Source organism: Mesorhizobium sp. M0678 (assembly GCF_040320505.1).
GTDB lineage: Bacteria > Pseudomonadota > Alphaproteobacteria > Rhizobiales > Rhizobiaceae > Mesorhizobium.
This window is the reverse complement of record NZ_JAMYPT010000030.1, coordinates 1-40,391: the sequence shown is the minus strand read 5'-3', so window position 1 is coordinate 40,391 and position 40,391 is coordinate 1. Positions and strand designations below refer to the sequence as shown.

The 40,391-nt window shown below is 61.8% G+C and carries 39 protein-coding genes, 2 pseudogenes and 1 riboswitch; of the genes and pseudogenes, 14 read left to right on the top strand and 27 right to left on the bottom strand.

Annotated elements, in window-relative coordinates; all coding sequences use genetic code 11:
• Positions 1–140: 140 nt before the first annotated feature.
• From cobO to NKI29_RS30130, 4 genes are read right to left on the bottom strand one after another with little or no spacing between them, the layout of a single operon-like run.
• A complete protein-coding gene (cobO, locus tag NKI29_RS30145) occupies positions 141–758 on the bottom strand; it encodes a cob(I)yrinic acid a,c-diamide adenosyltransferase (RefSeq protein WP_352568974.1) in 618 nt (205 codons plus the stop codon).
• A gap of 1 nt (position 759) precedes the next feature.
• On the bottom strand, positions 760–1,281 hold the full coding sequence (gene cobU / locus NKI29_RS30140) for a bifunctional adenosylcobinamide kinase/adenosylcobinamide-phosphate guanylyltransferase (protein ID WP_352798302.1): 522 nt from the start codon (positions 1,279–1,281) through the stop codon (positions 760–762).
• Positions 1,274–2,056: a CbtA family protein gene (locus NKI29_RS30135; RefSeq protein ID WP_023676560.1), complete on the bottom strand. Its 783-nt coding sequence runs from the start codon at positions 2,054–2,056 to the stop codon at positions 1,274–1,276. Before NKI29_RS30135 ends, cobU begins: the two co-directional genes overlap by 8 nt.
• Positions 2,057–2,071: 15 nt before the next feature.
• Entirely contained in the window at positions 2,072–2,251 is a 180-nt protein-coding gene (locus NKI29_RS30130; protein ID WP_023676561.1) for a CbtB domain-containing protein, read from the bottom strand.
• A 36-nt stretch (positions 2,252–2,287) separates the two neighbouring features.
• Positions 2,288–2,484, bottom strand: a riboswitch (cobalamin riboswitch).
• Positions 2,485–2,625: 141 nt separating this feature from the next.
• Here NKI29_RS30130 and NKI29_RS30125 point away from each other — a divergent pair.
• From NKI29_RS30125 to NKI29_RS30115, 3 genes are all read left to right on the top strand, one after another.
• A complete protein-coding gene (locus NKI29_RS30125) occupies positions 2,626–3,819 on the top strand; it encodes an aromatic ring-hydroxylating oxygenase subunit alpha (RefSeq protein ID WP_352798301.1) in 1,194 nt (397 codons plus the stop codon).
• Positions 3,820–4,037: 218 nt separating this feature from the next.
• Positions 4,038–5,036 (top strand): heparan-alpha-glucosaminide N-acetyltransferase, encoded by a 999-nt coding sequence (locus NKI29_RS30120; protein ID WP_352587581.1) that lies wholly within the window; start codon positions 4,038–4,040, stop codon positions 5,034–5,036.
• A 16-nt stretch (positions 5,037–5,052) separates the two neighbouring features.
• Positions 5,053–5,559 carry a methyltransferase family protein gene (locus tag NKI29_RS30115; RefSeq protein WP_352587579.1) on the top strand — a complete coding sequence of 169 codons (507 nt, stop codon included), beginning with the start codon at positions 5,053–5,055 and terminating at the stop codon, positions 5,557–5,559.
• Between the two features lie 19 nt (positions 5,560–5,578).
• Here NKI29_RS30115 and NKI29_RS30110 read toward each other — a convergent pair whose 3' ends face one another.
• The 4 genes from NKI29_RS30110 to NKI29_RS30095 all read right to left on the bottom strand — a co-directional run bounded on the left by NKI29_RS30110 (position 5,579) and on the right by NKI29_RS30095 (position 8,644).
• Complete coding sequence (locus NKI29_RS30110; protein ID WP_023676566.1) at positions 5,579–5,965, bottom strand: MerR family transcriptional regulator; 387 nt, start codon at positions 5,963–5,965, stop codon at positions 5,579–5,581.
• A 138-nt stretch (positions 5,966–6,103) separates the two neighbouring features.
• Positions 6,104–7,501 (bottom strand): magnesium transporter, encoded by a 1,398-nt coding sequence (gene mgtE / locus NKI29_RS30105; RefSeq protein WP_502894205.1) that lies wholly within the window; start codon positions 7,499–7,501, stop codon positions 6,104–6,106.
• A 346-nt stretch (positions 7,502–7,847) separates the two neighbouring features.
• A complete protein-coding gene (locus tag NKI29_RS30100; RefSeq protein ID WP_352798299.1) occupies positions 7,848–8,330 on the bottom strand; it encodes an SRPBCC family protein in 483 nt (160 codons plus the stop codon).
• Positions 8,327–8,644 carry an ArsR/SmtB family transcription factor gene (locus tag NKI29_RS30095; RefSeq protein ID WP_023720727.1) on the bottom strand — a complete coding sequence of 106 codons (318 nt, stop codon included), beginning with the start codon at positions 8,642–8,644 and terminating at the stop codon, positions 8,327–8,329. Before NKI29_RS30095 ends, NKI29_RS30100 begins: the two co-directional genes overlap by 4 nt.
• 340 nt (positions 8,645–8,984) lie before the next feature.
• On the opposite strand from NKI29_RS30095, the gene NKI29_RS30090 reads away from it, so the two are divergent.
• Positions 8,985–9,896, top strand: coding sequence for a phosphatase PAP2 family protein (locus NKI29_RS30090; RefSeq protein WP_352569002.1), 912 nt, complete (start codon positions 8,985–8,987; stop codon positions 9,894–9,896).
• A 349-nt stretch (positions 9,897–10,245) separates the two neighbouring features.
• Here NKI29_RS30090 and NKI29_RS30085 read toward each other — a convergent pair whose 3' ends face one another.
• The 6 genes and pseudogenes from NKI29_RS30085 to NKI29_RS30060 form a co-directional block, all read right to left on the bottom strand.
• On the bottom strand, positions 10,246–11,313 hold the full coding sequence (locus tag NKI29_RS30085) for a cyclic nucleotide-gated potassium channel (protein ID WP_352798297.1): 1,068 nt from the start codon (positions 11,311–11,313) through the stop codon (positions 10,246–10,248).
• 190 nt (positions 11,314–11,503) lie between these two features.
• Entirely contained in the window at positions 11,504–11,869 is a 366-nt protein-coding gene (locus NKI29_RS30080; protein WP_352798296.1) for a 4a-hydroxytetrahydrobiopterin dehydratase, read from the bottom strand.
• Positions 11,870–11,918: 49 nt separating this feature from the next.
• Positions 11,919–11,993 (bottom strand): annotated as a pseudogene (locus NKI29_RS30075) (NADH-quinone oxidoreductase subunit D-related protein); the annotation flags it as partial.
• A gap of 42 nt (positions 11,994–12,035) precedes the next feature.
• Entirely contained in the window at positions 12,036–13,679 is a 1,644-nt protein-coding gene (groL, locus tag NKI29_RS30070) for a chaperonin GroEL (RefSeq protein ID WP_352458343.1), read from the bottom strand.
• A gap of 49 nt (positions 13,680–13,728) precedes the next feature.
• Positions 13,729–14,043 carry a co-chaperone GroES gene (locus tag NKI29_RS30065; protein WP_023676575.1) on the bottom strand — a complete coding sequence of 105 codons (315 nt, stop codon included), beginning with the start codon at positions 14,041–14,043 and terminating at the stop codon, positions 13,729–13,731.
• A 640-nt stretch (positions 14,044–14,683) separates the two neighbouring features.
• Positions 14,684–15,121 (bottom strand): hypothetical protein, encoded by a 438-nt coding sequence (locus NKI29_RS30060; RefSeq protein WP_352458344.1) that lies wholly within the window; start codon positions 15,119–15,121, stop codon positions 14,684–14,686.
• 412 nt (positions 15,122–15,533) lie between these two features.
• Between NKI29_RS30060 and NKI29_RS30055 the strand changes: the two genes are divergently transcribed.
• From NKI29_RS30055 to NKI29_RS30030, 6 genes are all read left to right on the top strand, one after another.
• A complete protein-coding gene (locus NKI29_RS30055; protein ID WP_023676577.1) occupies positions 15,534–15,908 on the top strand; it encodes a DUF1488 family protein in 375 nt (124 codons plus the stop codon).
• Positions 15,909–15,958: 50 nt separating this feature from the next.
• A complete protein-coding gene (locus NKI29_RS30050) occupies positions 15,959–16,144 on the top strand; it encodes a DUF3606 domain-containing protein (RefSeq protein ID WP_023676578.1) in 186 nt (61 codons plus the stop codon).
• Positions 16,145–16,515: 371 nt separating this feature from the next.
• Complete coding sequence (locus tag NKI29_RS30045; RefSeq protein WP_031211739.1) at positions 16,516–17,172, top strand: ABC transporter ATP-binding protein; 657 nt, start codon at positions 16,516–16,518, stop codon at positions 17,170–17,172.
• On the top strand, positions 17,172–19,580 hold the full coding sequence (locus NKI29_RS30040; RefSeq protein ID WP_352724782.1) for an ABC transporter permease: 2,409 nt from the start codon (positions 17,172–17,174) through the stop codon (positions 19,578–19,580). The genes NKI29_RS30045 and NKI29_RS30040 overlap by 1 nt, the downstream gene beginning before the upstream one ends.
• Positions 19,570–20,625, top strand: a complete 1,056-nt coding sequence (locus NKI29_RS30035) for a lipocalin-like domain-containing protein (protein WP_352568983.1) — start codon at positions 19,570–19,572, stop codon at positions 20,623–20,625. Before NKI29_RS30040 ends, NKI29_RS30035 begins: the two co-directional genes overlap by 11 nt.
• Positions 20,626–21,652: 1,027 nt before the next feature.
• Positions 21,653–21,913, top strand: a complete 261-nt coding sequence (locus NKI29_RS30030) for a pyocin activator PrtN family protein (RefSeq protein WP_023676583.1) — start codon at positions 21,653–21,655, stop codon at positions 21,911–21,913.
• Between the two features lie 682 nt (positions 21,914–22,595).
• Here NKI29_RS30030 and NKI29_RS30025 read toward each other — a convergent pair.
• The 11 genes and pseudogenes from NKI29_RS30025 to iolG form a co-directional block, all read right to left on the bottom strand.
• Complete coding sequence (locus NKI29_RS30025) at positions 22,596–22,739, bottom strand: transposase domain-containing protein (protein WP_301942484.1); 144 nt, start codon at positions 22,737–22,739, stop codon at positions 22,596–22,598.
• An 852-nt stretch (positions 22,740–23,591) separates the two neighbouring features.
• Positions 23,592–24,070: pseudogene (locus tag NKI29_RS30020) on the bottom strand (IS66 family transposase); the annotation flags it as partial.
• Positions 24,071–24,382: 312 nt separating this feature from the next.
• Positions 24,383–25,432: a Gfo/Idh/MocA family protein gene (locus NKI29_RS30015; RefSeq protein WP_352449985.1), complete on the bottom strand. Its 1,050-nt coding sequence runs from the start codon at positions 25,430–25,432 to the stop codon at positions 24,383–24,385.
• Positions 25,433–25,644: 212 nt separating this feature from the next.
• Complete coding sequence (locus NKI29_RS30010) at positions 25,645–26,649, bottom strand: substrate-binding domain-containing protein (protein WP_023676588.1); 1,005 nt, start codon at positions 26,647–26,649, stop codon at positions 25,645–25,647.
• A 58-nt stretch (positions 26,650–26,707) separates the two neighbouring features.
• A complete protein-coding gene (locus tag NKI29_RS30005) occupies positions 26,708–27,808 on the bottom strand; it encodes an ABC transporter permease (RefSeq protein ID WP_156937342.1) in 1,101 nt (366 codons plus the stop codon).
• Positions 27,801–28,541: an ATP-binding cassette domain-containing protein gene (locus tag NKI29_RS30000; protein ID WP_352798294.1), complete on the bottom strand. Its 741-nt coding sequence runs from the start codon at positions 28,539–28,541 to the stop codon at positions 27,801–27,803. The genes NKI29_RS30005 and NKI29_RS30000 overlap by 8 nt, the downstream gene beginning before the upstream one ends.
• 137 nt (positions 28,542–28,678) lie before the next feature.
• Positions 28,679–29,803 carry a Gfo/Idh/MocA family protein gene (locus tag NKI29_RS29995; protein ID WP_352789087.1) on the bottom strand — a complete coding sequence of 375 codons (1,125 nt, stop codon included), beginning with the start codon at positions 29,801–29,803 and terminating at the stop codon, positions 28,679–28,681.
• Positions 29,793–30,758: a hydroxyacid dehydrogenase gene (locus NKI29_RS29990; protein WP_352798291.1), complete on the bottom strand. Its 966-nt coding sequence runs from the start codon at positions 30,756–30,758 to the stop codon at positions 29,793–29,795. The genes NKI29_RS29995 and NKI29_RS29990 overlap by 11 nt, the downstream gene beginning before the upstream one ends.
• Complete coding sequence (locus tag NKI29_RS29985) at positions 30,758–31,573, bottom strand: HpcH/HpaI aldolase family protein (RefSeq protein WP_352579550.1); 816 nt, start codon at positions 31,571–31,573, stop codon at positions 30,758–30,760. The genes NKI29_RS29990 and NKI29_RS29985 overlap by 1 nt, the downstream gene beginning before the upstream one ends.
• A gap of 10 nt (positions 31,574–31,583) precedes the next feature.
• Positions 31,584–33,020, bottom strand: a complete 1,437-nt coding sequence (locus tag NKI29_RS29980; protein WP_352798289.1) for an NAD-dependent succinate-semialdehyde dehydrogenase — start codon at positions 33,018–33,020, stop codon at positions 31,584–31,586.
• Between the two features lie 3 nt (positions 33,021–33,023).
• Positions 33,024–34,031, bottom strand: a complete 1,008-nt coding sequence (gene iolG, locus NKI29_RS29975) for an inositol 2-dehydrogenase (RefSeq protein WP_352458352.1) — start codon at positions 34,029–34,031, stop codon at positions 33,024–33,026.
• A gap of 107 nt (positions 34,032–34,138) precedes the next feature.
• Between iolG and iolD the strand changes: the two genes are divergently transcribed.
• From iolD to NKI29_RS29960, 3 genes are all read left to right on the top strand, one after another.
• Positions 34,139–35,986 carry a 3D-(3,5/4)-trihydroxycyclohexane-1,2-dione acylhydrolase (decyclizing) gene (gene iolD, locus NKI29_RS29970; RefSeq protein ID WP_352541472.1) on the top strand — a complete coding sequence of 616 codons (1,848 nt, stop codon included), beginning with the start codon at positions 34,139–34,141 and terminating at the stop codon, positions 35,984–35,986.
• A gap of 125 nt (positions 35,987–36,111) precedes the next feature.
• Positions 36,112–37,011, top strand: coding sequence for a myo-inosose-2 dehydratase (gene iolE / locus NKI29_RS29965; RefSeq protein ID WP_023676597.1), 900 nt, complete (start codon positions 36,112–36,114; stop codon positions 37,009–37,011).
• A gap of 3 nt (positions 37,012–37,014) precedes the next feature.
• On the top strand, positions 37,015–37,848 hold the full coding sequence (locus NKI29_RS29960; RefSeq protein WP_023676598.1) for an SDR family oxidoreductase: 834 nt from the start codon (positions 37,015–37,017) through the stop codon (positions 37,846–37,848).
• Between the two features lie 61 nt (positions 37,849–37,909).
• Here NKI29_RS29960 and NKI29_RS29955 read toward each other — a convergent pair whose 3' ends face one another.
• Positions 37,910–38,785 carry a MurR/RpiR family transcriptional regulator gene (locus NKI29_RS29955; protein WP_245274693.1) on the bottom strand — a complete coding sequence of 292 codons (876 nt, stop codon included), beginning with the start codon at positions 38,783–38,785 and terminating at the stop codon, positions 37,910–37,912.
• Between the two features lie 346 nt (positions 38,786–39,131).
• Here NKI29_RS29955 and NKI29_RS29950 point away from each other — a divergent pair, with 346 nt between their 5' ends.
• Positions 39,132–39,239, top strand: a complete 108-nt coding sequence (locus NKI29_RS29950; RefSeq protein ID WP_245274694.1) for a hypothetical protein — start codon at positions 39,132–39,134, stop codon at positions 39,237–39,239.
• Between the two features lie 898 nt (positions 39,240–40,137).
• Here NKI29_RS29950 and NKI29_RS29945 read toward each other — a convergent pair.
• The coding region (locus NKI29_RS29945) for a hypothetical protein (RefSeq protein ID WP_352798287.1) at positions 40,138–40,391 on the bottom strand (254 nt) is incomplete at its 5' end.

The window sequence follows — 40,391 nt, the reverse complement described above, 5'->3', positions numbered from 1 at the left end:
GTCCGCCAGACTCAACTGACCCAGAACACGATCCGCCATCCCGAATCTCCCTGCTTCGACCATCATCACAGAATCACCGATCGGCTTCTGTGCAAAGGTCTCCCAAGGGGAGAAGGAAGAAGAGGCGCCAGCAACACCCCTCAGAACTCGATCCCCTGCTGCGCCTTCACGCCGGCGGAGAAGTGGTGCTTGGTCACGCCCATCTCGGTGACCAGATCGGCCGCCTCGACCAATACCGGTTTGGCGTTGCGGCCGGTGACGACGACATGCAGGCCTTCGCGACGCGCCTTCAGCGCCGCGACCACCTTTTCGAGATCGAGATAGTCGTAGCGCAGCGCGATGTTCAGCTCGTCGAGCACCACGAGGCTGATCGACGGCTCGGCCATCAGCTCCAGCGCTTTCGCCCAGGCAGCCTCGGCCGCCGCGATGTCGCGCTTCAGGTCCTGTGTCTCCCAGGTAAAGCCCTCGCCCATGGCGTGCCAGACGACACGGTCGCCGAAGGCGGCAAAGGCATCTTTCTCGCCGGTGTGCCATTTGCCCTTGATGAACTGAACGACGCCGACGCGCTTGCCATAGCCGAGCATCCTGAGCGCCAGCCCAAAGGCGGCCGTGGTCTTGCCCTTGCCCGGTCCGGTGTTGACGATCAGCAGCCCCTTCTCGACCGTCTTGGCCGCGACCTCGGCGTCCTGCACCGCCTTGCGCTTGGCCATCTTGGCGCGGTGGCGTTCCTCGTCCTTGGGATCGATAGTATCAGCCATGTCATTTCACCTTGAGCGGCAGCCCCGCCACCATCAAAAGCACGGTGCCGGCAACAGCCGCGACGTCCTGGTTCAGCCGGCCGGCGGCGTCGCGAAACCGTCTTGCCAGCGCATTGTCCGGCACGATGCCCTGGCCGACCTCGTTGGACACCACGAACCACGGCCCACGCGGCCGCGACAGCACATCGGCCAGCCTCCGGCATTCGGCCTCGACATCATGGTCGGCCAGCATATGGTTGGTCAGCCACAGCGTCAGGCAGTCGATCAGCACCGGCTGGCCGTCAGGCAGCGCTCCGATCGCGCCGGCAAGGTCGAGCGGCGCATCGATGGTCGTCCAGCCGGCGCCCCGGCGCGAGCGGTGCAGCGCGATGCGCTGGCGCATCTCGTCGTCATAGGCTTGCGCCGTGGCGATATAGCTCCAAGGCAGCGGGCCGACCGTCACCAGGCTCTCGGCATGCGCGCTCTTGGCGGCGCCCCCACCGCCGATGACCAGGGTCAGTGCCCCGGCAGCGCGGTCAGGCAAAGCTGTCGCGCAGGCTGGTCGCCGTGCCGGTGAAGCGTCCGCGCACCACGCCGACGACCGCGCCGAGCACCAGCCAGAACACCAGATTGGTCAGCGTCACCGCCACCACGAACTGGTGGTGCAGGCCTTCCGGGATCGCCGTCTCGAAGCTATCGGGCTGCGGCGCGCCGACGATATGCGGCGCAACGATCAACGCCACGGCAAGAGCCACCAGCGGCAGCGATCTGCGGAAGACGATAAGGCCGAGACCGGCCGCTGTCGCCACCACTGTTGCCCACCACCATAACTGGCGTTGGACAAGGTCGGCCGCCGGCATCGCCGGCAGTTCCGGCGGCAGGCCGAGGCCCGGCGCCAGCGTGAATGCGGCAAAGCCGGCCAGCCCCCAGAACAGGCCCTGGCGCCAATTGCCGATGCCGCCGGCGAATTCCGAAACCGCAACCAGGACCAGCGCAAAGCCGATGCCGGTGACGATATTGGCAACGACGCTGAAGCCGAAGCGTTCGAAACCGTCCGCCGGCGCCCAGCCTTCGTCTTCCGCCGGAGCCATTGCTTCAGCCGGTGCCGGCGCGGCGCTGCTCATAGCCGTCATGCCCGCGGCGTTTTCAGCCGGTGTCGCAGGTGCCGCGGCATGGTCATGGCCGCCGCCGGCCTGTTCGTAGACTTCCGCCTTTAGGATGAGCGGCACCGTGGCATAGGCTTGCATGCAGGCGAGAGCCACGCCGGCCACAAGCCCTGCGATCGCCGCGATGAACACGACGTTGCGAAACAGTGTCATGATGTCAGCCCCTTGTTAGTGGCAGGGAAAGCCCATCGAATGGCGATAGTCGTGCGCGGCATTGTGGACCGCATCGATATGCGAGAAGCCGACAAAGCCCATGACGAAAATGCCGAGGAATGCAGCAAGCGCCAGCTGCATGAGACGCGACTGCGAGGAGGCGGAAGCGCCGAGCGAAACGGAAGCGGTATTCATGTCTTGTCCTTTCGCCCTCCACCCGAGGGCATAGAAGTCAGTTTCCTGTCGCCGGCAGGTCTCCTGGCTCGCGGATCAGCGCCCTTCCCCACCTTCCCGAAGGCGAACCTTCAGTGGCATATGGAGAGGACTACCGCACACAGTTGCGGGGGCAGCCACGGCATTGGGCAAACAACTTGCCCTCACCGCATTCCCTCTTGGTTCCAAACGGAACCGACGACATCAGCGACTATAGGCAGAATCGCCGCGCCCGGCAAACCAAATTCCGCCGGATCGTGTGGCGAATGCGCCGCCTCGCCAAGCCCGGTCGGCCGGCGCCGCGATTGACAATTTTCGCAGCCGGGTGTCGGCTGGCGGATGGGGAGGAAGCCGGCATGCAACCCAGCCCGAATGAGCGCGGTCCCTACAACGGCCTGACGCGGGCCGAGCCGACGCTGCCGTCATCAGCCTATTGGGACATCGCGGCCTATCAGCGCGATCTCGAGGCCATCTGGTATCGCAACTGGCTGCTCGTCTGCCGCGAGGCCGACCTTGCCCAGCCGCTGGCTTTCAGGACGTTCCGCATAGGCACGCAGGAGGTCGTCGTGCTGCGCGACGAGACCGGCGAGTTGCGCGCCTTCCACAACACCTGCCGGCATCGCGGCTCGCAGCTTTGCCAGCAGAGCGAAGGACGGCTGAAGGCGCGGTTCATCACCTGCCCATACCATGCCTGGTCCTATTCGCTGCACGGCGATCTGGTGCGCGTGCCGTCGAAATCGCTGCCGGACGGCTTCGACAAGGCCGATCATCCGCTCTACCGGGTCGCGCTTTCGGTGTGGCGCGGTTTTGTCTTCGTCAATCTGGCGGAAGACGCTGCCGGCTCGGCTGAAACATCCTTCGATCCGGCATCCGGCAGCCTCGCCAACTGGCCGTTGGAAACGCTGCTGAGCGGCCATGTGCTGCGCAAGGTGATAAACTGCAACTGGAAGGTATTTTGGGAAAATTTCAACGAGTGCCTGCACTGCCCCGGCGTCCACAAGGACCTGTCGCGGCTGGTGCCGATCTATGGCCGCGGCCTGATGGGCCGGCACGACGACCCCGAATGGGCGCGCCACGCCGACAATGACGCGCCGGAATTTGCCGGCGGCTTGCGGGCCGGGGCCGAAACTTGGTCGCGCGACGGGCGCGTCCACGGCTCGGTCTTTTCCGGCCTGACGCCGGGCGAGCGTGCCGCCGGGCAGACCTATGCCACCAGCATGCCGTCGATGTTCGTCGTCGGCCATGTCGACTATGTCAGGACCGTGCGGCTGGTGCCGCTTGGGCCGGAGCAGACCGAACTTACCGCCGAATGGCTTTTTTCGCCCGAAGCGCTCGCCGATCCGGCCGCGGATATCGACAACATCGTCGCCTTCGGTACCCAGGTGCTGGAGGAGGATGCTGATATCTGCGAGGTCAACCAGATGGGCCTGCGCTCGATGCGCCACAAGGCCGGCGTACTGATGCCCGAGGAATACGACTTGCACCGCTTCCACAACTGGGTGCGCGAGCGCCATGCGGCGCTCGAACATCAAAGCGATTTGGGCAGATAGCGCCAGGTGACGAAGCCTCAGGCCGCCGCCAGCAGGCCGAGTGTCGCGAAAACCGCGCCCAGTCCGAAAAACGCCAGCACGCCGGCCAAAGGCTTTCCGGCTTTGGCCTAAAGCAGCTCTGATGCCGACCGGTACCAACGCGACGCAAGGCCCTGCTTCTTTTGACGGTGGCAACCGTGATAGTCGTCTTGCCGGGGCTGAACCAAGACAGCGAGACCATGAGCATCGACACGCCGACCGCAGCCGTTCAGGATCAACCGAAGTCGAAGCGCATCGCCGCTATCGACATTGCACGCGGCATCGCTTTGCTTGCCATGGCGAGCTATCATTTCACCTGGGACCTCGAATTCTTCGGCTACACCGATCCCGGCCTCACCGCCTTCGGCTGGTGGAAAATCTACGCGCGCTGCATCGCCTCGAGCTTCCTGTTCCTGGTCGGCATCAGCCTCTATCTCGCCCATGGCAAGAAAATCCGCTGGACCGGCTTCTGGAAGCGCTTCGCCATGGTTGCCGGGGCAGCGCTCGCAATATCGCTGGTCACCCGCATCGCCACGCCCGACGGCTTCATCTTCTTCGGCATATTGCACGAGATCGCGCTCGCCAGCCTGCTCGGCCTGGCGTTCCTGCGCCTCCCGGCGCTGCTGACGCTTGCCGTGGCGGCCCTCGTTATCGCTGCGCCTTTCTACCTGCGATCCGAGCTTTTCGATCATCCGGCTTTGTGGTGGGTCGGCCTGTCGGCGACCAACCCGCGCTCCAACGACTACGTTCCGCTGCTGCCCTGGTTCGGCGCCGTACTTGCCGGCATCGCGGTTACCAAGCTCGCCGCCACCTCCGGCGCGCTGACGCGGCTGTCGGCCTTGGCGCCCGGCCGCTGGGCAAATCCGCTGGTCTTCATCGGCCGGCACAGCCTTGCCTTCTATCTGATCCATCAGCCGGTGCTGATCGGCTCGGTCTGGCTGTTTTCGCAATTCATGCCGGCGCAGGCCGAAACCAGGGAGGTGAGTTTTCTGAAATCCTGCCAGATATCCTGCGAGCAGGCACGCGACACCGAGTTCTGCTCCAGCTATTGTGCCTGCATGCTGGACACTCTCCAGGGCGAAGCCTCGCTTGACCGGCTCTACAGCAACGACCAGTCCCCGGAGTGGAAGGCGCATATTGGCGAGCTCGCCGGCACCTGCACCGCCCAAACCGAGGCGGCGGAACCGGGAACGCGCTAATCGAGGGAGGACAATAATGAGCGACAGTCACCCGAAACCCGTGCAGCAAAATCCTGGGCAGCCGAGGCTGGGGCACATCCCATGGCCGCCGCTGATCTATATCGCCGCCATCATCGTCAGCGTCGCGCTAGGGCTGTTCTATCCGCTACCGTGGATCGGCGATCTTCTCGGCGACATCCTGTTCGCCGCCGGCCTTGTGGGGTTGGTGGCGGTTGCCGCGCTCTGGTTCACGGCAATCCGCACCATGATCCGCGCCAAGACGACGCTCAACCCGAACGGCGTGCCTGACCATCTGGTGACTACCGGACCCTTCGCCGTCAGCCGCAACCCGATCTACCTCGCCAACACGCTGCTGCTGGTCAGCCTCGCCTTTGTCACTGGGATCGCCTGGTTCCTGCCGCTGGCGGTCATCGCGGCGTTCCTGACGCAGAAGCTGACGATCGAGAGCGAGGAGAAGGTGCTGACGGCCAAATTCGGCAAGAAATACCGGGACTACGCCAAAAGGGTGCGGCGCTGGATTTGAGCCGGCGCTGACGCCACGCTCATGTGGTGACGCCGAGTTCCACCAGCCGCTCGACGCAGGATTCCTCTGCCTGATCGAGCTCGGCCAGCGTCTCTTCGAGGTCGCGGCGTTTCTGGCGCAAATCCTCGCGCTTTTCCTCGATGCGCTTGATCATCAATTTGAGTTGGCCGACCTCGCCGGGCGGCTCCCTGTACATCTGGATGATTTCGCGGATCTCGTTGATCGAGAAGCCGAGCCTCTTGCCGCGCATGATCTGGCGGATGAGATGCCGGTCCGACGGACGAAACAGCCGAGTGCGGCCGCGTCTTACTGGCTGCACCAGCCCTTCGTCCTCATAGAAGCGCAACGTCCGCGTCGACACGTCGAATTCGCGGGTCAGCTCCGTGATTGAATAATATTCCCGCATCGTCACTCCAATGCCCCGGCCACGCCGCGAGTTCCAACTGGCCGGCGCCGCCGGCGCCCAGGCGCGTACCAGAATCGGCGGACAAGGCACCTTCAAAGCCTCGCATGGCATTTACGTAAAAGTCAATTGAGGTGACGTTCAGCGCACGCCGAACCACCATGTGGCGAGCCCGAGAAAGGCAAAGAAACCGACGACATCGGTGACCGTGGTGACGAAAACCGCCGAAGCCACAGCCGGATCGATCTTGAAGCGGTCGAGCAGCAGCGGGATAAGGATGCCCGCCAGAGCCGCCACGAACATATTGATGATCATCGCGGCCGCAATGATGCCGCCGAGATTGCGATCGTGGAACCAGGCAGCAGCGACGAGGCCGATCAGGATGGCAAAGATGATGCCGTTGATGAAGCCCACCCCGATTTCGCGGCGGATGATGCGGCCGGCATTGTAGATGTCGAGGTCCCTGGTCGCCAGCGCCCGCACCGTGACCGTCATGGTCTGCGAGCCGGCATTGCCGCCCATGCCGGCGACGATCGGCATCAGCACCGCCAGCGCCACGATATGCTCGATGGTGCGGTCGAACAGGCCGATCACCGAGGCCGCCAGGAAAGCCGTCAAAAGATTGACCAGCAGCCAGGGCACGCGCGAGCGCGAGGTCGAAAAGATGCTGTCCGAGAGTTCTTCGTCGCCGACGCCGCCCATGCGCAGCAGATCTTCCTCGGCCTCCTGCTGGATGACGTCGACGACGTCGTCGATGGTCAGCACGCCGACCAGCCGCTCGTTCTCGTCGACGACGGCGGCAGACAGAAGATCGTATTGTTCGAATTCGCGTGCCGCCTCCTCCTGGTCCATGGTGGCCGGGATGGCATGCCTGGTCTCATGCATGACCTCTTCGACCTTGACCGAGCGCTTGGTACGCAGGATCTGGTCGAGGTCGATGGCGCCGAGCAGCTTGAAGCTCGGATCGATGACGAAGATCTGGCTGAAACGGTCGGGAAGATTGTTGTCCTCGCGCATGTAGTCGATGGTCTGGCCGATCGTCCAGAACGGCGGCACCGCGACGAACTCCGTCTGCATGCGGCGGCCGGCGGTCTCTTCGGGATAGTCAAGCGAACGCCGCAGCCTGATCCGCTCGGTGAACGGCAGCTGCGACAGGATCTCGTCCTGGTCCTCCTGGTCGAGGTCTTCGAGAATGTAGACCGCGTCGTCGGAATCGAGATCCTGCACCGCCTGGGCGATCTGCGCATTGGGCAGACTGTCGACGATGTCGCGGCGGATCGCCTCGTCAACCTCGGTCAGCGCGGAAAAATCGAAATCCTTGCCCAGCAATTCGACCAGCGCGCGTCGCTGTTCCGGGTGCAGGGCCTCGAGCAGGTGGCCGAGTTCCGACTGGTGCAGATCGTCGACTTCACGCTTCAGCGTCAGCGTATCGCGATCGGCGATCGCGGCACCGATCTGGGCGAGGAACGACGACAGGATGACGCCGTCCTCGTCATAGATGTCGGCGCGGCGCTCCTCGGCTGCCCTGGCGCCGGTCATCTGTTCGTCCTGGCCTTCCACCAGCGCCTCCCGCCATCGGATTTCCGGATAAGGTGCCTGTCAGGTCTAACGCATGACCCTGACAATCGGAATCGATTTTGCGAAAGGACCATGCACAACGACAAATTGCTACAGCGCCGTTCGCGCGTCCAAACGACGCGGCGCATACCGGATGGTAGGAGGAGAGGACGTTCTACAAACCTGCGGCGCTGCAAACCTTCGCGGCGGCAGGTAAAGGGCAGCGTATCCCCCCCGGTCAACCAGATGGGCAGATCGACACTGATTCAAAAACGGCGAGGCCGACAGTGCGAGGGCCTCGCTGGTATTGGACTGGAAGGCTTCCCGATCAGGCGGCGTGGCGCTTGGCCTCAGCCGCATAGCGGTCCAGGAGACCGCTCCAGCCACCCTCGGATTCGAAGGCCTCGCGCATCGCCTCTGCGGTTTCGCCCATGTTCTCCAGAAGCCTGTGCTCGAGTTCCACACGCGTCGCGTTCTCGCCGAGCGCGACAAAGCGGATCTCGACTTCGGTCAGCAATGCCGGATCGTAGCGCCAGCCGGCTCCAATGCGCCAGGCGAGCGTCAGCCTGGACGGCGGATCCCAGGCGAGAACCTCGCCCCAATCGCATTGTGACCCATCCTCGCCGATCTCGTACCAGCGGCCGCCGGCTTTCGGTTCGATCACCGCGGTCGTCAGGGCGGATTTGCCGATCGAGTGCGAAGCCGGCCACCAGCGCCCGAATCCTGTGGTGAACACATCGAATGCCTTGTCGAGCGGCACCTCCACCGTCACCGACTTCCTGACCGGCGCGAGCTTGATCATGGTCGTCATTTCCTCTTCTCCTTGCTGTTGTCGACTTCCCGTTTGAAGGCGTCGAGCGCATCGCCCCACATGCGGTCGAGCCAGGCACGCATCTCGCCGAGCCCATGCGGGTCGAGATGATAGATGTTGCTGGCACCCTTCGGCTCTGCGCGGACCAGCCGGGCTTCCTTCAAAACCTTGAGGTGCTGCGATACCGCCGGCTGCGAGACCGGAAGCACTCGCGTCAGATCGATGACCGAGCGTGGCCGATCGGCGATGAGCTCGAACACCTTGCGGCGCGTCGGATCGGCCAAGGCCACCATTCCTGCGTAATCATAAACCATAACTTATGATAAGCTAAAACTTATGATATGTCAACCGAAGGCGTGGCGGGCCCGTGTTTAAGCAACCGGCCGGCTCGAGGCTCTGGGGCAATTCCTTGACGCGGGGGCATGGACAGCAATGCGGATGCAAGATTGCTCAGGGAATCAATCCACCGCATGCGGGCCAGCCGGCAAATGTCGACCACCGGGGAAAAGTAAACCTGGCGGCAAGGTTTTTACCTTATCGGTGTATGTGTCTCTCCGGCGAAACGTTAAGAACGGGTAAATTGGTTTGGCCCTAACCACGGAAGCCTCTCGCTACAGGCCCTCCGCCATATGGCAATTGCGCCTCTCCTTGTTCATGGCGACATACGTTTTAGGCGCATCTGCACTATATCCAGAAGTATTCTATACGTCAGCTTTAATCTATTCTCACAAGTTTCTTGTTGGCATTCCGGTGTTGTTTATCGGGGGCGTCTGCTGTACCGCGCTAATCCATGGCCGGCGGCAACCGGTTCGCTACGCACTGGATTTGGTTCAAGGGCGCTGGCGCGGTTGTCTGCTGGTGCTGTTGTTCTTCTTTGCCAGCTTGACCGCGTTCTCTACCTACAAGATCGCCATCCCGTCCGTCGTCCCATACTATGCCGACAACTGGTTGGCCGATGCTGATGAATGGCTGCACGGGATGCCGCCATGGGAGATCGTCCATAAGCTCGACAGCAACAATTGGTCGTTCGTCGTCTTCAACAGCTATGAAGTCATTTGGTTTTACCAGTGGTTCGGCACCATCCTTTTCGTGTCGCTCTGGTCGGACGAGATTGCCCGCATCCGCTATCTCTGCGCAGCAGCGCTGACGTTGTCCGTCCTCGGAACGGTCTTGGCCCTGGCGCTGGCATCGGTCGGACCGGTTTACTACCACCACTTTGTCGGCGTGGATCGCTTCCACGGATTGAATGCGGCCCTGGACAGGCTGGACCATAGTTACATGGTGCGGGAACCCGCGGCATATCTCCTGATGGCTTACCAAAGCGGCCGGGCAAGTCTTGGCGGCGGCATCTCGGCCATGCCAAGCATGCATGTCGCCTTTGCCGCATTGAACGCCTATTTGCTGTCATCGATCAATCGCTGGCTTGGCGTTCTGGGTTGGACCTTTGCAGCCCTGATCCTGTACGGATCGGTGTTCACTGGCTGGCACTATGCCGTGGACGGCTACGCATCGATCGTTGTTGTATCGGTGATCTGGTGGGCGACCGGACGCCTGGTGCGCGAATAGTTATGTGCGCTTTTCGATAGATGGCCATGCCCGCCGATGCCCACTTCGCATAAGCCAAACTCGCGACCGCAATCAGGCAAACAGCACGTGCCCCGACAAGGACGCTCCCTGCCGTGCTCGAATTCAACGGGCAAGAGATTCCGCTTTCGAATTTAATGGTGCGGTCGAGATGCAGCGCCGCAACGCCTCCCGCGTTGATTTTAAAGCATTTTTCCACGATTCCGTGGCGATTTGTATTGAGGGTGGTTCGGCAGCGGCAAAGCATGTAGTTCCAGCCAGCCACCATCGGCAGGCAGCTGGCAGCCTTGCCATCACATCCTCCTCCTGACGAACACCTAGTCTAATACGGTCAACCGTTAGGCGCCGCGCCGCGCCGCTCGAGCGCGGTCTTGCGGATGATTTCCGCGATCTCCGGGCTGCTGCTGCACAGCATCTGGAAATCCGCCGAGTGTAGCGACAGGAGTGAGACCACCGTTGTGGCGCTGACGGTCGCCGAGCGCGGTTCGCCGGTGATCAGCGCCATCTCGCCGAAGAAGGCGCCAGGGCCCAGATCCACCGGGTTCGGCGTCGCGACGCTGACGCGCCCCTCCACGACGAAGAACATCTGATCACCGGCCTCGCCATTGCGGCAGATCACAGCGCCCGCCGGCACGATGCGAGGTCGTAATGCGCGCACGATCTCGACTAGTGTGGCCGGGCCGAGCTTCTGAAACAACGGCACGGCGGCGACCAATTGCCAATTGCGGACGAAATCCTCGCGACGGACTTCTTGATAAAAGCCGGTGGCAAGAATGCCAGCCCAGAGCGCGAAGATGCCGATGCCACTCATCATGACCGCCCCGGCAAGGACGCGGCCGGCGAAGCTTTCCGGAATAGCGTCGCCATAGCCGGTGGTGGACAGCGTGACCACCGCCCACCACATTGCCTGGGGGATGCTGCCGAACTGTTGCGGTTGGACGTCGCGCTCGATGACATAGGCTGCGAGCGCAAAACCGAAAAGAACGATGCCGAAGACGGTGGCGACGCCGATCAGGTTGCGCGCTTCGTTGGTCAGGATTCTGCCCAGCAGCGGGAAGAAAGTTGAATCGCGCAGCGGTTTCAGCAGCCAGACAGCACAGTAGAGGCTCCAGTCGGGCGTGCCGACGAGCAGAAATGCGGCGAGTGGAACCAAAACCGCGAGCACATCAATGGCGATTGCCGGCGTCCTGTCCCGAACGTCTCCCGCCCGGCGCTTGAGCAGTTTCTCGGCCAATTCCAGGAGATAGACGCCCCAAATGACCGCGAGCACGGCAGCCAAAGCCAGTCTGCTTCGTCCGGACAGGTCCGGTGTCGTGAGCGTAGCCACCCCCACAAGCCCAGTCGCAGCCAGCACCGCGTTGAGCGGCGCGTAAATTCTTAAGAAAGGCAGTACCGACATTCTATGCCCACGAGCGGATACTACCCTCCAGAATAGGATGCCTTCAAGGCAAGCGCAAAGGTGCTTATTTTCGCTGCGATCGTCGCTGGACCATAAGGCCATGAACCATCCGATCAGGGTCGAGATCGAGCTGCCCCTCGACGGATGTGTGGCATAAACGACCTCACTTGATTGGCATGGATTTGCCGTGTCACCGTTGGCGGTCGAGGGGCCGCCCCGCGCGATCGAGCATCCGATCGATCTTGCTCGCCATGATGAAATCGTTCTCGTGCAGTCCTTTGATCTTCTTGGTGCTCAGGGAAACCGTCACATAACCCCAGCCGAAGCTGATGTCGGGGTGATGGCCCTCGGTTTCGGCGAGCTCACCGATCTCCTGAACAAGGGTGAGCGCGTCCCGGAAATTGCGGCATCGAAAGCTCCGCTGGATGCGGTCGGCATCGTCGCCCAGCTCCCAATCAGGAGCCTGTGCCTGGAAGCGTTGGGCTTCATCACGCGTGAGCGGCGGGACGCCGCCGCGACAAGGCGTACATGTTTTCTCGGCAAGAGTGTCGGTCATGTTCTTGTCTCCAAGACCATTTTTAGCAGCAAATACGACAGCGACGAGCCTATCGATCGATCTCCCCGAACACGATGTCGAGCGAACCGATGATCGCCGAGATATCGGCTCGCATGTGCCCGCGTCGCTGGCCTTCCGTCGTCCTGGCTATAGTTTCAGGCGCCGCTCAGTAGTCCATTCCGCCCATTCCGCCCATACCTCCCGCGCCACCCATAGCGGGCGAAACCTTCTGCGGAATGTCCGCGATCATTGCTTCAGCGGTGATCAGGAGCGCGGCAATCGAGCCGGCATCCTGCAGGGCCGTCCGAACGACCTTGGCGGGGTCGACGATACCGGCCTTGATCATGTCGACATAGACTTCGTTCTGGGCGTCGAAGCCCTGATTGTGATCCTTGCTGTCGGAGAGCTTGCCGACGACGATCGAACCTTCAACGCCGGAATTCTCGGCAATCTGGCGGATCGGCGCTTCAAGTGCTCTCAGCACAATCGAAATACCTGCCGTCATGTCAGCATTCGCGCCAGTAAGCTCAGTCAAAGCTGCCTTGGCGCGCAAAAGCGCAACACCGCCGCCGGCAACGATGCCTTCTTCCACGGCTGCACGAGTGGCGTTCAGCGCATCATCGATGCGGTCCTTCTTTTCCTTGACTTCCGTCTCGGTCGCGCCGCCGACGCGAATGACGGCAACGCCGCCAGCCAGCTTGGCGAGACGTTCCTGGAGTTTCTCCTTGTCGTAATCCGAGGACGTTTCCTCGATCTGCAACTTGATCTGCTGGACGCGCGCCTGGATGGTGGCTTTCTCGCCGGCGCCGTCGATGATCGTCGTCGTATCCTTCTCGATGAGCACGCGCTTAGCCCGCCCGAGCATGTCGATCGTGACGTTCTCGAGTTTGATGCCGAGATCCTCGGAAATCATCTGGCCGGCGGTGAGCACGGCAATGTCTTCCAGCATCGCCTTGCGCCGGTCACCGAAGCCTGGCGCCTTGACGGCTGCGACCTTGAGGCCGCCGCGCAGCTTGTTGACGACCAGCGTTGCTAGCGCCTCGCCTTCGACGTCTTCCGAGATGATCAGCAGCGGCTTACCGCTTTGCACCACAGCTTCGAGGATCGGCAGCAACGCCTGCAAATTGCCGAGCTTCTTCTCATGGATGAGAACGTAAGGGTCCTCCAGCTCCGCGCGCATCTTCTCGGCATCGGTGACGAAATAGGGCGAGAGATAGCCACGGTCGAACTGCATGCCTTCGACGACATCGAGTTCGGTTTCGGCTGTCTTGGCTTCTTCGACGGTGATCACGCCCTCATTGCCGACCTTGTTCATCGCCTTGGCGATCATGGCGCCGACCGACGCGTCGCCATTGGCGGCGATCGTACCAACCTGGGCGATCTCGTCCGAAGATTTGACTTTCCTGGCCCTGGCTTGAATGTCCTTCACCACAGCAGCCACAGCAAGATCGATGCCGCGCTTGAGATCCATCGGGTTCATGCCCGCGGCAACGAATTTGGCACCTTCGCGCAGGATGGAAGCGGCCAGCACCGTGGCTGTCGTCGTGCCGTCGCCGGCGAGGTCGTTGGTCTTCGAGGCCACTTCGCGCACCATCTGGGCGCCCATGTTCTCGAACTTGTCGGCAAGCTCGATTTCCTTGGCGACGGCGACACCATCCTTGGTGATGCGCGGCGCGCCATAGGCCTTGTCGATGACGACATTGCGGCCTTTGGGGCCGAGCGTCACCTTGACGGCGTTGTTCAGAATTTCGACGCCGCGAAGCATCCGGTCGCGGGCATCGGTAGCGAATTTGATTTCCTTGGCAGACATGATTTACGTCCAGTTCAGTCTTGAAATTGCGGGATCGGAAATCGCCCGGTCAGGCGGCTTTCTTGGCCGCTTTGATCTTCTCGACGATGCCCAAAATGTCGCTCTCCTTCATGATCAGGAGGTCCTCGCCGTCGATCTTGACCTCGGTGCCGGACCATTGGCCGAACAGGATGAGATCGCCGGCCTTGACGTCGAGCGGGATCAGCTTGCCGCTCTCGTCACGCGAGCCCGGGCCCACGGCGATCACTTCGCCTTCCTGAGGCTTTTCCTTGGCGGTGTCGGGAATAATGATCCCGCCCTTGGATTTGGTATCGCCTTCCGCGCGCCGAATGACGACGCGGTCGTGGAGTGGCCGGAATTTCATTGGGGGTTCTTTCTGCCGCCGCACATAGAGCGACTGCAACACTTAACATAGCCCCTTTGGCACTCGAATGATAGGAGTGCCAAATTTTTAATTCCTCAAACCGAAAATATTTGAAATGAAATCAGTCGTTTTTACCGGCGCTTTTGGCCGTCCGAAAGGCGGAGCCATAAGCAATTTTATTGTAATTCATCCCTCTTAATTTTGCCGACAACAGACTATATTAATCCGCAATTACGAGACAAACCTATCGAGCCTTGATTGAATGTGCATCGAGAGATATATACAGTTCGCGAAAATTTGGCACGATTTGGCTTTCCCGGTCCCGATCGACATAGGTCCGCGACCTTCGACCCACCATGAAGCACCGAATTTTCGACAGCGAATGTATAGCGCTTATCCGGCGCGCATGTCGCTCTGTTCGAGCCTTTGAACCACGGCGCTGACCACGGAAGTACTGGCAGCATTGGGATCTTTCCGGGTCGGATGGAAAAGATGCAGGAGGGGCGTCGGCGTGCTCCTGCGGAAAGCCGCACCCCCTCATGCAACGCAGCCTCCCCGCGTGGGGAGCGCTTGCCCGCGCTACGGCGGCGGCTTTCCATGCGAGCCGCTTCAAAAATGATGCTGCGAAACGGCTCCGGCTTTATCCGACGAACGCCTCACGCATCCGAGCGAACATGCCGGGCTGTCTCCCGGCAATCGCCGCACGGATGTGACGGGCGGCCGTTACGGCGCTCACCGTCGCGCCGAAATGACAATAGCAGATGATCTCATGCAATTGCCTGTCGGTCAGTTCGAAGAACCGCTTCGCTTCGCCGTAGTTGTCGCTTTCCAACCCGGCGGCGCGGAGGACAGGATCCTCGAAAGCGACTGAGATCGGCGAGCCGTCGCCGCGCATGGCCCCGCGTGACCTAACCGGCTGATACTCGGTTTGGTGTAGCGTCGAGAGTCGCCGGTCAGGGTTCCGTTCAAGGAGCTCCGCCCAGCGTTCAAGACGTTCGCTGCGCGACATGGCCTGGCGCAGGTAGTCCTGATCGATCTCGGCGACGATCTGCAGTTGCTCAAGCGTCTGGTGCTTCATTTTAGCCTCCTATTCGGACGATAGTTGGCCCACCCATATCCTTCTTATACCTGCGGCCAGCGTGACTCCGACCGATCGTGAAGTCCAATCACGATGATGCTGGGAGGGCTTCCCCCCACAAAAATGCGGAGGCTTCGCAAAGATCCGGCCATTAATTTGGCGAACGCGGTCAAATGCGCGGCTGTTCGACGATGTCGGTCTGGAGTCCGTGCCGATCGAGGTGATCGACGGGCAGAGTCTGTGCTAGAGTAGCCCGGCTCCATCGCTGGCCGGGCAGCGGGATCAAGCGAGTGGCAGTTTAGCTTCGAAACCGCCGTAATTCTGAACGCGCACAATGCGAAGAGACGCAAGGCCGCGAGCCTGCAACAGACGTTCGCTACGCGGTTCTTGACGGCTTGAGGTATGTTCAACCTTGGCGCTGACTTTTCCGAACCGAAGCCGCAGCTACGACGAGGCCGGACAATACCTCCATTTTCTCGGCTACGATGGCATGTTTGAAATGCCGTTCTTGATTGAGATTGAAGCGCTCGCGAACGCAAAACCGGAAGCAGCCACAGCCGAAGCGGGTTATTTGGCGACCTTCGATGCATCAAGGGACTCCATTCGTGATGTCGCGCGGAAAGCTTCCTCCCACGGCCGCAAGAACGTGTACCAGCCCAGAAGACCTCGACGCTTCGAACGGCGGACGAGCAAAGCGTTCCCCGTAAGGGATCGGCTTATCCCTGCGACCGCGGAGTTGTGCGGTTTCGACATGGTTGGCGACTACGTCCTTGTCCCCGTCGATTAGAGGATTATCCTTGACACGTTTGGGCGAGGCGATCGCCCATGGAGGTTGTCATGGCAGACGACAAGTCAAAGCGTGGTCCGCAAGACAGAGCACGGGTCGACGGTGGCGAAGACTATGAAGTCGGGTACCTCATGAAGAAGCACCATCTCGAACGGGCTGATGCCCTCAGGCTGGTAAAAAAGTATGGAAACAACCGCGCAAAGATCGAAGAGGAACTCTTTGCCCGAAAGGTTTGATCGCGTATTCCCGTGAGGCTGGCATAGAGCCAAGCACGCCTGAGTGTGACCAGGCTGCAGGCATAATCATGGCGCTTTTCAGCAACGGCATCGGCACTGCTGAGGAATTGAAGGCAGCGCTCCAGTTCCGTTTGGAGAGTGAGTTGCGACGGCACGGTCAACGCCTATCCCGCCTAGCTGAGAACCGCTCTAGATCGTAATTGTACATCGAATTCCAAGTGGAGGTCGCGTTAGATGCAAAACGCGAGCCTCTGAAGAAAACCATTGTCCAATTAAGGCAGTGGGTTTGGAGGCTGTATGAAAGGGGTCGTTGTTTGGCGCTATTTCACTGGCATGCCGTGTCAGAAGCACGCGGGCCTCCGGGGAGTAACATGCTGCTGAGGCTGGACCAGATCGACAAATTCTACCCCACTGGCGAAGGGCCGTTGCATGTTCTGCACGGGATCGATCTTTCGCTGGAGGCGGGCAAGAGCCTTGCGCTGACCGGCGAGTCTGGCAGCGGCAAGAGCACGCTTTTGCACCTCGTTGCAGGGCTCGACAGCCCTGATGCGGGAGAAATCCACCTTGGCGGTACCAATATTGTGGGGCTGAACGATACGGCCCTTGCCGCCCTGCGGCGGGGAACAGTCGGACTTGTGTTCCAGCAGTTCAACCTGATCCCTTCGCTTGATGTGGCAGCCAACCTTGCCTTTCAGGCTCGACTTGCCGGCCGTCCTGATCCGGCGTGGCTGAAGGTCCTTGCTGAACGGCTGGGCCTGGCCAAGGTCCTAACGCGCTACCCTGAACAGCTGTCGAGTGGGCAACAACAGCGGGTGGCGATTGGGCGGACCCTAGCCGTTCGGCCCCGGCTGGTTTTGGCCGATGAGCCCACGGGCAATCTCGATGAGGCAACAGGGGACGCTGTACTCGATCTTATGCTGTCGCTGGTGGCTGAAACGGGTGCCGCCCTGTTAATGGTTACCCATTCCAACCGTCTGGCAAACCGGCTGAACGCCCACGTTCACCTGCACGCGGGACGGCTGGCTTGATGGTGTGGACCGGGTTGTCAGCGCTCTTGTCGCATTGGCGCAGGCGGCCTGTCCAACTGGCGATGCTGCTTTTGGGGCTATCGCTGGCAACGGCGTTGTGGTCAGCGATTCAGGCGATCAACGGTGAGGCGCGGGCGAGCTATGACCGTGCAGCGGCGATCCTTGGGCAGGACCGGCTCGCGCAACTGGTGCGTGAGGACGGGACCCGGATGGATCAACAGGTGTTTGTGAGACTGCGGCGAGCAGGCTGGCTGGCTTCGCCGGTGATTGAAGGTGAAATGCGGTTTGGGGATGTGCGGTTGCGCGTCCTCGGCATTGACCCACTGACTTTGCCGCCGCAGGCGCAGCAGGTGGATGTTGCAGTGGGTGATGAGCTATTGCCGTTCATCACGGCGCCCGGGGTGCTCTATGCAACTCCGGAAACCGCGGCACGACTAACCGAGCAAGCAACACCTCCCGTGCGCGTGGCCGAGGGTTTGCCGCCTGGCACAGTCCTCACCGACATCGGGCAGGCGCAGGTCTTGCTTGGGGCAAAGGACAAGATCTCTCGTCTTTTGCTCTGGCCGGACCAACCGATTGGCCGTGCCCCTCTAGAGGTGACAGCCCCCGGCCTGACCCTGCGCGAGCCGAGTGAAACGGGGGATCTTGCCAGGCTGACCGACAGTTTTCACCTGAACCTGACGGCTTTCGGTTTTCTTGCCTTTGCGGTGGGGCTCTTCATCGTGCATTCCGCCATCGGTCTGGCTTTTGAACAGCGCCGCCCGGTGTTTCGCACGCTGCGCGCACTGGGCTTGCCGGCCCGCGTGCTGGTCCTTTTGCTGATCGCCGAGCTGCTGATCTTCGCCCTCCTCGCGGGATTGGTGGGCGTGGCACTTGGCTATGTAGTCGCCTCGGCCCTTTTGCCCGACGTCGCCGCCACCCTGCGCGGACTTTACGGGGCCGATGTGCCGGGAACGCTGTCGATCCGCCCCGCAGTGTGGGCAGCGGGGCTGGCGATCGCGGTAATCGGCACGCTGGTAGCGGCCGCACAAAGCCTCTGGCGGCTATGGCACCTGCCGCTGCTTGCGCCGGCCCAGCCTCGGGCCTGGGCGCGGGCTTCGGAGCGGGCCCTGCGCGCGCAAGGCGTGGCTGCGATGGTGCTCCTGTTGACGGCGGCGGGAATTGCACACTTCGGATCCGGCCTCGAGGCGGGCTTTGCGCTTCTGGCGGCACTGCTGTTGGGGGCGGCACTGGCGCTGCCGCTCGTGCTGACGGGGATATTGCACCTTGGCGGCCGCTTGGCGCGTGGACCATTGGCTGAATGGTTTTGGGCCGACACGCGTCAACAGCTTCCCGGCCTGTCATTGGCGCTAATGGCACTGCTGCTTGCGCTGGCCGTCAATGTGGGCGTCAGCACGATGGTGTCGAGCTTTCGGCTGACCTTCACCGGCTGGCTCGATCAGCGTCTCGCCTCAGAGCTTTACGTGACCGCCCGCACCGAAGCAGAGGCCACGGCGATACGCGACTGGCTGGCCCAGCGCAGCGACGCGGTCCTGCCGATCTGGAGCATTGAGGGCCGGGTCGCAGGCCAGCCCGCGGCAATATACGGCGTGGCCGATCATGGCACCTATCGCGACAACTGGCCGATCCTCTCTGCAGTGCCAGGGGTGTGGGACCGGATCGCCACAGGCGACGGCGCCCTGATCAACGAACAACTGGCGCGGCGCCAGGAGTTGGGCTTAGGGGACCAGATCACGCTGCCCGGTGGCTGGCGGGCCAGCATCGTCGGCGTCTATGCCGACTATGGCAACCCGATCGGCCAAGTGATCATCGGGATCGACACACTGCTCCAGCACTATCCTGACGTCTCCCGCCTGCGCTATGCCATTCGGATTGCCCCCGGCAAGGCCGAAGCACTGGCTGCGGGTTTGCGGGCGGAATTCGGGCTGCCCGCGCAGAACGTGATTGACCAGGCCGGGATCAAGGTCTTTTCGCTCAAAGTGTTTGAGCGCACATTCAGAGTGACAGCCGCGCTGAATGTGCTGACGCTGGGAGTCGCGGGGCTGGCGATGTTTGCGAGCCTCATGACCCTGTCGGGGATGCGCCTACCGCAACTGGCGCCGGTCTGGGCCATGGGTCTGCCCCGCCGCCACCTCGTATGGCTGGAGCTTTGGCGCGGCTTGTTGTTGGCAGCCTTGACCATGCTGGCCGCTCTGCCTGTAGGTATCGGGCTCGCCTTTGTTCTACTGGCGGTGGTGAATGTGGAGGCTTTTGGCTGGCGTCTGCCGATGCACCTTTTTCCCGGTGACTGGGCGCGGCTGGCGGCGCTCGCGTTGCTGGCGGCCGGACTTGCAGCCGCCGTGCCTGCCTGGCGGCTGGCGCGTCTTTCGCCATCGGATTTGCTGAAGGTATTTGCACATGAGCGTTAGAGCATTGCTGATCTACATGAGCTTGGCCGCACCTGCCTTTGGCCAGGGTTTTGCTGGGCTTGGCACAGAGGCTGACGGGTTTTCAGTGCCGCAGCCGGGGACTGCATTCAACTTTCCGGCAGACCACGGCCCGCACCCCGGTTACCGGATCGAATGGTGGTATTTGACGGCCAACCTGCAAGCTGCGGATGGAGCGGACTATGGCGTGCAATGGACTCTTTTCCGATCCGCCCTGGCCCCGGTGGAGCGGTCCGGCTGGTCCAGTCCGCAGCTTTGGATGGGCCATGCCGGGCTGACGACGCGAACGCACCAATTCGTGGCCGAACGGCTGGCACGGGGCGGCATCGGCCAGGCGGGGGTTTCGGCTGCACCCTTTGCGGCCTGGATTGACAACTGGCAGATGGCAGGTCGGGCCCTGCCAGAGGCGGATGCGCTGTCGGCGCTCGATCTGCACGCGGCGGGACAGGCGTTTTCCTACGAACTGGCACTGGACGCCAAAGGCCCTCTGGTGCCGCAGGGAGTGCAGGGCTACTCGGTGAAATCCGAGAAGGGGCAGGCGAGCTATTACTACTCGCAACCATTCTACCACGTGACCGGTACACTGACCCTTCCGGCGGGCGTGATCGCGGTGTCCGGTCAGGCGTGGTTGGACCACGAATGGTCCTCGCAGCCGCTGGCTGAGGATCAGACCGGGTGGGACTGGTTCTCCTTGCATTTCGACAGCGGCGAAAAGATGATGGGCTTTCGCCTGCGCGACGGAGGCGCGGGCTTTACATCGGCCACATGGATCAAGGCCGACGGCAGGCCGCAGCCGCAGGCCCCCGGCGCGCTAAGGGTGACGCCGCTCGAAACGGCGGCAGTCGCGGGACGTAGCGTGCCGATCCGCTGGAGGGTGCAATTGCCGGAAAACGGAGTGGATGTGACCATCCGGACGCTAAACCCAGAAGCCTGGATGGACACACGCTCTCCCTATTGGGAAGGCCCGATCCGATTTGAGGGCACCCATGCCGGGCGCGGCTATCTCGAGATGACAGGCTATGAGTGACTGGAGGACACTGCTCAATCGCGAGATCGCGACGGTTGGCGAATTGCCGAAAATGGAGAAGGTTAGTTTCCAGCGCCCTTCCCTCTACCACCACCTCAAACCCACTATCTCAGGTAATGGCTCTGGCGATGTAGCGGTCCTGCGCCGCCACCTACCACTACATGGCTCCGAATTGCGGATCGATGTTGCGTGGCCGGAGATGGGCGCGCATCCGCGTAGTGCAGAGTTGCCGCGAGCGTGTTTTCCGATTTCTACGTCGAAGCACCACCGCTGCACGCGTCAATCTTGTCGGTGTCGATCTCCATGCCAAGCAGTCTAACACGCGAAACGGCGTCTGCCGCGGTCCACACCGGATGGTTACGCTGCACGGCGCATTCTGCCGATGATTGAGGTTCATGAAGGCCTTCCCGCAAAATATGCGCCTTAATGCCCGGCCTCACGGCCTCACGCAATCCAGACATTTTCAAACTCGCCACACGAAAAAACCGCCTCGGTTAGACCGAGACGGTTATCGTACTATGACAGAAGTGGTTGCGGGGACACGCAACCACCGATACCGACATCATTAACGTGACGATTTGACAGGTCCAGGCCAGCATTGCAGGGAGGCGACTTGGTGGGCTCGGAGGGATTCGAACTCCGCGCTTGGAAAAGCGTCCCTCTCGTCTTCACCGTGCAGGCCGCTTACTCTGGGCGGCAGAGTGCCCTTCCGCGCTTCGCCAAACCTGCCGTGGGAAAAGCCTTGCCGTTTTTTCCGGCGGGGCTTTGATCAGATCGCGACTATTAGTGATTTATGCTGGAACTGGTTGCGGAGGTTGGAGTCGGACCGATTTGCGCCGATTAAGAAGCCCGTCAGCAAACGAACTCGGTCACAGCACTGTATTGGCGGTATCCCTCTAGCGACTTGAACGCCCCGGCCGTTGCTTAGGTCGCGCCCACCCTTTTGCACGCGCGCCCCTGCCCGGCCGTTGAACCCGTTGGGCGGCTTGCTAGTCTGCCAAGCTCCTAACAGGGATAGCAACCTGGAATGAACACAGCACTGCTTTTGATGGCTCAGTATGGTGGCAAGGCCATCATCCCGATCGATGAGGTCTGCCGAGACTATTTCTCCCACCTGACGCCGCCGAAGTTGGTCCGAAAGATTTCCATGGGGGAAATTGCCCTTCCGCTCGTGCGGATCGAGGACAGTCAGAAGTGTGCCAAGGGCGTCCATCTCGCCGATTTGGCCAAATACCTTGAGTACCGGACTGAGGCTGCGAGAAAGGAAATGAGGGGTCTCACGGAGTAGCGAGGGAGCGTGAATGAGGTTTCGTTCAGCCCTGCCGTACACAGCCGCCCGCGGCTTATGGCCTGATGAGCGACGAACTGGATCAACCGTTTCAAGGCCGGTACTGCATTTGGTACAGCACCACTTCAACAAAGACGCGTAATCGACTGTCTGAACTGCATGTTTGTTGGGACTGCGTCCCATCTGATGTTGGACACGATGGTACAACTTTGCAGTATCAAACGAGGCGTTTCGCGAAATGATCCTACAGAACACGCACGTGTCCCTGCGACGAGCCGAAGCAGCGCACCGGCTGCGTGGAACACGCTGACGGGAGGGGCCTGAAAAAGAAGATTATTAGTCGGCTGCCGAGGTCATTATGAATTCAAATGCCGTCAGCTATTTGTACAGTTCTGGCTTACTCATTGCGCCAATAACTGCCTTTCGCCCTTCTGATAGTGATTGCAGACCCGCCTCGGCGGCGATTGCAGCCCGGTATCCGTCCAGCAGCTTGCTCCGGCCGGAATTCCGCTGAGTATTGAATGGATCCAGGCCTGGGCCTGCAGGCGATGGGCATCGGTGAAGCGAGGACGCCAGTCCGCGGGATAGGCCGTTCCTCGCGACAGACCCGAATTGATCTCGGTGCGCAGGGGCGAAGGCAGCGAGACCGTTGCGGTGGAAGCGTAAGCGCCTCGCGGATCGCCTATGGATTTGGGCTTGACGTTTTCCGGAATCGCCAGGGCATGAGTTCCTCGATCTGGGTTTGCGGATGGCCGTTGATGATGGCGTCGAGGGTTTCGGCGAGGTAGGCGACCGGGTTGACGTCGTTGAGCCTGCAGGTGGCCACGATGGAGGCGAGCAGCGCCCAGTTGTCGAACGTAGTGCTGTGCTGCGATTGTCGACAGTGTCCCAGGAGCCTCTTAGGGACTATTGCCTCCAACGATCCGTTGCTTTCCCCACCCCAACTTTCAAAATTGTGGTAAAGTCTCGACGTTGTTATTGGCTTTGAGCGAGCGGTGTGAGGGCGCTGGAGGCTACCATGCACTTCATTAAGCTCCTGGTTGGCTCAGCAATATTGACAGCATCGGGGGCAGCGTTTGCGGCAGAGGAGGTGTCTATCGAGAGAGGACGGCTGGTTTCCATCATCGGCAGCTGTCACGACTGCCATACTGACGGCTACAGGGAAGCCGAAGGCGCACTCGACCCCACCAAGGCATTGAGAGGGAAAGTAATAGGTTGGCGGGGGCCGTGGGGCACAACCTATGCAAGCAATCTGAGATGGAGCGCGCAAGACCTTAGCGAAGACGGGTATGTAACCTACATCAAGACACTTCGCACATTGCCGCCGATGCCTTGGTACAACGTTCGCGTCATGCCGGAGAGCGACATTCGGTCATTCTATCGATATGTGAAGTCGCTCGGTGATCCCGGCGCCTTCCTCCCGAGAACGGCGAGACCGGGGGAAGAGCCGAGGACGCCCTTCGTCACGCTGGAGCCACCGCAAATGCCGAAACCTTGTTCACGCGACCTGGACTGCGGCGTGGGCGAAGTTTGCTCGGCCGCACCAGTCCGCCAATGCGTTAAGAAGTAGGCACCGTGGGCAGCGGCCCTCTTAAGACAGCCGACCCCAATTACGCGGTAGGGCGAAACCTTAAGTTTCGGAATAGTAGCGAACGCCGCCCTCGGGCCAGACGTCAAGTCAGACCGTCAATGATAAACTTAGGGTGAGCGCCTCGCGGATCGCCTGTGGATTTGGGCTTGACGTTTTCCGGAATTGCCAGGGCATGAGTTCCTCGATCTGGGTCTGCGGATGGCCGTTGATGATGGCGTCGAGGGTTTCGGCGAGGTAGGCGACCGGGTTGACGTCGTTGAGCCTGCAGGTGGCGATGGAGGCGAGCAGCGCCCAATTTTCGGCCCCGACTTCGTGACCTGCAAACGGGGCATTTTTTTCTGGTCAGGCATACTGGCCTGATCGCGTTTTCGACCGGGTTGGTGTCGAGTTCCAGGCGGCCATCGTCCAGGAAGCGGGTCAGGCCTTGCCAGTGGCCGAGCCCATAACGGATGTCTTCGGCCAGGCCAGAGCCGGAGGAGATCATCGATAGCTGCTTTTCGAACCATGGTTTCAGGGCAGCGATGATGGGCGGAATGCTCCCGTCGGGCGGCAAGCCGGGCTTGAGGTGATGCGAGCATCCGCGCGTGATCCGCACCCATTACCCCTACGCCGACAATTCCAACGCGTATACTCAAGTTGACCTCCGTATTATTCCAATGCGTTCAGTCAAGCCAGCCGGTTGTCCGGGCTTTTCCGGCCTCGTGCGAGTCGGCGGCCGCCTGGATGAATTTCACCCAGCGCAGCCCGTCGAGCACGTTCGGAAACAAGATCGTGACTGCCTCCGCATGAACGGTTGCACGGTACAACGCGGTACGCGATGCCGTTTCGTGAGACGCTTCTCGCAATGAATCCTGGCCGGCTCCGCGGGCGAAAGCGCGTCAGAGAAGCAGCCGCTGGTCCGTTGTAGGCAAGATGCGGATCATATCCGCAGTAGGATGAACCTGCCGTGCCGGCGTGTCTATCTTCTGAGGCTGACCGGTGCTGGCGGCGCGCTCAATGGCAAGCAGGGCGCGCACGTCGGCAAATCCTTCTCCACCGTCGGCTTCAGGCGGTTGTGCATTCAGGATGCAGTCGGAGAAATACGCGGTCTGTCCGGCGAAATGGTCTGTCTGCGGGAACGTCTTTTCGGTTCTGATGTCGCCATGCCGAAGCTTCATTTGCACGGCAGTCTCGAAACGGAAGCCAGGGTCGGCCGTTACGCTCCCCTTCGTTCCGGCCACGTGGTAAAAATCCGAATTGTCCGCGCCGAAGCTGGCAATGAACTGTGCAAGCCGGCCCTCGGGGAAGCGCAACGTCACGGCAATGCTTTCCTCTACCTCCCCGACTGAGGCGCTGCCGAAACTCCTTACCGCGACTGCCTCGATCGGCTCAGTGGCAAAGATATGGCGCGCGGCATTCAGGCAGTAGACGCCGATGTCCTGCAAGGGACCGCCCCAATAGGCGGCCTTGAGGCGGTGATTGTCGGACGACGCTACGAAGGAGAAGACCGCGGCAAAGATGCGGGGATCGCCGATCTCACCGCTGCGGATGCGCTCCAGCACCTCGACAGTGCCGGGCTCGTTGTGCAGCCGATACGCCGTCATCAGGTACGCTCCGCTCTCATTGGCGGCGGCGATCATCGCCTCGCATTCCGCCTCGGTCGTGGCCAGCGGCTTCTCAACGAGCGCGTGCTTGCCGGCTCTCAGGGCTCGGATCGCATAGTCGGCATGCATGGAGTTCGGCAATGCCACGTAAACTGCATCGGCGACGTCCGATGCGAGCATCTGGTCGTACTGCTCATAGCTGAAGACGTGTTCCACGCCGTAGAATTCGGCGAGCTTGGCGGCGTTTTTGGCCGAGCCGCTGACGATCGCCGTGATTGTCGAGTTTCCGGTCTGGGACACACCGGGCATAAAGGCTTCCTGTGTGATCCAGCCCGCGCCCACCACGGCATATCGTATCTTTCTCAATTGCTCCTCCCGAATGGGATCACTCCCGGCACTCGTCTAAAAATGGTCACGCCGTGGCCAGCGGAGCGTCTCTGAGGCCTGACGGCAGCGGTCGATTTGAGCCAGTCGCTCGATGGGTCTGTTGTCGCCTCTCAGGGGCAAAGGCGGGCAAGAGTCATCCCTCGCCCGCCGCAGAGTTGCGCGCCCCCCGCCTACTTTCCGATGCAGGTGTCGGCGGTTTCGGGGGTGCAGACGTCGAGACCGGTGTAGGTCGGGTCGGCCGGCGCGGGCTTGCCGTCCTTGATGTCCTTCAGCGCCAGCATGGTCTTGTAGCCCATTTCGAACGGCCGCTGTCCGACCTGGCCGAGCGACAGGCCTTCCTTCATCTGGTCCATCTGCACCGGCAGCGTGTCGGCGACGACCAGAGCCAGCTCCTTCTTGGCGATCTTATCCTTGTACGGCTCGACCGCAGCGCGATTCGCATCCGGTATGAATTGCGGAAAGCCGCCTGTCGGCACGAAGGCGTCGAGGTTTGGCGTCTTCGCCATGAAGTCCTGGAACTGCTGAACCGACAGAGGGAAGTCGTCGTTGGTATAGAGAGGGCAGCCCGGTGCTTCCGTCCAGCCGTTCTGGCCGGTCAGGGCATCACCTGGCGAGGCGGCCGACTCCTTGCCGGCCAGCGTATCGCGTATACCCTTCATGCGCTCATTGTGGTTGGCCGCGGCAGCTCCGCCCGACTGGATACAGATGGTGCCGCCTTTCGGCTTGATGGTCTGCACGATCTTGGCGAGGTTGACGCCAATTTCGTAATTGTGCGTGCCGATATAGGCGACACGCAGGTCCTTGTTCTCCGGTAGCACATCCGAGTCCCAGGTAAGCACGGGAATGCCCGCTTCCTTGGCGGCCTGAAGCGCGACGGCCATTGCCGCGGCGTTCGACGGGGCGACGGCGATGCCGTCGACCTTCTTGGCCACCAGGTCCTGCACGATCTGCACCTGCTCCTCGCCGCCGCCATGCTCGCCGGGGCCGATATACATGCATTCGATCGCGCCGCTGGATTCGGCTTCGGCCTTCTTGCAGCCGTCACGAGCCTGGTCGAAGAAAGGATTGTTCATGTTCTTCGGCACAAGGGCGAAGACGTATTTCTGCTGGGCATAGGCCTGCCCTGCCATCAGCGCGGAAAACGCCACGGCCGCCGTCAGAATGTATTTTTTCACCTGTTCCTCCACTTTGTTTTGACGTCCACTATCCCCGACGGCTTGCGGCCGCCGGATTCTATTTGCGCTTCCAGGTAAACATACCCTCCAGCGTCGCCCGCAGCGACTTGCCCGAGGTCTGCATGCCGAGAAGCACGGCAAGAATGATGAAGGCCCCGACAAAGGCGCCCTGCCAGTTCGAATCGATCCCGGCCATCAGCAGCGCGTTGCGGATGACCTCGAGGAAGGCCGAACCGATCACAGCGCCAAACGCGGTTCCGTAGCCGCCCATCAGGCTGGCCCCCCCGATGACGGTGCCGGCGATCACCCTCAACTCGTAGCCGGTTCCCATCGCGTTGATGGCCGAGCCGCTGTAGCCGAGCAGCAGCAGGGACGCGATCGATGCGGTAAATGCGCAGAAGACATAGGCCTGGAATTTGATCCAGTCGACGGGGACGCCGGTCATCCGCGAGGCGTTCTCGTTGCCGCCGATCGCGAAGAGGTGGCGCGCCCAGGCGGTGAAAATGAAGACGGAGCCGACGATGAGCGCGAGGATCACCATCACCCAGAACTGCGAGGACAGTTCCGGGATCCAATGAGGCACCCAGCCGTCAGGCGTGTGCCTCGGCCATTTGGCCTGGCCGATGGCCTTGACGATCGGCGCATCGGGTCCGAACTGGTAAAGCATCTGGTTGCCGGACAGCACGACCGCCAGCGAGCGCGCGATCGACAGCATGCCTAGCGTCACCACGAAGGACGGCATGCCGATATAGGCCACGAAGAAACCGTTGAAGGCTCCGCAGGCGATGCCTGCGAGCAGACCCGCGCCAAACGCCACATACCAAGGCTGGTGCCAAGTGAGCAGCAGGCCGGCGACGATCGCGACCAGCCCCATCACCGAGCCGACCGACAGATCGATGCCGCCGGTGATCAGCACCACCGTCATGCCCAGCCCCATGATGGCGATAGGTGCAAAATTGCGGGTGGTGTTGGTAACGTTGTCGACCGTGCCGAAGCTGGGCTCCAGCCACGTCATGAAGACCACCAACACGAAAAGCGCGATCGCGACCCAGAAGGCCTGGCTGGCGATCATCTTCTGGAAAACGCTCTGCTCTATTATGCCGACCACATCACCGATGGACGCATGGCCTTCCTTCAGCATGTCGCTCTGGCTATGCATCACGGATCGCTCCCGTAATTAGGCCGGTGATCTCCTCCGGCGATGTCTTCTCCGTCGCCTTGTCGGCCACTTTCGAGCCGCGTCTCAGCACGATGATGCGGTCGCAGACCGCGAACACATCGGGCATGCGGTGGCTGATCAGCATTACCGACACATTTTGCGATTTGAGCCGCCGGATCAGCTCCAGCACCTCGGCTACCTGGCGGACCGAAATCGCCGCGGTCGGCTCATCCATCAGCACGAGCTTGGAGTTGGATAGCCGGGTGCGGGCAATGGCGACCGCCTGCCGCTGGCCGCCTGACATTTTTTTGACCAGATCGCGCGGCCGCGTCTCCGACTTCAGCTCCGCGAACAGTTTTGCCGAGCGGTTGATCATCGCCTGCTTGTCGAGCACGCTGAGCGGCCAAAATCCCTTCTTCATCTCGCGGCCGAGAAAGACATTTTGGGCGGCCGTCAGATTGTCGGCCAAGGCCAGATCTTGATAGACGACCTCGATCCCTTCGCCCCGTGCCTCGATCGGCTTGTGGAAATGGCAGACCTTGCCGTCCACCGCGATTTCGCCGTCGGAGGGTGGGAAGTTCCCCGCAATCAGCTTCACCATGGTCGATTTCCCGGCACCGTTGTCGCCCATCAGGCCAACCACCTCGCCGGCAGCAACCGCGAAGCTAACATCTGACAAGGCGCGGATAGCACCAAAGCTTTTCGAGACGCTTCGTACGTCCAGCACAGACACATTCTCCTCCCTGTGCGACGTCGACTTGAGCACTCAGCCGACGTACCTCTCTCCGGCTGCAATCTATATTGCAAAATGTACAAACATGCAACGTTTATTTCAGACGCATGCGGGGCGGCGACCAACTCTCCCTCGCATCAGTCTGTTCGCAGCCACGTGCTCTCCCGGGCCGAGCCCTGAATTGCCTCCACGAGTTCCTGGATGCGTTGGCCGGCCCGGAAGCCGAAAGACTCGTCTCGCTTCCCGGCGATCGCATCGACGAACCGCGCAATCTCGATAGCCTTCAGATCGTTGAAGCCGAGCTGATGGCCTGGTGCGACGCAGAAGAGTCCATAGGGATCGTGATCCGGACCGGCCTCGATGCGCCGAAAGCCACGCCGGCCGCCGGGATCGGCCGTGCTGTAGAAATGCAGCTCGTTGAAGCGCTCCTGGCTGAAGACGAGCGCCCCCTTGGTGCCATAAACCTCGAAATCGTGCTGCATCTTGCGGCCGGTGGCGACCCAGCTCGCTTCGATGCTGCCGGATGCACCATTGGCAAAACGCAGAAATGCGCGACCGATGTCGTCGACCTCGATGGTCCGGCGCCCGCCTCGGCCATCCGGACGGCTCGCTATGACGGTGACGGAATCGCCGAGGACCCGTTCCACCGAGCCAAGCAGAAACTCCGCCGTGGCCAGAGCATGGCTGCCCAGATCCGCCAATGCGCCGCCGCCGACAGGATCGTGCCGGAAGGTAAATGGGCTTTCCGCATCCGCCATGTAGTCCTCGGCGTGAATGCCGCGATAGCTGCGGATCTCGCCCAACTCGCCCGCGCGGATCATCTGCCGCGCCAGCGCGAGCAGCGGGTTGCAGAGATAATTGAACCCGACCTGCGTCCTGACGCCGGCCGCTTCCGCCGCCTCGGCCATCCGTCGGGCATCCGCCGCAAGGGGCGCCAGCGGCTTCTCGCAATAGACGTGCTTGCCGGCGGCAATGGCGGCGAGCGCCATCTCCTTGTGGAAGCCGTTCGGCGCCGTGATATCGATCATATCGATCTCCGGGTCCTCGACCAGACGCCTCCAGTCCCCGCTCGCCCGCGCGAACCCCAAGGCCTGCGCCGCCTGCGCGGCGAGGTCCTCGGTTCTGTCCGCAACCGTGTGGAGCACCAGTTCGTAGGGAAGATCGAAGACACGTTGTGCGGCAGCAAAGCCGAACACATGGGTCTTGCCCATGAAGCCGGTGCCGATCAGGCCGATTCTGAGTTGAGGTTTTTCACCGGCCATTCAACTCGGCTCCGTTTACCACCAGCGCTGAGTCGATCCGCCCGGCGAAAAAATCGAGCACGTTCTGCACGGACGAGATTGCCATGCGCTCGCCGCACTCGGCGGTGAGCCCGGCAATGTGCGGCGTCAGAATCACCTGGTCGAAGCCGAAGAGCGGATGGTCCGCGGCGGGTGGTTCATCGTCGAAGACGTCGATACCGGCGGCTGCGATGCGCCCCGCTCGCAGCGCCGCAATCAGCGCCGCCTCGTCGACGATGCCGCCCCGCGCTGTGTTGATGAGAACAGCAGTCGGTTTTATCGCCGAGAGTTCCACGGGGCCGATCACCGGGCGCTCGGCCTTGGGTACGTTGACGGAGATCGCATCGGCCCAGGCGAGTCCCGTTTGCAAATCGCTCACCGGCGCGACCGGCCCCTCCGGCCAGCCTTGCCTCTCAAGGAATGGATCATAGGCACGCAAGTCCATGCCGAATGCCGCCGCCATGTGCGCCAGGTGGCGGCCGATCCGGCCGAACCCGAGGATCAGAAGCCGCTTGCCCGAGAGTTCGCTTGGCTCCAGCCGGTTGCGCCAACCCCATTCGTTACCGCGCACCGAACGATCCGCTCGGATCAGCCGCTTGGTTGCCGCCAGCAACAGCATCATGGCGTGCTCGGCCACCGACACCGAGTTCACATCGCCGACGATCGCGAGAGCGATCCCGCGCCGATTGAGGGAGGATAGATCCACAGCGTCGTAGCCGACGCCATGGCGCGAGACGATCTTCAACCTCTCGGCGCGTGCGACGGTCGGAGCCGACAAGGGCTGGGTGCGAATGACGAGGCCATCGGCCTTGCCGATCAGAGGTGCGTAGCTTGGTTCGGAGACATCTTCGACATAGTCGTAGGTGACGCCGGGCGACGCATCGAGAAGTTCGATGCCGCTCGGATGAAGTTTTCCGGCGACCAGAACGTGCGGCATCAATAGCCTCCCTTGCCGGCTTCAAGAGAGGCGGGCTTCGCGCCGGTCAATTCGCGAAAGCGGGCAACACACGCCTGGGCCGCTGCTGCGAGCAGGCGGGAGTCGCCTGACACGGTGGTCATGTCGAAGCCCCATTGGATGGCGCGCGCGGCGTAGTCGGCCGTGCCGCAATGGAGCGCGGCGCGTTTGCCATGCCTCTTGCAGGCCGCGACTATGGTCCGCAGCGCCTCGATCATGTCAGGCTCCTCGCGGTCGAAAGCCGGTGCGAGACGTCCCTGGTGCAAGCTGAAGGTCAAGTCGGCGGGACCGACGTAGATGCCGTCAAGCCCGGGAGTCGCGGCGATCGCATCGAGATTGCGCATCGCCTCGGCGGTCTCGACCATGGCGAAGGCCAGGATTTCGTCATTGGCCTCGGCCGCATAATTGGCGCCCGCCGAAAAGTTGGCGCGTGTCGGCCCGAAACTGCGCTGGCCAGCCGGCGGATAGCGCAGGTAGCTGACGAACTCAGCCGCCTGCTCCGAGGTGTTGACCATGGGACAGATCACGCCATAAGCGCCGGCATCCAGCACCTTCATGATGATGCCCGGCTCCAGCCACGGCACGCGCGCCATGGGCACCACCCTGGATGCACGCATCGCCTGGAACATGGGAAGCAGCATCGAATAGTCGAGCGCGCCGTGCTGGACATCGATGCTCACGCTGTCATAGCCCTGCGCGGCCATGATCTCGGCGGTGAATGGACTGCCGATCGAAAGCCAGCCATTGATCGTGGGCCGCCCTTCGGCCCAGATCTGCTTGAGCTCGTTCTTGATCAAGGCGGCCTCCTCAGAACACGATCTGCGCAAGCTTGGTGTCGAGGTAGTCACCGATACCTTCGCTGCCGCCTTCGCGACCCATTCCGGAATATTTCGTGCCGCCGAACGGCGCTTCCGATGCGGCGAGAGCGAAGCTGTTGATGCCCACCATGCCTGCCTTCAGCTCGGCTACCGTGCGGCGCGCACGCTTCGGGCTCGACGTGAAGGCATAGGCCGACAATCCCATTGGCGAAGCATTCGCCCGCTCGAGCGCCTCCTCATCCGAGGAAAACCGGGTGATCGCCGCGATCGGCTCGAAATTCTCCTCGGCAAAGACCCTCATGTCGTCGGCAACATCGGTCAGGACCGTGGGCTCATGAAAATGGCCGGCATTGAACGCCGCAACCCGACGGCCACCCGCGACGAGCTTCGCACCGGCTTTCATAGCGTCGGACACGATGTCTTCGATCTCGGAAAGCCGGCCGGCATTGATGAGCGGGCCCATCTGCACGGATGGGTCGAGCCCGTCGCCCAGTTTCAACGCTTTGGCGCGTTGCACAAAGCCCTCGACGAAGGCGTCGTGCAGGCTTTCGTGGACGAAGAAACGATCCGGTGTGACGCAGACCTGGCCGGAATTGGCGTATTTGGTCGGCACGGAGACGTTGAGCGCGGCATCCAGATCGGCGTCGTCGAAGACGATCAGGGGCGCGTTGCCGCCAAGCTCCATAGACACCTTCTTCACCGTGTCGGCAGCATCGCGGATCATCTGCTGGCCGACGCGGGTCGAGCCGGTGAGGGACACCTTGCGCACCGCCGGCGAAGCCATGATCGGCGCATAGGTCGTGCTCGTGGGCCCAACGACCAGGCTGACGGTGCCGGCAGGAAGATTGCAGGCGCGGATGCAGTCGACCATCAGCATCGCCGTCCCGGGCGTCTGACTTGACGGCCGGACGATGGTCGAGCAGCCAGCGCCAAGCGCCGGCGCCACCTTGCGGGCGACCAGTGCCGCCGGAAAGTTCCAGGCGGTGAAGGCGGCTGCGATCCCGACAGGCTCGTGCAGAACTTCGAAACGACCGCCGGGCACGCGCGATTCGATGACGCGCCCATAGATCCGGCGGGCCTCCTCGGCGTACCAGCGGAACTGATCGACCGCCAGCCCCCATTCGCGCTCGGACTGGGCAATAGGTTTGCCGGTCTCGCTGGAGATCATCCGCGCGGCTTCGTCCTTGCGGCGGATCATCTCGTCCGCGATAGCATGCAGGGCGGACGCGCGCTCAAAACCACCCTTGGATTTCCATGCGGAAAACCCACGGGCGGCGCTAACCAGCGCCTCTTCCGTGTCCGCGCGGGTGGCGACCGGAGCCTCGCCCAGCGGCTTTTCCGTCACCGGGCTCGTCACCGGCGCCGTCCCGCCGTCGGATGCCTTGCGCCACTTCCCGTCGATGAACAGTCCGTAATTCGCGTACATGGCTTATCCGATCTCGCTGACCTTCACGAAGCGGCCTTCGACCGCCGATTTCATCGCCGCCTCAGCCAGGATCAGGGCGCGGCGCCCGTCCTCAAAACCGACCAGCGGCGGCTCGCCCTTCTCGACGCAGGTGACGAAGGCGTCGATCTCGGCATCGAACGCTTCGCGGTATCGCTCGATGAAGAAGTCGAGATAAGGCGCGGCGGCTTCGGTTTGCGCGACCGAGTAGCGGCGCAGTTCGTGAGGCTTCCTGTTGCCGCTGATCACCATGCCGGTGCTGCCCAGCAACTCGACGCGCTGGTCGTAGCCATAAGTGGAGGTTCGGGAGTTGTTGATGTGGCACTGCTTGCCGCTTTTGGTCCGCATCACGACCATGACGCTGTCGTAGTCGTTCAGCTCCGCCATCATGGCCGGGTCGATCAGCCGGCCACCGATGGCGAACACCTCCTCCGGCTCCTCTCCCAGCATGAAGCGGGCCAGGTCGAAATCGTGGATCGTCATGTCGCGAAAAAGCCCGCCCGCGACCTCGTAGTAGGAACGGGGCGGCATGCCCGGATCACGCGAGGTGATAATAACCTGGTGCAGGTCGCCGATCTCGCCGGATCGTACGGCGTTCCACGCCGCACGATGACCGGGGTCGAAACGTCGGTTGAAGCCGATCTGGACCGGCACGCCCTTGGACAAAATTGCTTCGGCGCAACGGTTCACCCTTTCCAGGCTAAGATCGATCGGCTTCTCGCAGAGCACGGGTTTGCCAGCGGCCACCGCCTTTTCGATGTAGTCGGCATGCGTGTCAGTCACCGTCGCGACAAGGACCGCATCTACATCTGCCGAGGCAAATACCTCGTCCGCGGATCCCGAAGCGCGAACGCCGTGCCGCGCCGCGACAGTCTCCGCGGACGATTCGTCGATGTCATAGACGGTGGCTAGTTCCGCACGAGGATGTGCGGCGATGTTTGCCGCATGCATCCTGCCAATCCGACCGCAGCCGAGCACAGCTATCCTGAGCAAGAAGTCCTCCCGGTTTGAATTTTTGCAATGATCGTTGCAAACATATTGATTTGTCAATGGGCATTCCGTATAGATTTGGAAAGACCGTCGTTAGGGAGGAGACAAAGATGACCAGGGCCACCGTCCGTCTGACCATGGCACAGGCGCTCGTGCGCTATCTGTGCAACCAGTTCACGGTCGTCGACGGCGAGAAAGTTCCGCTTTTTCCGGGAGTCTTCGCCATCTTCGGGCACGGCAACGTGACGTGCCTTTCTGAAGCACTCGAGGCGGTGAAGCACGTGCTGCCGACCTGGCGCGGCCAGAATGAGCAGTCGATGGCGCTTGCAGCGATCGGCTTTGCAAAGGCGAAGCGCCGGCGCCAGATCATGGTTGCGGCGACCTCGATCGGTCCGGGTGCGCTGAACATGGTGACGGCGGCGGGTGTCGCCCATTCGAACCGGCTGCCGGTGCTGATGCTCTCAGGCGACACCTTCGTCAGTCGCCGGCCCGATCCGGTCATGCAGCAGGTCGAGCACTTCGGCGACCCGACCATCAACGTCAATGACGCCTTTAAGGCGGTCACGCGCTACTGGGACCGCATCGTCCATCCCGAGCAGATCATCTCGTCGTTGCCGCAGGCGGTTGCGGTGCTGCTTGATCCGGCCGATTGCGGGCCTGCCTTCATCGCTTTGCCGCAGGATGTGCAGGAGATCGCCTGGGATTATCCCGAAGCCTTCTTCGAACAGACGGTGAATGAGGTGCCGCGCCCCCGGCCCGATCGCAGCCGGCTCGCCGAAGCGACGCGCCTCCTCAAAGGCGCAAAGCGGCCGCTGATCATCTCGGGTGGTGGCGTGCGTTATTCGGGTGCCGAGAAGGTTCTTGGCGATTTCGCCAAAAGGCATGGGATCCCGCTCGCGGAGACGATTGCCGGCAAAGGCACGGTTACGCACGACCACCCCGCGCATGTCGGACCGATCGGCATCGTCGGCTCAACCTCCGCCAACGCGCTGGCGGCGGAAGCCGACGTGATCATCGCCGTCGGCACACGGCTCATGGACTTCACCACCGGATCCTGGAGCGCCTTCTCGGCCGACGCAAAGTTCGTCTCGATCAATGCCGCACGCTGGGATGCCACCAAGCACCGGGCGCTCGCCGTCGTCGGCGACGCGCTGGAGACGGTGAGCGAACTCGAAGGTGCCCTCGGCGACTGGAAAGCGGAGAGGGCCTGGACAGACAAGGGTCGCATCGAGTTCGCCAAGTGGAACACGATGCTTGACGGCTTCCAGAAGCCGACCAACGAGCCGGTCCCGACCTATGCGCAGGTCGTAGGCGTGGTGAACGCCAAGGCGGGCGAGCGTGACCTGCTGATCACCGCGGCCGGCGGACTGCCCGGCGAGGTGATGAAGAACTGGCGGGTGAAGGAACCCAACACTTTCGACTGCGAGTTCGGCTTCTCCTGCATGGGTTATGAAATCTCTGCCGGCTGGGGCGCGGCCATGGCCGACCCTACCCGCACGCCGATCGTCATGATCGGCGACGGCACCTACATGATGATGAACTCCGACATCTATTCGTCGGTGCTCGCCGGCCACAAGATGATTCTCGTGGTATGCGACAATGGCGGCTATGCGGTGATCAATCGGCTGCAGAACGCCAAGGGCGGCGCCTCCTTCAATAACCTTATCAAGGACTGCCGGGTCAAGGAGCCGTTCTCGGTCGACTTCGCCAAGCACGCGGAAGCCATGGGCGCGCTGGCGCGGCGTGTCGAAAGCCTTGCCGATCTCGGCCAAGCGATCGAATGGGCGAAGACCACCGACCGAACCACCGTCATTGCCATCGTCTCCGACGCCTTCAGCTGGACGCCCGGGGATGCATGGTGGGACGTCGGCGTGCCCGAGATCAGCGGGCGCCAGCAGGTCCGCGACGCGCATGCCGCGCAAACCGAAGGTCGCAAGAAGCAGCGCGTGGGTGTCTGAACCGTTCGGGCGCGCGGGGGCGTCCCCTGCCGGAACGATGCAAAACTCCCTGAGCATTGTTCCGGCAGTTTTTTGTCGCTGCGCAGGCAGCCAGCAGCATTCGAAAATCATGATTGGAGATGACGATGAGAGCCAAGCTTGGCATCGCGCCGATCGCCTGGTGGAACGACGACCTTCCCGAACTGAGCGACGACGTCTCGCTGGAGGAGTGCCTGCGGCAGGCCCGTGAGGCCGGCTTCACCGGCATGGAGACTGGCCGCCGCTTCCCGATGGACGCGGCGGTGCTTGAGCCCATCCTGAGGCAGCATGCCATGAGCGTCTGTGGCGGCTGGTTCTCCGGCCGCTTGCTGGTCGGCAATATCGATGAAGAGAAGGACCGCATCGCCGCGCAGATGGAGTTGTTCAAGGCGACCAACGCACCCTGCATCGTCTATGGCGAGACGGGTCGCACCATTCAGGGCGACCGCGGAACGCCGCTGGCTATGCGCCCGCGTCTCGACGACGATCAGATCAAGGCCTACGGCCGTAAGCTCACCACTTTCGGCGAATGGTGCGCGGGTCAGGGGATGCCGATTTGCTACCACCACCACATGGCCGCGCCGATCGAAAGCGAACAGGACGTCGATCTGCTGATGAAGCATTCCGGCGAGGGTCTGCCCCTGCTCTACGATGCCGGCCATATGGCCTTTGCCGGCGGCGACGTGCTGCGGGTGGTGGACAAGCACCACGCCCGCATTTCGCATGTACACACCAAGGACATCCGCCAAGCGGTCGTGGACGGGCTCGACCGCAGCCGGGAAAGTTTTCTCGACGCAGTGGTAAAGGGGGCCTTCACCGTACCCGGTGACGGCTCGCTCGACTTCGAGGCGATCGTGAAGCGGCTGGCCTCCTACGGTTACGAAGGCTGGTTCGTCGTTGAAGCCGAGCAGGATCCCGTCAAAAGTCCGCCACTCGAAATGGCGAAGATCGGGCATAAGGAATTGCGGCGCGTCATGGCCGCGGCTGGCTACACTGTGGAGAGCTGAAGTATGAATCGCATGGATGGAAAGGTCTGCGTTGTCACGGGTTCAACGCAGGGGTTGGGAGCGGCCATTGCGCGCCGGCTGGCGGAAGCCGGCGCTGCCGGTCTTGTCACTCTCGGCCGCAACGAGGCGAAGGGCCGTGCCGCGGCCGAGGCGATCACGCACGACACCGGCGTGCCTGTCCACTTTGTCAAGGCCGATCTCGGCAAAGTCGAGGATTGCCGAAGCGTGATGGCGGAGGCCGAGCGCGTTTATGGCAAGATACATGTGCTGGTGAACGCCGGTGCCCGCACGGACCGTGGCACCATCCTCGATACCTCGCCCGAACTTTTCGACGCCCTGTTCGCCGTCAACGTGCGCGGACCCTACTTCCTGATGCAGGAGGCCATCCGCCGCATGATCCGCGACGGCATTGAAGGCGCCATCTGCAACATCGGCTCGATCTCGGAACATGCCGGCCAGCCTTTCATCAACGTTTACTGTGCCACTAAGGCGGCGCTGGCGACGCTGACCCGCAACACGGCGTTTTCCGTCATGAAGAACCGCATCCGCGTCAACCAGCTGGATGTCGGCTGGATGGCGTCTGATAACGAGCGAGAATTGCAGGCGAGTGAGACGGGCGATCCCAATTGGGAAGCGAAAGCCGTTGCGAACCTGCCCTTCGGCCGGCTGGTCGATCCGGCCGAGGCCGCCCGCACCGTCAACTTCCTCGTTTCGGACGATGCCGGGCTCATGACAGGTGCGGTGGTGGATTACGACCAGACAGTCCTCGGTGCCGCATCCGGCCCCATGGCCGTGCCTGAAAAGGCGATGGCGCTCTCGCCTTCCGACACTGATTGAGAATCGACGGCCGGCGGTCCGAAAATGCTGCAATGAGGCCAGGTTTCGCGGTTCGCAGTCCCTACCGCTCGGTAACCGTTGGAATGCGGGGATCGACAGCGTTGTTCTGAAGCCTGGCCGCCAAGGCCACGGTCAAAGCCTGCGCAAGACACATAGGAGCCGCCAGCGAGCGCGAGAAAGTGTATTCGTGCTCCGGTACGGCGAACAGAACGCGCGCGCTCTTGGCCAATGGAGACAGCGTGCTGTCCGAGATCGCCACGATGGGTACACCTCTCCCCACGGCTTCTTCCACAACATTGACGACCTCGTTCGCATAGAAGCGGAACGACACCGCAAACAGCAGGTCCGTCTTCCGCATCGCGCGGGCCATATGCGTGGCCAGTCCGCCGCCCGGATCCAGGAGCACGCAGCGCTTACCTAGCATGGTCAGTATATAGCGAAGGAGTTCGACGACCGGTGCCGAGCGAAGTTGTCCCATCAGATAGATGACGTCGGCCTTCTCGAGCAGGCTAACGGCTTCTGCCAGATCCTCGGGTTGAAGATCGGTGAGCATCTCTTTCAGGGACGCGATGTCACGGACGACCAGGTCGTGCATCAATCCCATCTCGCTGCGATCTGTCCGCTCCCCCAGTTCCTTCTCCAACGCCTTGACGCGGGCTTCGAAGCCGGGAGCCGCGGTGGACAATCGTTTCTGGAAGAGGCTCTGCAGGTCCTTGAACCCTTCATACCCCAATGCTTGGGCAAATCGGACGAAGCTGGACGCGTGAACGCCGCTGCCTTCCCCGATCGAGTTCACCGATCGCACCGCGACGTCATTCGGATTTTGGGTGAGGTACAACGCAATCTTCTGGTACGACTTGCTCATCCCATCATACCGGTCGTGTATCACGCGGATGAGATCCTCATAGTCCTTGGGAGCCTCGACCTTCTCGTCCACGATGCACATCCTTGCAATTTTTGTTGCATGATGGCGTCTTTGAAGGTTTTTGACCAGCAGAGAGTTGTCAACTCTGTTATCGGGTCTGTTATCGGGCCACAAGTTGTGTGCGCACCGCGCGTCCGCGCACCAAGAGGGCTGCGACAGCTCCGTGCGAAGGAGAAGCGTCAGAGGAGCAGCGGTTTCGGACAGGCGTAGGAATAGAAGGCCGGAAAGTCGACCGCTCCACCGCCCGACCAAAAGGCTTCGCGGCGGCGAAGATCTTTGCCGACGCCGCCCACTACGACTTGGAGAATTCCTGCTGCCGTATGCGATCCGCAGAGTTACCGATCCGGAACCAAGCCTCATGGTCGTCCTGGAGAGCACATATCGCGCCGCCGCAGACCTCGCGGACTGGGATTCAGCCGGTCTCGAATGTGCATTCGGGCAACCTCTGCGACCACGGGCTCCGTAAGTGCCCTGTCGCGCCGACGTTCGCAACGGCAAGTCCGTCCTACGACCCTGAAAACATCATCGGCTGCGCTTCAGCGGTACTGCATTTGGTACTGCATCGCCAACTTAAACCCCCTTAAGCTTTGATTTTTATTAGCTTTTCCGGACAGTCCGTCCAGTCCATCATTGAAATCGACATGGATGTCCTGGCCGCGTCGCCGATTTCTCGCCATAGCTTCCATTCGAGCGATCGAACCGCTGCAAACGTTGCCATTCTCCGGAGATTAGCCAAGATCCGATTATGCCGCCTTCCGATTTGTGGCGCGATAGATGCCATAGCCGATCTTGATGAGCAGGCCCTCGTCACACATCCGGGCCAGATAGCAGCCGGAATTCCGATGTCCGTGAGATCGCGTGTTCGCACACTTGTCGCTCCCATGCGAGTGCGATCGCCCGTTTTTCTTGAGTGACGGTTTCGGCCCACCGGCCAAGAGGACGCGCTCCGCGCGCTCGCGGTCACGCTTGCGGATCTTGATGGTAGGCTGTGGCGTAGATTTGTAGATTGGAAAGGGATCGGCAGCTCATGCTTCGCAGTTTCGCTCAGCCCGGGGCCAAAGCCTTTTCTACGCTAAGGCGCGATTTTGCACACCAGCGTGCGACTTCTCTCTGTCCCTCGATCCGCTTCGCTTCCACTTGAATGGTTGTAGCAGCCTAGTCCGGTTTCGATACGCCCGCGTTCATCTCTTGGCGGAAACTGCTCCTGCTCATGTAAAGATAGGCGCCGTAGAGCAGCATCCCAATCGCCGCAACAGGCTCTTCAAAGAGCCGAACCATTTGGTCAGCAAAACGTACCCATCCGGTGAAGACCGCAGACGTGCGTATCCGGCGGCCAGGAGAACCTGAGCACCGGAGTGCTGGGGTCAAGCTTTCGATGGGGAGACGCGATGATATTCTTCGAGGAGGAGTTTGACCTCCTCGATGCCTTCATCGGTGAAGGCCAAGATTCCGTCGTCATCGTTGGCGCCGTACACCCAGATGACGCCGTCCTCGGGCTCGAGACCGAGGGTCAGTTCCTGGATGAGCGCTTCGCTGACGCCGAGGTCCCTGGCGACACGATCGACGGTGTAGACGTGATGCACCTTATTGCGCTGCATGATCAGGCCGCCGCTGGTTG

Bases quoted from the DNA above. Each gene is read 5' to 3' on its own strand.
- NKI29_RS30110 (WP_023676566.1), bottom strand. From the start codon at position 5,965: ATGCGGGAATATTATTCAATCACGGAGCTGACCCGCGAATTCGACGTG.
- NKI29_RS29995 (WP_352789087.1), bottom strand. From the start codon at position 29,803: ATGGCCGGTGAAAAACCTCAACTCAGAATCGGCCTGATCGGCACCGGC.
- NKI29_RS30120 (WP_352587581.1), top strand. From the start codon at position 4,038: ATGAGCATCGACACGCCGACCGCAGCCGTTCAGGATCAACCGAAGTCG.
- NKI29_RS29950 (WP_245274694.1), top strand. From the start codon at position 39,132: ATGGTCGTCCTGGAGAGCACATATCGCGCCGCCGCAGACCTCGCGGAC.
- NKI29_RS29980 (WP_352798289.1), bottom strand. From the start codon at position 33,020: ATGTACGCGAATTACGGACTGTTCATCGACGGGAAGTGGCGCAAGGCA.
- NKI29_RS30050 (WP_023676578.1), top strand. From the start codon at position 15,959: ATGGCAGACGACAAGTCAAAGCGTGGTCCGCAAGACAGAGCACGGGTC.
- NKI29_RS29990 (WP_352798291.1), bottom strand. From the start codon at position 30,758: ATGCCGCACGTTCTGGTCGCCGGAAAACTTCATCCGAGCGGCATCGAA.
- NKI29_RS30090 (WP_352569002.1), top strand. From the start codon at position 8,985: ATGGCGACATACGTTTTAGGCGCATCTGCACTATATCCAGAAGTATTC.
- iolD (WP_352541472.1), top strand. From the start codon at position 34,139: ATGACCAGGGCCACCGTCCGTCTGACCATGGCACAGGCGCTCGTGCGC.
- cobO (WP_352568974.1), bottom strand. From the start codon at position 758: ATGGCTGATACTATCGATCCCAAGGACGAGGAACGCCACCGCGCCAAG.
- NKI29_RS30130 (WP_023676561.1), bottom strand. From the start codon at position 2,251: ATGAATACCGCTTCCGTTTCGCTCGGCGCTTCCGCCTCCTCGCAGTCG.
- mgtE (WP_502894205.1), bottom strand. From the start codon at position 7,501: ATGACCGGCGCCAGGGCAGCCGAGGAGCGCCGCGCCGACATCTATGAC.
- NKI29_RS30045 (WP_031211739.1), top strand. From the start codon at position 16,516: ATGCTGCTGAGGCTGGACCAGATCGACAAATTCTACCCCACTGGCGAA.
- NKI29_RS30060 (WP_352458344.1), bottom strand. From the start codon at position 15,121: ATGAAGCACCAGACGCTTGAGCAACTGCAGATCGTCGCCGAGATCGAT.
- NKI29_RS30125 (WP_352798301.1), top strand. From the start codon at position 2,626: ATGCAACCCAGCCCGAATGAGCGCGGTCCCTACAACGGCCTGACGCGG.
- NKI29_RS30085 (WP_352798297.1), bottom strand. From the start codon at position 11,313: ATGTCGGTACTGCCTTTCTTAAGAATTTACGCGCCGCTCAACGCGGTG.
- NKI29_RS30115 (WP_352587579.1), top strand. From the start codon at position 5,053: ATGAGCGACAGTCACCCGAAACCCGTGCAGCAAAATCCTGGGCAGCCG.
- iolE (WP_023676597.1), top strand. From the start codon at position 36,112: ATGAGAGCCAAGCTTGGCATCGCGCCGATCGCCTGGTGGAACGACGAC.
- NKI29_RS30035 (WP_352568983.1), top strand. From the start codon at position 19,570: ATGAGCGTTAGAGCATTGCTGATCTACATGAGCTTGGCCGCACCTGCC.
- NKI29_RS30135 (WP_023676560.1), bottom strand. From the start codon at position 2,056: ATGACACTGTTTCGCAACGTCGTGTTCATCGCGGCGATCGCAGGGCTT.
- NKI29_RS30030 (WP_023676583.1), top strand. From the start codon at position 21,653: ATGAACACAGCACTGCTTTTGATGGCTCAGTATGGTGGCAAGGCCATC.
- NKI29_RS30100 (WP_352798299.1), bottom strand. From the start codon at position 8,330: ATGACGACCATGATCAAGCTCGCGCCGGTCAGGAAGTCGGTGACGGTG.
- NKI29_RS30040 (WP_352724782.1), top strand. From the start codon at position 17,172: ATGGTGTGGACCGGGTTGTCAGCGCTCTTGTCGCATTGGCGCAGGCGG.
- NKI29_RS30005 (WP_156937342.1), bottom strand. From the start codon at position 27,808: ATGCATAGCCAGAGCGACATGCTGAAGGAAGGCCATGCGTCCATCGGT.
- NKI29_RS30080 (WP_352798296.1), bottom strand. From the start codon at position 11,869: ATGACCGACACTCTTGCCGAGAAAACATGTACGCCTTGTCGCGGCGGC.
- NKI29_RS30095 (WP_023720727.1), bottom strand. From the start codon at position 8,644: ATGGTTTATGATTACGCAGGAATGGTGGCCTTGGCCGATCCGACGCGC.
- NKI29_RS29960 (WP_023676598.1), top strand. From the start codon at position 37,015: ATGAATCGCATGGATGGAAAGGTCTGCGTTGTCACGGGTTCAACGCAG.
- NKI29_RS30065 (WP_023676575.1), bottom strand. From the start codon at position 14,043: ATGAAATTCCGGCCACTCCACGACCGCGTCGTCATTCGGCGCGCGGAA.
- groL (WP_352458343.1), bottom strand. From the start codon at position 13,679: ATGTCTGCCAAGGAAATCAAATTCGCTACCGATGCCCGCGACCGGATG.